Origin of the sequence: Shewanella chilikensis (assembly GCF_037953065.1) — a bacterium.
Taxonomy (GTDB): Bacteria; Pseudomonadota; Gammaproteobacteria; order Enterobacterales; family Shewanellaceae; genus Shewanella; species Shewanella chilikensis.
Genome location: NZ_CP149966.1, coordinates 226,544 through 284,214 on the forward strand (window position 1 = coordinate 226,544; position 57,671 = coordinate 284,214).

The window sequence follows — 57,671 nt, forward strand, 5'->3', positions numbered from 1 at the left end:
AGGCCGCAACCCAGATAATCCCGGGAGCAATCCGGGTCAACACCTGTGGCTCAGGACCTATACCCAGCGGAAACAGGGTAACCACTATGATAAAAAACAGCAGTGGGTTAAAAATATCACCACGATGACGCACGGCAATCTGTAGATCCCGTTTCAGCAGGGTGAAAAATGCCTTGGTAAAACTAATGCCTCTGTTCATCTCTGCTAAGCCTTATACGAAGCGATAATCCAAGCGGATTTTCCGTAACCTTTCATCTGTAATGATGCCCATATCCTGGTGGGTCGTCAGAATGACGCAGCCACCGGCTTCGGCATGGCGAATATAGAGTTGTTCCAATTCAGCGACCCCTTTCTTATCGATCGCGGTAAAGGGTTCATCCAGAATCCAGATTTTACAGGCGGTATGCCAGAGCCTGGCGAGTGCGGTTCGTCTGTGTTGGCCTGCAGACAGGTGACCTGCAAGCGCTTCTTCAAAACCGGTCAGGTTGACTTTGGCAAGGATTTCCCGAGCATCAAAGTCATCATACCCACTGATTCTTAAATTGAAGTTAAGGTTTTCCTCGGCGGTTAATTCGCTTTTCACGCCCGCGAGATGGCCCAGATAAAGCAGGTTTTCATTGAACTCATCGCGGCAACGAGTAATAGCTTCTCCCTGGAACAGGACTTCCCCCCCGTATGGACGTGACAGGCCGGCGAGGATCCTTAGCAGGCTGGTTTTACCGGCACCGTTAGGACCTTCAATCTGGACTATATCGCCAGGATGGATATCGAAGCTGAGTTCATCGAATAGTATTCGCTCTTCTCGAATACAAGTGAGGCTGCTTGCCGACAGCAGTGATGTAGGTTTTGGTTCTGCCACTGAGCCCTCTATAACAAGCGATAAGGAAACACAAGAGATACTAACACATGCTCTAGCTGGGGTTTACCACTGGTTTGCACTAAGTTTCAGCAATTTGATGTGCTTCCAATAAAAGTGAATTTTTTGGAACTTTTTTATCTGTTACTAATATATTAATGAATTCGCGACCTTTGTCCTTTTTTACGGAACAAGCTGCGATTTTAATCACAAAAAGGTGAGATTTATTGAAGTTTGTTGTACTCTTAGCGAGCTAAAATGAGTCTGCCTGCTTAACCAAGGGCAGCGTTGAGCTTTGTAAGTATTTGCATTAGGAACATTGAACATGAAAAAACTGTTAGCAATGACCGCAGTAGCTGCATTGACTATGTCTGCGAACGTGTCAGCCCAAGAAGGTGAGGCCGTTTACAATAAAGCCTGCCAAGTCTGCCATAGCATGGGTGTTGCCGGTGCACCTAAAGCACACGATGCTGCTGCTTGGGAGCCTCGCCTGGCCAAAGGTATCGACACCCTGCTTAACAGCGTTAAGTCTGGTTTGAACGCTATGCCTCCTGGTGGCATGTGTACAGATTGTACTGATGAAGATTACAAGAACGCTATTGGATTCATGTCCAAGTAATCAGGTATCATCATAAAAAAACCGGCATCAGCCTAATGCCGATCAGTTAAGACAGATCGCTTGACGATCTCACTGAAAGGATCAAAATCCGATGACCCCATGTCATCGGATTTTTTTATGCAACTTTCAGAAGCTTTGGCGCGTACTCATATCAATCGTCTTACCGAATTCACCTGTCTGGCCGATGTGCTTGAGCCTGAGTTAATTCAATCGTGCCTTGATTCACATGGTGTTGCCAGTTTAAGGCGACGTAAGTTACCTATGGATGCCATGATTTGGGCGGTGATTGGTATGGCTCTGTTCAGAGGCGAGTCCGTCCGTTCACTCATCAATAAGCTTGATATCGTCTTACCTCAAGAGGTGGATTACGTTGCTCGCAGTGCTGTCACGCAAGCGCGCAAACGGCTGGGCTCTGATGTTGTTCGGGATGTGTTTAAGCGAAGTGCCAAGACCTGGCATGAAAGAGCAGAGCATCCTCATTGGTGTGGGCTTAACCTCTATGGGGTCGATGGTGTCGTGTGGCGAACACCTGATAGCGAGCAAAACAATCAGGCCTTTGCCAAAACTGCCAACGCTTCTGGTGATGCAGCCTATCCGCAAATTCGCATGGTTTGCATGATGGAGCTAAGCAGCCACTTGGTATTGAACAGTGCCTTTGATTCTGTTGCTGTCAGTGAAATGAATTTAGCCGCCGAATTGATATCAAGCATCCCCAATAACAGCCTGACGCTGTTTGACAGAGGCTTTTATTCGTTGGGACTTTTGCACGCCTGGCAACAGGCTCAACCTAACAGTCACTGGCTGCTGCCGTTGAAGAAAGGGACACAATATGAAGTGGTACGCTCTTTAGGAAAACACGACCAACTGGTGCGGTTAACCACCACGCCTCAAGCCAGAAAGAAGTGGCCTATGCTGCCTGACAATATTGAAGCTCGCTTACTGACGAAGACGATAAAAGGTAAGTCGGTTTCCATTTTGACGTCATTAACGGACCCATTGCGTTATCCGGGGGCAGAGATAGCGGATTTATATGCCCATCGATGGGAGATAGAAGTGGGCTATCGGGAGATGAAGCAGCATCTTCTGGAGAGTCGCTTTACGTTACGCAGTCAATTGCCAGAGCTGGTTATCCAAGAATTGTGGGGAGTACTGTTGGCCTATAACCTCATCAGATACAAGATGGTGTTGATGGCTAAAAGCTTACCGTCGTTACATCCGAACCAATTAAGCTTTAGAGATGCATCGAGTTATATCATTTTTAAACTGACTCAGCTGTCATCTCAAACGCCTGGGAATGTCCCGAGAGATGTCTTGGACATAGTGCGTAATGCGAGGCAGTTCAAGCTTGATGGGAAACGGGATAGAGCCTATCCACGTGCGTTAAAAATGAGTAAAAACAAGTATCCCATTAAGCCTAAGAAAAATGCCGTTCACACTAAGTGAACGGCATTAGGCATCAGCCGGTTTTTTTATGTCTATTTGTCAAGGATAGGATTACTGAACTTCAGTATCCAGCACCAGTTCACCGCTGGCACCGACCTTGATGCTGGCCACTTTGCCTTGTAGATCGCCAGGCTGAGGCTTAACGCTGCCGTGCTTGGACAATACTGCAATCACTTCAACATCGGTAGCATCGCTGAGTTTAACGTTACCACCCATATTGGTGGAATCATCCAGAGTCACAGTCACAGGTAATGACTTTGCACTTACCTTGGTCGCCGCCAGTGGGACTTTGGGGCCTTCGGTTGCTCTGGCAAAGATGAACAGCATGTCTGTATTGCTGACTTTGGCTGCCAGTTCAGGGGCTATAGAGACATTCAGCGTCACTGTCTTTGCTGTTGCTGCCTTTAGACCTTTGTGAGCCTCATCATTCGGCATGGTGGCACCACCTTCTGCCTGCAGGCGCATCTTGGCACTGTCGATAGCATTGATCAGTGCGGCGCGATCCACGTCGGCTCTGTCACTGTCAAGAATGGTTTGCCAAGCGCCGATTGCCTTGTTGTAATCTGCAGTAAAGAAAGCATCCATACCAACCAGCAGTAGAGTAGAAGGGTCTTGAGGATCCAGTTTCAGTGCCTGATCAATCAGCGACTGAACCACAGGGATCATCTGTTGACCCGCCTTATAATAAAGGGCGGTGGCTTTGGGGCCAAGCAACTCGGCGTGAACCCCCACCAGTTCGATCACTTTATCGAAGGCTGCTACTGCCTGATCATATTGTCCGGCAGAGATGTAGGCGTGACCCAAACTGAACCAAGCTTGGCTGTTTTCCGGCTCCTGCTGCACAGCAGATTCCATCATTTGTACCCGTTGCATCATGATCTGTTCAGTGCTCATACCTGCATGGGGATTCTCAGGTTGAGGAGAATCGATATTCTGATAGGCGCCTAACTGTTGATAGGAGTAACCGGCCACGACCAGTAATACGGCAGACATCAGACTTGGCCACAGTAGTCCTTTAGGCTTGGCTTGTGCATCGAGCGAATCATCCGCTCCTTGCTTGATGTCCTGTAATAAGCTGACTTCCAGCTCTTTTTTCAGGGATTCAAATTCGTCTTGGTCCAGCAGTTCTTCCTGGCGTTCTTTTTCCAGAATAGCTAGACGCTCGTTAAACAGTTCCAGGTTGGTCTGTTTACGGACACCGGACTCTTCAGCCTTGAGTAGCTTCTGTTGCCGGAAATGAGGAAGCCAGATCAGCCCCAGGCTGACTAACACAACAATCGCAATAAAAATCCAAAAAGTGGTCATTATGTTTATTTCACGTTGGTTTGTGACAAAGCGGGGTTACCGCACGGCCTGATTGCAAGATTATACGGAAAGATGATTCATTGAACAGTAATATAAGTCCACCACCAAAGTTAATGGTCATAGTTGGGCACTGGTTCACAGTTCCAAATTTCAGCAAAAAATTCAATGAAACTTCTCTATTTAACGCCTGTCACAGCTTGGAGTCTTGCCGTCTTTCCATGGTCAATATTGCCCTCTCGGAGAATGAGAGCCGCGACCCATAATTGGTGGAAAGTGGCAGACAGGAACAAAAGCAAATACTAAAATGAACAAAAATTCGTAATATATACCTGTTAACCCTTGCGGCTTTTAAGCCGCAATTAAGTTAATAAAGTAATGGTGTGTGCCCGTAGTTGTGCGTCTGCCCAGAATAGAAGCTTGGCAGACATTGACCTGGAAACTGAGGAAAACCCATGATCCCAGAACTTGGACATTTCTCATTGATCATAGGGATGGCGTTCGCAGTACTGCTGATGACAGTCCCCCTGATTGGTGTTGCCCGCAAAGACCAATACCTAGTGCGCTATGCCTGGCCACTAAGTTACGGTATGTTTTTTTTCATCTTTTTATCGGTAATTGCGTTGGGTTACAGCTTCGCAACCGATGACTTCTCAGTCGCCTATGTAGCTCATCACTCCAACTCTCAATTGCCTATCTTCTTTAAGATTGCAGCAGTCTGGGGCGGGCATGAAGGCTCATTGTTGTTCTGGGTCTTCTCACTTTCGGTGTGGGCCGCAGCTGTAGCTTTCTTCAGCAAGGGGTTGGAAGAGGTGTTTACCGCTCGGGTATTGGCCGTGTTGGCGATGATCACCATAGGCTTTACCCTGTTTATGCTGCTCACTTCCAGCCCATTCGAACGTTTGTTCCCGATCCCGGCAGAAGGGCGTGACCTTAACCCGATGTTGCAGGATGTGGGTCTGATCTTCCACCCTCCCATGCTTTATCTGGGGTATGTGGGCTTCTCGGTCAGCTTCGCCTTCGCCATCGCCGCATTGATGAGCGGTCGACTCGATTCTGCTTGGGCTCGTTGGAGTCGTCCTTGGACTCTGGCTGCCTGGATCTTCCTCACTGGTGGTATTGCATTGGGCTCCTGGTGGGCATATTACGAGCTCGGTTGGGGCGGTTGGTGGTTCTGGGACCCGGTTGAAAACGCGTCCTTTATGCCATGGCTTGTTGGTACTGCTCTGGTTCACTCCTTGATAGTGACAGAGAAGCGCGGTGCCTTCCGTAACTGGACAGTGCTTCTGTCTATCTTTGCTTTCTCTTTGAGCTTGCTGGGTACATTTATTGTTCGTTCTGGTGTGCTGACCTCAGTGCACTCCTTTGCGGCAGATCCAAGCCGGGGTATGTTCATTCTGTTGCTACTCGGTTTGGCTATCGGTGGTTCGCTGACTCTGTTTGCTTTCCGTGCCAGTGAAATGAGCAGCCCTGCTCGCTTCGATTTGAAATCCAAAGAAACCATGCTGCTGGTTTGTAACGTATTGCTGACTGTGGCTGCCGGTACTGTATTGCTCGGTACTCTTTATCCACTGCTGATCGATGCCTTGGGTATGGGTAAGATTTCTGTTGGCCCACCATACTTTAATGCGGTGTTTGTTCCTATCGTGCTGGTACTGTTCGGCTTTATGGGGATAGGTCCTATCATTCGCTGGAAGAAATCCAAACAAGGTGAGCTCAAGCGTCAACTGCTATTGCCAGCGATCATTTCAGCTGTTCTGGGTGTGATAGCACCATTTATCGCCGGTGGTGAGTTCAACATCTGGGTGGCACTGGGTATAGGTGCGGCTGTCTGGATTGTGCTGGCGACTCTGCGTGCCGCTTACAACGTGATTAAAGCGAAAGATGGTAGTGTCAGCCTGGCGCGTATGGGCCGCAGTGAACTGGGGATGATCATTGCTCACCTGGGGATTGCAGTCTCAGTAGTTGGTGCCACCATGGTGTCCAACTACTCTATTGAGAAGAGCGTGCGCATGGGGCCTGGCACTAGTCATGAGCTGGCCGGTTACACCTTCAAGTATCTGGAAACCCGTAACGTTGTAGGCCCTAATTACACGGCACAGCAAGGACAGGTTGAAGTACTTAAAGATGGTGAAAAGATTGCGTTGTTGCAGCCGGATCGTCGTCAATACAATGTTCGCACTATGGATATGACTGAAGCCGGTATCGACTGGGGTCTGTTCCGGGATCTCTATGTCACTATGGGCGACCCTATTAGCCGTACTGAATTTGCAGTGCGACTGAACTACAAACCTTTTGTTCGTTGGTTGTGGTTTGGCAGCATCTTTATGATGGTTGGTGGTTTCTTTGCGGCTTCCGACAAGCGTTACCGTGCCAAGGCCCGCGCTGAAGAAGCGGCCGCAGCCAAGAAAGCCAAACTGGCAACAGCCTGAAACAGGTAAGAAGAAGATGAAGAAGCTAATACTTTTTATTCCACTGATATTGTTTCTTTTGATGGGGATCTTCCTTTACAAGGGACTGTTCTTGAATCCGCAGCAGTTGGATTCTGCGTTGGAAGGTAAGCCTGTGCCTGCCTTCCAGCTGGAGAAACTGGAAACGCCGGGAGAGATGATCACCAACGAAGATCTCAAAGGTAAGGTATCTATGCTGAACGTATGGGCGACTTGGTGCCCATCCTGTAAGTATGAACATCCCTACCTAATGCAGTTGGCTCGACAAAACTTGGTGCCCATCTATGGCATCAACTACCGTGACGAGCGGGCGCTGGCGGTAAGAGAACTCTCTCGCCAAGGCGACCCCTACACGTTGAATATCTATGACAAGGACGGTCGTCTTGGTCTGGATCTCGGGGTATATGGTGCGCCGGAGAGTTTCATCGTGGATCATAACGGCATCATTCGTTATCGCTATGCCGGGCCGGTAGATATGCGGGTTTGGAAAGAAACCTTGTATCCCATGATCCAACAGTTGCAGGCCGAGGCCGCTAAGGATAAAGCGTCATGAGAAAGTTGCTGCTGAAAACCTTTGCTGTTGTGGGACTCCTGATCGGCTATGCTGCTCAGGTGGCGGCAACGCCGGTGGACACCTTTGAGTTCAGCTCTCCTGATAAGCAGAAGCGAGCGTTGTCGCTGGCTCATGAGCTGCGTTGTCCTCAGTGTCAGAACCAAAACCTGATCGATTCCAACTCACCGGTTGCCCGCGATCTACGTCTTGAAGTGTACAAAATGGTGGAAGAGGGCAAGGCTGATGATGAAATCGTCCAGTTCATGACCAGTCGCTATGGCGAGTTTGTCCTCTATAAGCCGAGACTTGAAACCAAGACCTACGTCCTGTGGCTTGGTCCTGTGGCGCTGCTGTTGTTTGGTGGTTTGATTGGCTTTATTTTCATCCGTAAACAGCGTACTTCCGGTAGTAAAGCACTCGAACTGTCTGCCGAAGAACAACGCCAGTTGGATGAGCTATTGAAGCGAGACAAGTAATGAGCAAGCTCAGATATTCATTACTTTTGCTGGCGTCCCTGTCTCTGGGGGCGCAGGCTTATCCCGGTATGCAGCCAAAGGATCACAATCAGATCCAATCCAGTGTCGACAAGATCAATGTGCTCCCCCACAGCTTCCCCTTGGAAGTTGTTCCCTTCCAGGATAAGGCCGGTAGCCAATTGGATTTCAGTCAACACAGGGGAAAAGTGGTGTTGGTCAACATTTGGGCTACTTGGTGTCCTCCCTGTGTCAGGGAGTTGCCTGCTCTGGAACGGCTTGAAGGGCAGTTCAGTGATAAAGAGTTTGCCCTGCTACCGATTTCCATAGATCAGGGTGGCCAAGAGCAAGTTGACAGTTTTCTGCAATCCCTGGGGATGGCAAACTTCCGCAGTTATTACGATCCGCAGATGCAGTTGGGGCAGATATTCCCACTTGATACTATCCCGGCGACCTTTATTCTTAATGGTAAAGGGGAGCTGATTGCCTTTGTCCGTAGTTTCGTCGACTGGGAAGACCCAAAGGCGATAGCCTTACTCAAAGGCTTTATTGAACAGGAAAATGCACCCAAGTCGGCCGCAAACTGAGTAAATTAGGGCGTAAAATCGCCATAATTGCAGAAAAAGATCGTTTTTGCCTAAAAGTTCGGCAAGCGATCTTTTTTCTTTTAAAAAGCCCTTGCACAAAAGTTCAGGCTCCCTATAATGCGCTCCCACTGACACGGCACAGCGGCAACGCGAAAGACGTGACAGGGTCGAAGAAAAGAGGCTTTGAGTCCTTTCAACGGCAGGCGAAAAAAGATGGTAAATACCTCTTGACGCCGCAGCAGGAAAGCGTAGAATACGCAGCCCTGACCCAATGGCCACAGCGCCTAAGGGATTGCTCTTTAACAAGATAAACAAGCAAATCTGTGTGGACACTCACAGGCATTGAGAAATCGACAAAACGATTTAACTCGATGAAGAGTGTTCATACGAACAGAATTCATTGAGTCGAACCTTCGGGTTCAACCAAAACTTTAATTGAAGAGTTTGATCATGGCTCAGATTGAACGCTGGCGGCAGGCCTAACACATGCAAGTCGAGCGGTAACATTTCAAAAGCTTGCTTTTGAAGATGACGAGCGGCGGACGGGTGAGTAATGCCTGGGAATTTGCCCATTTGTGGGGGATAACAGTTGGAAACGACTGCTAATACCGCATACGCCCTACGGGGGAAAGCAGGGGAACTTAGGTCCTTGCGCTGATGGATAAGCCCAGGTGGGATTAGCTAGTAGGTGAGGTAATGGCTCACCTAGGCGACGATCCCTAGCTGGTCTGAGAGGATGATCAGCCACACTGGGACTGAGACACGGCCCAGACTCCTACGGGAGGCAGCAGTGGGGAATATTGCACAATGGGGGAAACCCTGATGCAGCCATGCCGCGTGTGTGAAGAAGGCCTTCGGGTTGTAAAGCACTTTCAGCGAGGAGGAAAGGTTAGTAGTTAATACCTGCTAGCTGTGACGTTACTCGCAGAAGAAGCACCGGCTAACTCCGTGCCAGCAGCCGCGGTAATACGGAGGGTGCGAGCGTTAATCGGAATTACTGGGCGTAAAGCGTGCGCAGGCGGTTTGTTAAGCGAGATGTGAAAGCCCCGGGCTCAACCTGGGAACCGCATTTCGAACTGGCAAACTAGAGTCTTGTAGAGGGGGGTAGAATTCCAGGTGTAGCGGTGAAATGCGTAGAGATCTGGAGGAATACCGGTGGCGAAGGCGGCCCCCTGGACAAAGACTGACGCTCAGGCACGAAAGCGTGGGGAGCAAACAGGATTAGATACCCTGGTAGTCCACGCCGTAAACGATGTCTACTCGGAGTTTGGTGTCTTGAACACTGGGCTCTCAAGCTAACGCATTAAGTAGACCGCCTGGGGAGTACGGCCGCAAGGTTAAAACTCAAATGAATTGACGGGGGCCCGCACAAGCGGTGGAGCATGTGGTTTAATTCGATGCAACGCGAAGAACCTTACCTACTCTTGACATCCTCAGAAGCCAGCGGAGACGCAGGTGTGCCTTCGGGAACTGAGAGACAGGTGCTGCATGGCTGTCGTCAGCTCGTGTTGTGAAATGTTGGGTTAAGTCCCGCAACGAGCGCAACCCCTATCCTTACTTGCCAGCGGGTAATGCCGGGAACTTTAGGGAGACTGCCGGTGATAAACCGGAGGAAGGTGGGGACGACGTCAAGTCATCATGGCCCTTACGAGTAGGGCTACACACGTGCTACAATGGTCGGTACAGAGGGTTGCGAAGCCGCGAGGTGGAGCTAATCTCATAAAGCCGGTCGTAGTCCGGATTGGAGTCTGCAACTCGACTCCATGAAGTCGGAATCGCTAGTAATCGTGGATCAGAATGCCACGGTGAATACGTTCCCGGGCCTTGTACACACCGCCCGTCACACCATGGGAGTGGGCTGCACCAGAAGTAGATAGCTTAACCTTCGGGAGGGCGTTTACCACGGTGTGGTTCATGACTGGGGTGAAGTCGTAACAAGGTAGCCCTAGGGGAACCTGGGGCTGGATCACCTCCTTACCTAAGCGATAATTGGTGCTTTTGAGTGTTCACACAGATTGCTTGTTCATAGAGCAGGCCGTTGACCCTGGTAGGTCAATGAGTTCTTTAACAATTTGGAAAGCTGATAGTAGACATCAAGACGACTCTTAGGAGTTGGAATTGATGAATACAAAATTGAGTTCTCAAACACTTCAATCAAGTGTTTTGGAAATTCTTCAAGGCGAGTCCACTTCCTTAACCCGGAGGTGAGACAAGTAAACCTAAGCTGGTTGCAATACAATCCGATGAAAACTCATCCGGGTTGTATGGTTAAGCGACCAAGCGTATACGGTGGATGCCTTGGCAGTCAGAGGCGATGAAGGACGTAGTAACTTGCGAAAAGCGTTGGTGAGCTAGTAACAAGCATTTGAGCCAGCGATGTCCGAATGGGGAAACCCGGCAGCATAAGCTGTCATCAATACGTGAATACATAGCGTATTGAGGCGAACGAGGGGAACTGAAACATCTAAGTACCCTCAGGAAAAGAAATCAACCGAGATTCCCCAAGTAGCGGCGAGCGAACGGGGATTAGCCCTTAAGTCTTTGGGGTGTTAGTGGAATGTGTTGGAAAGCACAGCGGCACAGGGTGATAGCCCCGTACACGTAAACTAACCAGAGATGAAATCGAGTAAGGCGGCACACGTGACATGTTGTCTGAATATGGGGGGACCATCCTCCAAGGCTAAATACTCCTGACTGACCGATAGTGAACCAGTACCGTGAGGGAAAGGCGAAAAGAACCCCTGTGAGGGGAGTGAAATAGAACCTGAAACCGTATACGTACAAGCAGTGGAAGCGGTCCTTGAGACCGTGACTGCGTACCTTTTGTATAATGGGTCAGCGACTTACATTTAGTAGCGAGGTTAAGCGAATAGCGGAGCCGTAGGGAAACCGAGTGTTAACTGCGCGTTTAGTTGCTAGGTGTAGACCCGAAACCCGGTGATCTAGCCATGGGCAGGTTGAAGGTTGAGTAACATCAACTGGAGGACCGAACCGACTAATGTTGAAAAATTAGCGGATGACTTGTGGCTGGGGGTGAAAGGCCAATCAAACCGGGAGATATCTGGTTCTCCTCGAAAGCTATTTAGGTAGCGCCTCGGACGAACACCTTTGGGGGTAGAGCACTGTTAAGGCTAGGGGGTCATCCCGACTTACCAACCCTTTGCAAACTCCGAATACCAAAGAGTGCTATCCGGGAGACAGACGGCGGGTGCTAACGTCCGTCGTCAAAAGGGAAACAACCCAGACCGTCAGCTAAGGTCCCAAAGTAATTGCTAAGTGGGAAACGATGTGGGAAGGCTTAGACAGCTAGGATGTTGGCTTAGAAGCAGCCATCATTTAAAGAAAGCGTAATAGCTCACTAGTCGAGTCGGCCTGCGCGGAAGATGTAACGGGGCTAAGCAATTCACCGAAGCTACGGGTACTGATGCTTGCATCGGTGCGGTAGAGGAGCGTTCTGTAAGCCGTTGAAGGCGAAGGGGTAACCCACGCTGGAGGTATCAGAAGTGCGAATGCTGACATGAGTAACGATAAAGGGGGTGAAAAACCCCCTCGCCGAAAGACCAAGGGTTCCTGTCCAACGTTAATCGGGGCAGGGTGAGTCGACCCCTAAGGCGAGGCTGAAAGGCGTAGTCGATGGGAAACGGGTTAATATTCCCGTACTTCTGCTAACTGCGATGGAGAGACGGAGAAGGCTAGGCCAGCGCGGCGTTGGTTGTCCGCGTTTAAGGTAGTAGGTGGTGTGCTTAGGCAAATCCGGGCACACATACACTGAGAGCTGACGACGAGTCCCCAAGGGGATGAAGTGGTTGATGCCATGCTTCCAGGAAAATCTTCTAAGCTTCAGGTTAGTAGAAATCGTACCCCAAACCGACACAGGTGGTCGGGTAGAGAATACCAAGGCGCTTGAGAGAACTCGGCTGAAGGAACTAGGCAAAATGGTACCGTAACTTCGGGAGAAGGTACGCTGCCGGCGGTGAAGACCTCGCGTCGTAAGCTGCTGGCAGTCGCAGATACCAGGTGGCTGCAACTGTTTATCAAAAACACAGCACTGTGCAAAATCGCAAGATGACGTATACGGTGTGACGCCTGCCCGGTGCCGGAAGGTTAATTGATTGGGTTATCTTCGGAGAAGCTCATGATCGAAGCCCCGGTAAACGGCGGCCGTAACTATAACGGTCCTAAGGTAGCGAAATTCCTTGTCGGGTAAGTTCCGACCTGCACGAATGGCGTAATGATGGCCACGCTGTCTCCAGCCGAGACTCAGTGAAGTTGAAATTGCGGTGAAGATGCCGTATACCCGCGGCTAGACGGAAAGACCCCGTGAACCTTTACTATAGCTTGGCACTGAACATTGACCCTACATGTGTAGGATAGGTGGGAGACTATGAAGATGAGACGCCAGTCTTGTTGGAGTCAACCTTGAAATACCACCCTTGTAGTGTTGATGTTCTAACCTTGGTCCCTTATCGGGATTAGGGACAGTGCCTGGTGGGTAGTTTGACTGGGGCGGTCTCCTCCCAAAGAGTAACGGAGGAGCACGAAGGTTGGCTAAGTACGGTCGGACATCGTACGGTTAGTGCAATGGCATAAGCCAGCTTAACTGCGAGACAGACACGTCGAGCAGATGCGAAAGCAGGTCATAGTGATCCGGTGGTTCTGAATGGAAGGGCCATCGCTCAACGGATAAAAGGTACTCCGGGGATAACAGGCTGATACCGCCCAAGAGTTCATATCGACGGCGGTGTTTGGCACCTCGATGTCGGCTCATCACATCCTGGGGCTGAAGTCGGTCCCAAGGGTATGGCTGTTCGCCATTTAAAGTGGTACGCGAGCTGGGTTCAGAACGTCGTGAGACAGTTCGGTCCCTATCTGCCGTGGGCGTTGGATGATTGAGGGGAGCTGCTCCTAGTACGAGAGGACCGGAGTGGACGAACCGCTGGTGTTCGGGTTGTCATGCCAATGGCATTGCCCGGTAGCTACGTTCGGAATCGATAACCGCTGAAAGCATCTAAGCGGGAAGCGAGCCCCAAGATGAGTCATCCCTAGGTCCTAGAGACCTCTGAAGAGCCGTTCGAGACCAGGACGTTGATAGGCAGGGTGTGTAAGCGTTGCGAGGCGTTGAGCTAACCTGTACTAATGACTCGAGAGGCTTAACCATACAACCCAGATGGGTTTTACGGACTTGAAGAAGTTAGATACTTGATTGAAGTTTGAACTCAAGCTCTGAAAAGAGCACAGCTTTCTGAATTGAAGAACAAAGGTTAATGACGCAGGTAATAGTTTGGCTGACAAAGCTGGAAACAATACCGTCAGACGGACAATTAACCAGTAAGAATATGTCTGGTGACAATAGCATTGTGGTCCCACCTGATCCCATCCCGAACTCAGAAGTGAAACGCAATCGCGCCGATGGTAGTGTGGGGTCTCCCCATGTGAGAGTAGGTCATCGCCAGACGCCCAATTTTAGTAATGCGCCAAGGCGTGATACTAAAGGAGCGGTAGTTCAGTTGGTTAGAATACCGGCCTGTCACGCCGGGGGTCGCGGGTTCGAGTCCCGTCCGCTCCGCCAACTTAAAGAAAAAGCCTCATCGAAAGATGAGGCTTTTTTCGTTTTCTGCCCTAGACTATCTATTTATATCAATCCGCATTGAAGTCTGATCTAATGGTAGGCAACTCAACATTTATGGTTGGCCCATGAAATCTGAAACTGCCGAAAGCTTGCTTTGCCTCTCTAAAAAAGAAAAAATCCCCAAAAGCGTATGCGGTTACTCGCCGTGTCCATATTTTTGCAATCCCGTAATCGTACTCAAATAGCGAACCAGTTAAAGGTGGCAAGATCCAGCGTCAACTCATGGGTCTCAAACTATCTTGAACAAGGGCTCGTAGGGCTTGAAGATAAGCAGCGACCCGGCAAAAGACCATCATTGTCCAATGACTAAAAGCGGAGGCTCGCCAGATATATTGAGTTCAAAGCACAATCGAATGAGGGAGGCAGGCTAACCGGGGCAGATATCCAGCAATACATATCGAGTGAGTTTGGTGTCGAGTACCACCTCAATCATATCTATAAGCTACTCAAGGGCATGGGGTTCAGCTGGATAACCAGCCGCTCCAGGCATCCCAAACAGACCCAAGGCGTGCAGAACGCTTTTAAAAAAGTTTACTCTGGAAACGCTCCTTCACACACCTATCCATATACGACCACACCAGATTGATATTTGGTTTCAGGACGAAGCCAGATTTGGTCAGCAAAATACAACAACACGACTCTGGGCACCGAAAGGCAGTAGACCCAGAGCGCTAAAACAGCAGCAGTTTGAATACGCGCACCTCTTCGGCGCAGTCAGTCCCGCAACAGGAGAAACTGAAGCCATCATCACGCCGTTTGTTAATAAGGACATCATGCGCCAGCACCTGGAACTGAGCGCCAACCGAACTAAACCAGGACGACATGCTGTGGTGGTAATGGATGGTGCAGGGTGGCATACCAATGACATTGCAGTTGATATCCCCAACTTGTCGATACTCAAATTGCCGCCCTATTCCCCGGAGCTAAACCCCATCGAACAGGTGTGGAGTTGGCTACGCCAACGTCATCTCGCTAATCGCTGTTTCAAAGGATATGAGGAAATTGTGGATGCTTGCAGTCAGGCTTGGAACGACTTCGTCAGCAGTACAAAGCGAGTGATAAAGATGTGCACCAGAGACTGGGCGAAAGTGACTGAACTTTAATGCGGATTGGTATGAGTCGCACTAGTGTTAATGCTTGGGTCACAAATTACAGTGAGGCTGTTTGCTTGTCACTTGGATCAAGGTCCAATGTATCGGACAGCCAACGTATTGGTCGGCTGCATGGTAATCCTGGATAAAAGAGGGATATCAGTCGGAAAGTTGTGCGAAGTATTTAGAATGTCGCGTTCTTCAGTCGCCGGGTTCAACTCCTTGTCGGCTTTATCTCTGCCTGCGCCTTCGTCAAATCATGCTGTTTCTTCTTATCAAAACCATACTTCTTTACCCTAGGCATGCAGGCTATGGTTGGTGATATCTAAGCAATGTGCAACATCTGCGATGGAATGGCTACGATCAACAAACTTTTGACCGTTCCAACTTTGCACTCTTCAGGTAACGTTTACCACTCAATGACCACCTATCTTTTCAGTTATTTTATCTAAGGAAGGTGCGAATAAGCCTTCATAACGTTCTCTAGTGTAGTAAAGCCGATTACTGTGTAAGCTCCGAAAATCGTGGCTTACAGACCAGTCTGCTGTGTTGTGTTTCTAGCAAAGGACTAAGGCTATTTGCTACGAACCACGCCTTGCATTTAGTCATGTAAGCCAACGCAGTGCATACATGGGACTTATTCGCAGTTTCCCTAACTGAGAGGTGTCTAGGAAATCAGTGGCTATTCACTCCATATTTCACGCCGTACCTTGAGTTATTCTCGTTATAGTATGGCAAACTCTGAAACCCTTATTTAATGCGCTCTAGCAGTACGCCTGCCTCCATGTGGTCGGTATAAGGGAATTGATCAAACAAGGCAAAGCGTTTGATTTCGTGAGTTTGACTCAACTGTTCGAGATTATCGGCCAGGGTTTGCGGGTTGCAGGAAATATAGAGGATGGAGTCATAACCCTGTACCAAGTTGACGGTCTCGGGATCCAGGCCGGCTCGCGGTGGGTCGACAAAGATGGTATTGCAGTCGTAACTTTTGAGATCAATTCCCTCTAGGCGTTTGAAGCTACGCTCTCCCGTCATGGCCTGAGTAAACTCTTCGGCTGACATACGGATGATTTGCAGGTTCTCAGTGCCGTTTTGTTTAATATTGTATTGAGCGGAATCGACCGAGGGTTTAGCTAACTCGGTGGCCAGTACCTTGGTGAAATTCTGCGCCAGCGCAATGGAAAAGTTGCCATTGCCACAATAGAGTTCAAGTAAATCGCCGCTACTGTCACGGGTACAGTCTATAGCCCATTCAAGCATTTTGGTCGCTACTTGGGCATTAGGCTGGGTGAAACTGTTTTCCACTTGTTTATAGATGTATTCCTGCTGGTTGACTTGCAGACGTTCGATTACGAAGTCTCTGTCCAAGACAAACTTCTGTTTGCGGGCTCGGCCGATAATATCGACCTTGAACTCTTTCTCGAGTCTTTGTTTCAACGCCTTGGTTTCATTGAGCCAGTTATCATCCAACTGTTTGTGATACAGCAGTGACACTAAAATCTCGCCGGACAGAGTAGAAAGGAAGTCTACTTGAAACAGCTTGTGTCTCAGTATGCTGTTAGGGCGTAATTCGTTCATCAGTACCGGCATCAGCTGATTGATAAGGGCACTGGCTGGCAGGAATTGATCACAACGAACCTTGGCTTGTTGTTGTTGGTCAAACATGTAGTAGTAGAGGTCATCTCCGTCATGCCAAACTCGGAATTCTGCTCTCATACGGTAGTGTTTCTGTACCGAGGGAAACACCTCTAATACCGGCGGAGTGAAGCGGGCAAAGGCCTGTTCCAGCTTGAGACGCTTTTGTTCCAACTGCGTATCATATTGATTGGGGTCCATTGCTTCTAAATTCATAATATTCACTCTTGGCTTAAAACCGGGGCGCAAATATTATACTACGTGGCGCTTATGTCCAGTTTCATTCCTTTGTGCTTTTATTCAAGCTGTGAAAAAATAAGATCTCATCTGCTGTCGTGGTTTCAAACCATGACTCGTCTTAATATCGTTTAGAGGCTCAATTTGTCACGTCCCATACTGGTTTTTGACTCAGGCATAGGTGGCCTATCGGTGCTTAAAGAGATCCGTAAGCTATTGCCGCTGAGACAGTATTGCTATCTGTTTGATAATGCGCGCTTGCCTTATGGTGAGCTCGCGGAAGCCGAGTTGGTAAACGGATGTGTGGATTTGGTTACTACTATGGCCAAACAGATAGATGCCGCGATAGTGGTCATCGCCTGTAATACAGCCAGTACTTTGGTTCTTCCCGAGTTGAGGGCTCAACTGACGATTCCTGTTGTTGGGGTTGTACCGGCTATCAAACCTGCTGCGACTATCTCCAAGCGAAAGCATATAGGGTTATTGGCCACACCGGGAACTGTGAAAAGGGCTTATACCAAGGAACTGATCAATCATTTTGCCAGCGACTGTCAAGTGGAACTCTTTGGTTGTTCAGAGCTGGTATTGCTAGCAGAGGCCAAGGCGGCTGGTCAGGCCATAGATATCGCAGCAATAAAGAAGTTACTGCAACCGGTCATCTACAGTGAACTGGATGTGCTTGTGCTTGGTTGCACTCACTTTCCTATGCTAAAGCCTGAGCTACAACAAATACTGGGTGATTATGTTGAACTACTGGATTCCGGCGAGGCGATTGCGAAGCGAGTGAAGAGTCTGCTGCAATATCAGCAGGAAACCGCTGACTTAGATCAACCAAATAATGAATGGGCTTTTTATACCAGCGAGATGATTACTGAAGGATTGAAATCAACGCTGGCCGAGTATGGTTTTGCTCAAACGGCCAAGACCTCAACCAGCGTGATGACGTAGGACTTCTATTCCTGCTTATCTGAATCTTGCGATTTGGCTTCACGTACTTTCAGAGTACGCTCCTGAAAGATGAAGTCATTCAGTTTGGTCATTGCTTTTTGAGCGCCGGACTCTGACATTTCCACAAAACCAAATCCTTTACGTCTGCCGGTTTTGCGATCTCTCACTAAACGAACAGAATTCACTGGGCCGTACTCCTCAAACAATAACTTTACTTCAGTGTCGTGTGCTCTGTAAGGGAGGTTACCTACGTAGAGAGTCATGGTTGGGCCATTGTAAGTTTCTTGTCCTTTAGCTTGAGCCTGACTTGGACTGGATGTGAATGCATAAACTGCAGCAGCAAGGAGTGCACCAACAGGGAAGGCCAAAAATGCAGGCAGTTGAGGCATGAGCTGGTATATCGCAAGCGCGCCCAGAATGGCGATGCCCAACACAATCAAAAATGACTTTTGCATAAGAAATGTTCTCTGTGAAGAATAATTGATAAATTACTGTTAAAAGCGATGACTATGGTAATGAATTATTTACCTTTAAACCAGACTGACGCCCAAAAAATGACCTTTGCTCTCATTTTTAAACATAAGCAGGACCTTCAAGCTAAGTTTTTTATTCAAAAAGGCTATTAAATGGCCTTCGAGGTTAAAAGGTAGGCGCTTAGTGTAAGGAGGAGTAAAAAGCTCTTGCGCTATTGGCTGGCCTCCCTATAATGCGCTCCCACTGACACGGCGCAGCGGCAACGCGAAAGACGTGGCAGGGTCGAAGAAAAGAGGCTTTTGAGTCCTTTCAGCGACAGGCGAAAAAAGATGGTAAATACCTCTTGACGCCGCAGCAGGAAAGCGTAGAATACGCATCCCTGACCCGATGGGAAGCATCGCGGTACTGCTCTTTAACAATATATCAAGCAATCTGTGTGGACACTCACAGGCATTGAGAAATCGACAAAACGATTTAACTCGATGAAGAGTGTTCATACGAACAGAATTCATTGAGTCGAACCTTCGGGTTCAACCAAAACTTTAATTGAAGAGTTTGATCATGGCTCAGATTGAACGCTGGCGGCAGGCCTAACACATGCAAGTCGAGCGGTAACATTTCAAAAGCTTGCTTTTGAAGATGACGAGCGGCGGACGGGTGAGTAATGCCTGGGAATTTGCCCATTTGTGGGGGATAACAGTTGGAAACGACTGCTAATACCGCATACGCCCTACGGGGGAAAGCAGGGGAACTTAGGTCCTTGCGCTGATGGATAAGCCCAGGTGGGATTAGCTAGTAGGTGAGGTAATGGCTCACCTAGGCGACGATCCCTAGCTGGTCTGAGAGGATGATCAGCCACACTGGGACTGAGACACGGCCCAGACTCCTACGGGAGGCAGCAGTGGGGAATATTGCACAATGGGGGAAACCCTGATGCAGCCATGCCGCGTGTGTGAAGAAGGCCTTCGGGTTGTAAAGCACTTTCAGCGAGGAGGAAAGGTTAGTAGTTAATACCTGCTAGCTGTGACGTTACTCGCAGAAGAAGCACCGGCTAACTCCGTGCCAGCAGCCGCGGTAATACGGAGGGTGCGAGCGTTAATCGGAATTACTGGGCGTAAAGCGTGCGCAGGCGGTTTGTTAAGCGAGATGTGAAAGCCCCGGGCTCAACCTGGGAACCGCATTTCGAACTGGCAAACTAGAGTCTTGTAGAGGGGGGTAGAATTCCAGGTGTAGCGGTGAAATGCGTAGAGATCTGGAGGAATACCGGTGGCGAAGGCGGCCCCCTGGACAAAGACTGACGCTCAGGCACGAAAGCGTGGGGAGCAAACAGGATTAGATACCCTGGTAGTCCACGCCGTAAACGATGTCTACTCGGAGTTTGGTGTCTTGAACACTGGGCTCTCAAGCTAACGCATTAAGTAGACCGCCTGGGGAGTACGGCCGCAAGGTTAAAACTCAAATGAATTGACGGGGGCCCGCACAAGCGGTGGAGCATGTGGTTTAATTCGATGCAACGCGAAGAACCTTACCTACTCTTGACATCCTCAGAAGCCAGCGGAGACGCAGGTGTGCCTTCGGGAACTGAGAGACAGGTGCTGCATGGCTGTCGTCAGCTCGTGTTGTGAAATGTTGGGTTAAGTCCCGCAACGAGCGCAACCCCTATCCTTACTTGCCAGCGGGTAATGCCGGGAACTTTAGGGAGACTGCCGGTGATAAACCGGAGGAAGGTGGGGACGACGTCAAGTCATCATGGCCCTTACGAGTAGGGCTACACACGTGCTACAATGGTCGGTACAGAGGGTTGCGAAGCCGCGAGGTGGAGCTAATCTCATAAAGCCGGTCGTAGTCCGGATTGGAGTCTGCAACTCGACTCCATGAAGTCGGAATCGCTAGTAATCGTGGATCAGAATGCCACGGTGAATACGTTCCCGGGCCTTGTACACACCGCCCGTCACACCATGGGAGTGGGCTGCACCAGAAGTAGATAGCTTAACCTTCGGGAGGGCGTTTACCACGGTGTGGTTCATGACTGGGGTGAAGTCGTAACAAGGTAGCCCTAGGGGAACCTGGGGCTGGATCACCTCCTTACCTAAGCGATAATTGGTGCTTTTGAGTGTTCACACAGATTGCTTGATAAAAGAAGTAGAGCATGGGGGTCTGTAGCTCAGGTGGTTAGAGCGTTCGCCTGATAAGCGAGAGGTCGGTAGTTCGAGTCTACTCAGACCCACCAATTCTTCCGCTATTATGCGTTAAACAGGTCGTTGTTTACTCCAGTAAACTTCCTCCCAGTTTACCTTGACTAGCGTTGAAGGAATGAACAGGACGGTGTTCAAGACTGTTTGCGAGAGATTTTTATTGAGTTCGAGGCAGCCGAGCGATGAGTGAAGGAGTTTAGTTAACTAAATGACTGAGCGAAGAGGCGAAGGCTAACAAGGAAATCGGTAAAAAAGAACCGCAAAGAAACGGGGCTATAGCTCAGCTGGGAGAGCGCCTGCCTTGCACGCAGGAGGTCTGCGGTTCGATCCCGCATAGCTCCACCACTTCCCTTGGAAGTGCTGGAACCGTCACTCTACAAAGGACGAGAGACGCCAAAGATAAGTCAGTATTTATCTTTGGCTTTTTTAAGCCCGGTCGAAATTGTTCCATACAATTTTCGACACTCCCTCCTTCCATGGAGGTTGCTCTTTAACAATTTGGAAAGCTGATAGTAGACATCAAGACGACTCTTAGGAGTTGGAATTGATGGATACAAAATTGAGTTCTCAAACACTTCAATCAAGTGTTTTGGAAATTCTTCAAGGCGAGTCCACTTCCTTAACCCGGAGGTGAGACAAGTAAACCTAAGCTGGTTGCAATACAATCCGTGTTTTTAGCTATGTTACCAATAAGGTAGCGCGGTCAGGCGACATGGTGTCTAAGCGGTGATTTGAGTGAGGAAGGAGTGTAGCAGCGCTACATGACTGACGAATGAAAAGCACAATAACGACAACATGAGTACTGACAAGCGAAATGAAAACTCATCCGGGTTGTATGGTTAAGCGACCAAGCGTATACGGTGGATGCCTTGGCAGTCAGAGGCGATGAAGGACGTAGTAACTTGCGAAAAGCGTTGGTGAGCTAGTAACAAGCATTTGAGCCAGCGATGTCCGAATGGGGAAACCCGGCAGCATAAGCTGTCATCAATACGTGAATACATAGCGTATTGAGGCGAACGAGGGGAACTGAAACATCTAAGTACCCTCAGGAAAAGAAATCAACCGAGATTCCCCAAGTAGCGGCGAGCGAACGGGGATTAGCCCTTAAGTCTTTGGGGTGTTAGTGGAATGTGTTGGAAAGCACAGCGGCACAGGGTGATAGCCCCGTACACGTAAACTAACCAGAGATGAAATCGAGTAAGGCGGCACACGTGACATGTTGTCTGAATATGGGGGGACCATCCTCCAAGGCTAAATACTCCTGACTGACCGATAGTGAACCAGTACCGTGAGGGAAAGGCGAAAAGAACCCCTGTGAGGGGAGTGAAATAGAACCTGAAACCGTATACGTACAAGCAGTGGAAGCGGTCCTTGAGACCGTGACTGCGTACCTTTTGTATAATGGGTCAGCGACTTACATTTAGTAGCGAGGTTAAGCGAATAGCGGAGCCGTAGGGAAACCGAGTGTTAACTGCGCGTTTAGTTGCTAGGTGTAGACCCGAAACCCGGTGATCTAGCCATGGGCAGGTTGAAGGTTGAGTAACATCAACTGGAGGACCGAACCGACTAATGTTGAAAAATTAGCGGATGACTTGTGGCTGGGGGTGAAAGGCCAATCAAACCGGGAGATATCTGGTTCTCCTCGAAAGCTATTTAGGTAGCGCCTCGGACGAACACCTTTGGGGGTAGAGCACTGTTAAGGCTAGGGGGTCATCCCGACTTACCAACCCTTTGCAAACTCCGAATACCAAAGAGTGCTATCCGGGAGACAGACGGCGGGTGCTAACGTCCGTCGTCAAAAGGGAAACAACCCAGACCGTCAGCTAAGGTCCCAAAGTAATTGCTAAGTGGGAAACGATGTGGGAAGGCTTAGACAGCTAGGATGTTGGCTTAGAAGCAGCCATCATTTAAAGAAAGCGTAATAGCTCACTAGTCGAGTCGGCCTGCGCGGAAGATGTAACGGGGCTAAGCAATTCACCGAAGCTACGGGTATCAGCGCATCACCTGATGCGATTTGCTGGCGTGATTCACTTTGTGAATGACGCCCAAGCACCCAACACGTTGAGTCGAAAGATGCAACGGGGTGTTTAAGTCGTATGAGGGATGCGCTGATGCGGTAGAGGAGCGTTCTGTAAGCCGTTGAAGGCGAAGGGGTAACCCCCGCTGGAGGTATCAGAAGTGCGAATGCTGACATGAGTAACGATAAAGGGGGTGAAAAACCCCCTCGCCGAAAGACCAAGGGTTCCTGTCCAACGTTAATCGGGGCAGGGTGAGTCGACCCCTAAGGCGAGGCTGAAAGGCGTAGTCGATGGGAAACGGGTTAATATTCCCGTACTTCTGCTAACTGCGATGGAGAGACGGAGAAGGCTAGGCCAGCGCGGCGTTGGTTGTCCGCGTTTAAGGTAGTAGGTGGTGTGCTTAGGCAAATCCGGGCACACATACACTGAGAGCTGATGACGAGTCCCCAAGGGGATGAAGTGGTTGATGCCATGCTTCCAGGAAAATCTTCTAAGCTTCAGGTTAGTAGAAATCGTACCCCAAACCGACACAGGTGGTCGGGTAGAGAATACCAAGGCGCTTGAGAGAACTCGGCTGAAGGAACTAGGCAAAATGGTACCGTAACTTCGGGAGAAGGTACGCTGCCGGCGGTGAAGACCTCGCGTCGTAAGCTGCTGGCAGTCGCAGATACCAGGTGGCTGCAACTGTTTATCAAAAACACAGCACTGTGCAAAATCGCAAGATGACGTATACGGTGTGACGCCTGCCCGGTGCCGGAAGGTTAATTGATTGGGTTATCTTCGGAGAAGCTCATGATCGAAGCCCCGGTAAACGGCGGCCGTAACTATAACGGTCCTAAGGTAGCGAAATTCCTTGTCGGGTAAGTTCCGACCTGCACGAATGGCGTAATGATGGCCACGCTGTCTCCAGCCGAGACTCAGTGAAGTTGAAATTGCGGTGAAGATGCCGTATACCCGCGGCTAGACGGAAAGACCCCGTGAACCTTTACTATAGCTTGGCACTGAACATTGACCCTACATGTGTAGGATAGGTGGGAGACTATGAAGATGAGACGCCAGTCTTGTTGGAGTCAACCTTGAAATACCACCCTTGTAGTGTTGATGTTCTAACCTTGGTCCCTTATCGGGATTAGGGACAGTGCCTGGTGGGTAGTTTGACTGGGGCGGTCTCCTCCCAAAGAGTAACGGAGGAGCACGAAGGTTGGCTAAGTACGGTCGGACATCGTACGGTTAGTGCAATGGCATAAGCCAGCTTAACTGCGAGACAGACACGTCGAGCAGATGCGAAAGCAGGTCATAGTGATCCGGTGGTTCTGAATGGAAGGGCCATCGCTCAACGGATAAAAGGTACTCCGGGGATAACAGGCTGATACCGCCCAAGAGTTCATATCGACGGCGGTGTTTGGCACCTCGATGTCGGCTCATCACATCCTGGGGCTGAAGTCGGTCCCAAGGGTATGGCTGTTCGCCATTTAAAGTGGTACGCGAGCTGGGTTCAGAACGTCGTGAGACAGTTCGGTCCCTATCTGCCGTGGGCGTTGGATGATTGAGGGGAGCTGCTCCTAGTACGAGAGGACCGGAGTGGACGAACCGCTGGTGTTCGGGTTGTCATGCCAATGGCATTGCCCGGTAGCTACGTTCGGAATCGATAACCGCTGAAAGCATCTAAGCGGGAAGCGAGCCCCAAGATGAGTCATCCCTAGGTCCTAGAGACCTCTGAAGAGCCGTTCGAGACCAGGACGTTGATAGGCAGGGTGTGTAAGCGTTGCGAGGCGTTGAGCTAACCTGTACTAATGACTCGAGAGGCTTAACCATACAACCCAGATGGGTTTTACGGACTTGAAGAAGTTAGATACTTGATTGAAGTTTGAACTCAGGCTCTGAAAAGAGCACAGCTTTCTGAATTGAAGAACAAAGGTTAATGACGCAGGTAATTGTTTGGCTGACAAAGCCATGACGAGCGAGCCGCGCAGTGTACTGAAGTACATGAGCAGCGTAGCGAGGAAACAATACCGTCAGACGGACAATTAACCAGTAAGAATATGTCTGGTGACAATAGCATTGTGGTCCCACCTGATCCCATCCCGAACTCAGAAGTGAAACGCAATCGCGCCGATGGTAGTGTGGGGTCTCCCCATGTGAGAGTAGGTCATCGCCAGACGCCACTTTGGTTTTCACTTTTTACTCTTTATTAAAGAAATGAGTGAAGACAAAATAGTAACGATGGATCCCCAGCACTTTGTGTTGGGGATTTTTCGTTTTAATAGTATTTTGATATGTCCACTCTCACATGGGGAAGATACAGAGTCCGAACGCAGTGAGGCACAATCCCATGTGGAGTAGGGTGAGGTTGTCGTGTTTATCAAACTCAGTTTGATGCGACAGACGAATGCGTAGAGCTTGCTCGACGCTGGCCATCGCCAGACGCCACTTTGGTTTTCACTTTTTACTCTTTATCAAAGAAATGAGTGAAGACAAAGCAGTAACAAAAAAGCCCTAGCTAAATGCTAGGGCTTTTTTGTTTATCTCGTTTCCAGCGAGATGCAGCCCAAAGCGGCTGGCGCAGTGTGTGCCCCTCAGCTCGCAGCCAAGCTGCTTCGCGCTCCAGCCATCCATCAAGCTGTGCTTGCTATTCATCCTGCTGTTACTTAACTTATATGCAGTTTTTGCCAAAGGGATCTTTGAATGAAGTTAGAGATGATTTGTACCGGAGAGGAGGTGTTGTCCGGTCAGATAGTAGATACCAATGCCGCCTGGTTTGCCAATGTGATGATGGAGCATGGGATTGAGGTGCAGCGCAGGGTTACAGTTGGGGATAGGCTCGAAGATCTGATAGCTGTGTTTCAGGAGCGTAGCCTCCATGCCGATGTCATTCTGGTTAATGGTGGTTTGGGGCCAACCAGCGACGATCTCTCGGCCGAAGCCATGGCTAAAGCCAAGGGTGAGTCTCTGGTTGAGAACGCCGAATGGTGTGCCAAGATGGAGGCCTGGTTCAGCCGTAACAACAGAGAGATGCCAGCCAGTAATCTGAAACAGGCTTTGCTGCCTGAGTCTGCCGTCATGGTGGATAATCCGGTTGGCACGGCCTGCGGCTTTAGAGTCAAACTCAATCGTGCCTGGCTCTACTTCACTCCCGGGGTACCATTTGAGCTGAAACATATGGTTAAGGAGCAGTTTCTGCCCTTTATCAAACAGGAGTTCGGCCTGGATGCAAAAGTCGCATTGAATAAGCTGTTGACCCTGGGCCATGGCGAATCGACGCTGGCCGATAAGCTGGAAGCATTGGAGTTGCCAGCAGGGATCACCATAGGTTATCGCTCCTCTATGCCACATATAGAGATCAAGTTGTTTGCCCGCGGTGATAAGGCCATTGCTCTGTTGCCCCGAGTTACCAATCATGTACGACAGGTTCTGGGTACTGCGGTCGTTGCCGAAAATCGCGCGACGCTGGCGGAAGAGATCCATCACAGGTTGTTGAACTCAGGCCTTAGTCTTAGCCTGGCCGAGTCCTGTACCGGAGGTATGTTGACCAGTCAATTGGTGGCTTTCCCTGGCAGTTCTTCCTATTTGCATCAGGGGTTGGTGACCTACAGCAATGAGAGCAAGGTGCGTATTCTTGGGGTTCAACCTTCAACACTGGATGACCATGGCGCTGTGTCGATTGCCACCGTTGAGGAGATGGCGATGGGGGCCAGGGCGATACTGGATAGCGACTATGCTCTGGCCACCAGTGGCATTGCCGGTCCTGACGGCGGTACAGAGGAGAAGCCTGTCGGTACTGTCGCCATAGCCTTGGCGACCAAGGGAGGTTGTTACAGCCAGATGATTCAGCTGCCAAGGCGCTCTAGAGAGCTGGTTCGCAGCCTCAGCAGCGCCGTAGCTTATGACATGTTGCGCCGCGAGTTGCTGGGCGAGGCGGTTATTGTTGACTACTCCTCCATTGGTCGATTTGCCAAATAGTCAAAGGCAGTAATAGGTTAAACCAGTAATAGGTTAAATAAAAATACGCAGCCAAGGCTGCGTATTTTTGTGCTGTGAATATCGATTTATTTAAACTCCAGCACCAGCTTGCCTGGTTTAACCTGAAGGCTCTTGGTCATATCGGCCAGTCTCGCTTGGTTGCTGTCCTGAGTGTCCAGAACATAAACCGGCTGACTTTCGAGGAAGTTGCGGATAAAGCCCATCAACTGTGGGGCAATACCTTGTAAAGCCCGCTGAATATCCTTGGGATTGGACTCGACAGAGGTCAACTCCAGACCACGGAGATAGACGCCATGGGTTTGGTTGTCATACCAAGGCTTGGCCTCAAACTCTGTCGTCAGGCTGGCACGCAGGGGAAACAGCGGTGTTCTGAGTATCAGCTCAGAGGTGGCTTTCACCGCCATGGTATCCGGCTTGTGTCCCAATTTGACTGTTACCCGATTCAACTGGATCTCTGTTGCCAGTGGCCCCTGGGTGTCTTGCATATCCAGTTGCAGCTCTTTATTCAGATAAGATTCCAGCTGCCCTTCGCTGATGCTGTATTGGCTGACACAGCCGCCCAACATCAGCATCAACCACAGAGACAGCAGTAGGGGCAGCCTCATCCTGTATTCCTCATGCCCGCCGCGACACCGGCTATGGTCAGCATCAGCGCCAGTTGCAATTGTTCCGAGGTTTCCTGTTCCTTGCGACTTCGGGCCAACAGCTCGGCCTGCAGGAAGTTGAGCGGGTCGATATAGGGGTTGCGAAGCCGCACCGATTCCCTGTTCCAGGGAGTATGCGACATCAGGCTGTCAGAGCGGGTCAGTTCGAGTACCGCCTGGATCCCCTGTTGCAGCCTCTCCCTGAGAGCTTCACCCAAATGACGCAGGTCTTCAGGCACCAGGCAGGTGTCGTAATAGCGGGCGAGGTTGGGTTCTGCCTTGGCATACACCATTTCCAGCATGGAGATACGGGTGTTGAAGAAGGGCCATTGACGCTCCATCTCCTGTAGCAGAGAAAGCTCTCCTCGCTTGGCCGCGGCTTCGAGCGCCTCACCGGCACCGAGCCAGGCCGGCAGCATCAAACGGTTCTGTGACCAGGCGAATATCCAGGGAATGGCGCGCAGGCTTTCGATACCACCATCCACCCGGCGTTTGGCCGGTCGACTGCCGAGTGGCAGCTTACCCAGCTCCACTTCAGGCGTTGCGGCTCTGAAATAGGCAACAAAGTCAGCTTCTTCCCTGACTATGCTGCGGTAGGCCAGTACAGACTCATCGGCCAGTCGCTGCATGCATTGCCGCCACTCCTGTTTGGGCTCAGGAGGTGGAAGTAAAGTGGCTTCCATCACCGCCGAGGTGTAAAGCGCCAGTGACTGCACCGCCAACTTAGGGAGACCGAACTTGAAGCGGATCATCTCTCCCTGCTCTGTCACCCGGATCCGTCCGTCAACTGAGCCCGGAGGCTGTGACAGAATCGCCTGGTGAGCAGGGCCGCCGCCACGACCGATAGTACCGCCACGGCCGTGGAATAGGGTCAGTTTGACGCCAGCCTTCTTGCATACCGCAACCAGTTGTTCTTGCGCCCGGTATTGTGCCCAGGCCGCGGCCATGACTCCGGCATCCTTGGCCGAATCCGAATAGCCAATCATCACTTCCTGCATGCCTTTGGTGTAACCCAGATACCAATCGATATCGAGCAGGGCAGAGATGCAATCGGCGGCATTGTTGAGGTCATCCAGGGTCTCAAACAGCGGCACTACCCGCATGGGATAGTGACAGCCGGTTTCTTTGAGCAGCAAGAGTACCGCCAGCACGTCGGATGGTTGGCTGGCCATGGATATCACATAGGAGCCCAGCGCTTGTTGAGGCTGAGTGGCTATCAAGCGGCAGGTTGCCAGTACCTCGGCCACCTCGTCTGATGGCTGCCAGTTTACCGGGATCAAGGGTCTGCGATTGGCCAGTTCCCTGAGCAGGAAGGCCTGCTTTTCTGTCTCATCCCAATGGTTGAAGTCACCCATGCCCAGATAGCGGGTAAGCTCGGCAATGGCATTGGCGTGGCGCTCTGCATCCTGGCGGATATCCAACCTCAGCATATGAATGCCGAAGCAGGCCAAGCGGCGCAACATATCCAGCAGCAAGCCATTGGCTATCAGACTCATGCCGCAATCGCACAGGCTTTGATACAGCATCAGCAGCGGCTTTTTCAGGTCGTCCTGGTGCCAGATGATGCTATGGCTGTCGATTTCGGGCTGATGACCTTCGAGGCGGGCATTGAGATAGTCTATGGTGTTGCGCAGCTTTTGGCGCAGATCTCTGAGCACGTCACGATAAGGTTCACAGCTGCCGTTGGTATACTGGCTCAGCTCCTCGTTGGCTTCTTCCATGGACAATTCGCCAACCAGAGAGACGATATCTTTGAGATAGAGTCTGGCGGCGGCATGGCGATTACGATCCAATACTTCCTGAGTGACCTTGGCGGTAACAAAGGGGTTGCCATCACGGTCGCCACCCATCCAGCTGGAGAATCGCACCGGCGCGATATCAATCGGTAGTTGGCTGCCGGTGCGCTCTTCTACCTGGTCGTTGAGCTGGCGTAAAAAGTCGGGAATCGCCTGCCACAGTGAGGTTTCGATAGTCGCCAAACCCCAGCGGGCTTCATCTACCGGTGTTGGGCGTTCGCGGCGGATCTCATTGGTATGCCAAATCTGGGCGATCAGCTGCCGCAGTCGCAGATTGATCTGTTTAAACTCGCGCTCGCTGAGCTGATCGTTTTCCAGAGCCGTCAGACAATCGACCACAGATGAGTACTTCTGGATCAGGGTGCGGCGGGATATCTCGGTCGGGTGTGCCGTCAGTACCAGATCTATGTTCATCTCTCTGAGACAGGACAGCATCTGCTTCTGATCTATCGGGCCGTTCAGCATGCGTCCGAGCAGTTGCTCCACGGGATCCGGTACACACACCAGTTCATCACAGTTGCGGCTGATGGTATGAAATTGCTCGGCGATATTCGCCAGGTTGAGAAATTGGTTAAAGGCTTTGGTGACCGGCACCAGTTCGTCATCGGGCAAGGCCGTCAGCAGTTCCAGCATCTGCTGGCGGGCGCTTTCGTCACCCTGACGGGAACTCTTGGCCAGTTGGCGGATCTGCTCCACCTTATCGAGAAATGGCTCCCCCAGATCGGATCGCATGGTGTCGCCGAGGATCTGCCCAAGCATACTGACGTTGGATCTTAAGGATGCATACATATCTGCCATCGTGTTGATTGCTCCAAAGAATAGTGAGAAAGAGTCGTCGTTTCGGGCGGACTTGAGTAGAGCACAATAACCAGCACTGTGCCCTGTGGTCAATACGCTGAGGTATTTGCTTCACGTTGTTTCCAGCGGCTGTGGGCTGGATCATTATTTTATACAGGCATGATAAATAAGCTGTTTCAGCAAATTTATCGTGGGTTTGATCTGCGCCGTATCCAAATATTCATCGGGCTGATGAGCCTGCTCTATGCTGCCGGGTCCCAATACCAGAGTGTGGCATCCCAGTTGCCGAATATAAGGCGCCTCGGTGGCATAGTTCACCACTTGCGGTGCCTGCCCCGCCAGGCTGGCGACCAGTTGGCTCCAGGGAGAGTCTCTATCATCGGCAAAGGGCTCTGAGCCGGGATAGAGTTCGCTGATGGAAACCGCCCCCGGGAATTGCTCGCAGACCGGCTGTAAATACTGCTGCAGCATGAGTTGCAGATCGGTCAAAGCCAACCCGGGAAGCGGGCGAATATCCAGATGCAGATCACAGCAGCCACAGATACGGTTGGCGGCATCGCCGCCGTGGACATGGCCAAAGTTCATGGTTGGGTAAGGCACACTGAAGGCGTTTTCGCGATAGTGTTCACTCAAATGCTGCTTGAGTTTAAGTAGTCGGCCTATGATCAGATGCATCACTTCTATGGCATTGAGTCCCTTGGCCGGATCCGACGAGTGGCCGCTGCGGCCTGTTACCCGAATGCCTTGAGCCATGTGCCCCTTATGCATATAAACCGGCCGCAGGCTGGTGGGTTCGCCTATGATGGCAAATTCAGGCTTGATTGCAGCGTTGGCGGCAAAGGCCTTGGCCCCATTCATTGTGGTTTCTTCATCGGCACTGGCGAGAATATAAAGAGGCCGCTTCATTTGTGTCAGCGGCAGTTGTTTCAAGGCCTCCAATATCAAGGCAAAGAAACCTTTCATGTCACAAGTTCCCAAGCCATACCAAAGATTATCTTTTTCGGTTAGCCGAAAGGGATCATGCTGCCAACGGCCTTCATCGAACGGTACTGTGTCTGTGTGCCCGGCCAGCAGTAGGCCACCTTGGCCAGTGCCCAGGCTGGCCAGCAGGTTATGTTTGTTGCGACTGCCGGGCACCGGCTGGCGGCGGCACTCCAACCCCAAATCGGCAAACCAGTTGGCCAGCAAGTCGATAACGGCAGCATTGGATTGATCTTGCTCGGGCTCCAAGGCACTGATGGAGGGCGAGGCGATAAGCGCACTGAAGCTTTCTGTGAGTTCCGGCAGTTTTTTCATGACTATTCCGTAAAACATTAAAAATAACTATTCATATATATTGCATAAATAAATTGCTGTGTTAGTCTAGCAAACAGCTAAAGCCAGTGTCATCTTTCATGGTGACTAAATTCAGTGAGACTAAGTATGTTGAGTTCGACCTTGAGCTTGATTCAGACCAAAAACTGCAATAACTCCCTGCGACGATAAACTTGTCATTAGGCGCTGAGCCACGGGCTTTCGTTGTGCCCTTCCTTTTTTGATTAGCTTGAAGAATTAGAAACCATGAAAAATATCGCCATCATAGGGGCCAGTGGATATACAGGTGCCCAGTTAACCGCCCTGATCCAAGCTGAACCAGAGTTAAGCATTCAAGGGTTGTATGTCTCTGAAAATAGTCTGGATAAGGGCAAAAGCCTGGCCGAGCTTTATCCTGTATATCAACATATCTCTGCAGTGTTGCAGCCGTTAACGCCAGAGGCCAAACAGCAGATAGTGGCACAGGCCGACGCCGTGGCGCTGGCGACCGAACATTCGGTAAGCCTGGAATTGGCAGCCTGGTTTTATGCCCAGGGTCTGGCGGTATTTGATTTGAGCGGTGCCTATCGTTTCAGCGATGCTGCAAACTACCCCAAGTGGTATGGCTTTGAGCATAACCAAGCCGAAGTATTGGCACAGGCAGTTTATGGCCTGGCCGAGTGGAATGCCGAGGCCATTGCCAACAGCAAGATGATTGCGGTTCCCGGTTGTTATCCCACGGCATCTCTGTTGGCACTTAAGCCGCTCAAGTCACTGATGACTGATGCCTTCCCCGTTATCAATGCCGTTAGCGGTGTGACCGGAGCCGGGCGCAAGGCGCAGCTGCACACCAGTTTCTGTGAAGTGAGTTTAACGCCCTACGGTGTGCTTGGTCACAGGCATCAGCCCGAAATCGCCAGCCAACTGGGGCAGGAAGTGATTTTTACTCCGCACCTTGGCAACTTCAAACGCGGCATTCTCGCCACCATTACGCTGCAGCTCAAGCCGGGTACCAAGGCAGAGGACGTTGCCGAGGCTTACAGCATCTACCATGGCTCGAGCATAGTCAGCGTAAAGCAGAACCAATTTCCCAAGGTGGATGACGTGGTACACACGGGCAATTGTCATCTGGGGTGGAAGTTTGATGAACAGAACCATTATCTGGTGGTGGCCAGTGCCATAGACAACCTGATGAAGGGCGCTGCCAGTCAGGCGCTGCAATGCATAAAGATTCACTTTAAATACTAATTATTCCCGGAACGGTTAGAGAGAGTTGTCACTATGAGCACGAAAGACAAGGTGTTGGTTCTGAAAGTTGGCGGCGCACTGATGCAGTGTGAGATGGGAATGGCCAGGCTGATGGATACGGCGGCGAAAATGCTGGCCCAGGGACAGAAAGTGGTTCTGGTTCATGGTGGCGGTTATCTGGTGGATGAACAGCTCAAGGCCAATGGCATGGATACGGTGAAGCTCGATGGCTTGCGGGTCACGCCGCCGGAGCAGATGCCGATCATTGCCGGAGCCCTGGCCGGTATGTCCAACAAGATACTGCAGGCGGCGGCCATCAAGGCTGGTGTCGCCAGCGTTGGCATGAGCCTGGCGGATGCCAACTTGGTCGATGCGGTAATTAAAGATGAACGTTTGGGGCTGGTGGGTGAAGTTTCCCCCAAAGACGGCAGCTATATCAATTTCGTCTTGTCTCAAGGGTGGATGCCTATTGTCAGCTCCATTGCGGTATCCAGCGAAGGGCAACTGCTTAACGTCAATGCCGATCAGGCTGCCACAGTGCTGGCCAAGCTGGTGCAGGGCAAGCTGGTACTGCTCTCCGATGTTTCCGGAGTATTGGACGGTAAGGGGCAGTTGATCGCCAGCCTTAATCGCAGCGAAATCGACGACCTGGTGAAACTGGGCGTGATAGAGAAAGGCATGAAAGTCAAAGTAGAGGCGGCGTTGGAAGTCGCAGAACTCATGGGGCAGCCGGTACAGGTTGCTTCCTGGAGAGATGCGGCGCAACTGGCTGCATTGGCTCAGGGCGAAGCCGTGGGTACGCAAATAAAACCATAGGAGAAGGCAGTATGAAGCACCTGTTGACCATTAAAGAACTCACCCAATCCCAGTTGCTGGCGTTGTTGGACTTGGCCAAAAAGATCAAGGCCAATCCGGCAGACTACCGACACGCGCTTGCGGGCAAGAGCGTAGTGATGCTGTTTGAAAAACCTTCCCTGCGTACCAGGGTCAGTTTCGATATCGGTATCCACAAGCTGGGTGGCCACTGTCTTTATCTGGATCAACAAAATGGTGCTTTGGGCAAGCGTGAATCTGTTGCCGATTTCGCCGGTAACCTTTCCTGCTGGGCCGACGCCATAGTGGCACGGACTTTCAGCCACAAGACCATAGAAGGCCTGGCCGAGTTTGGCACAGTGCCTGTGATCAATGCGCTGTCGGACTTATACCACCCTTGTCAGGCACTGGCGGATTTTCTGACCCTGTCAGAACAGCTCGGTGACTTGAGCAAGGTGAAATTGGCCTATGTGGGCGATGGCAACAACGTGACCCATTCACTGATGATAGGCGCTGCCATTCTGGGTGCCAGCATGACGGTTATCTGCCCCGAAGGGCATTTCCCCGATGGTCTGATTGTCAATGAAGTACAGCAACTGGCGGCGGAGAATGGTGGCAGCCTGGTACTGACTTCAGACATCGCCGCCCTGGAAGGTCAGGATGCCGTCTACACTGATACTTGGATTTCCATGGGCGACCAAACAGAACTTTCTGATATTGAAGCAAAATTTAATCCTTATCAGATCAATCAGCCGCTGATGGATCAGTATAAGGTGAAGTATTTTATGCATTGTTTACCCGCTCACAGAGGGGTAGAAGTGACAGATGAGGTGATGGATGGCAAAGGTTCTCTGATCCTGCAACAGGCAGAAAACCGCATGCACGCGCAGAATGCCGTTCTGGTAACACTTTTGAGTTGATGGCCAAGGGCCAGTTGAATCTAGGAAAATTAAGATGTCTATTGCACAGAAAAACACAGATGTAAAAAAAGTTGTCCTGGCCTACTCCGGCGGCCTGGATACCTCGGCCATTATTCCCTGGCTGAAAGAGAACTATAACAACTGTGAGATCGTCGCCTTTTGTGCCGATGTTGGACAAGGGGAAGCCGAACTCGAAGGTTTGACAGAAAAGGCGTTGGCCTCCGGCGCCAGTGAGTGTCATATTGTTGATTTGAAAGAAGAGTTTGTTAAAGACTACATCTATCCTACCATAGCGACCGGTGCCATCTACGAGGGAACCTATCTGCTGGGAACCTCCATGGCCAGACCCATCATCGCCAAGGCTCAGGTGGAAGTGGCCCGTAAGGTCGGCGCTGACGCCCTGTGTCACGGATGTACCGGTAAGGGTAACGATCAGGTGCGTTTCGAAGGCTGTTTCGCTGCACTGGCGCCGGATCTGAAAGTGATTGCCCCTTGGCGTGAGTGGACCATGGAGAGCCGTGAAGATCTGCTGGCTTACCTGGCCGAGCGCAACATCAAGACCTCGGCTTCGGCCACCAAGATCTATAGCCGCGACGCCAACGCCTGGCATATCTCCCACGAAGGTGGGGAACTGGAAGATCCCTGGAATGAGCCCAGTAAAGAGGTCTGGACCATGACAGTCGATCCGCTGGATGCGCCAGATGAGCCTGAGTATGTCAGCCTGAAAGTGGAAAACTGCCGGGTGACTGAAGTCAACGGTGAAGCCCTGAGCCCCTATGCGGCGCTGATGAAGCTGAACCAGATTGCTGCCGCTCACGGTGTTGGCCGTATCGATATCACTGAAAACCGGCTGGTGGGGATGAAGTCCCGTGGCTGTTATGAAACACCGGGCGGCACTGTCATGTTTGCTGCTCTGAGAGCGGTAGAGGAGTTGGTGCTCGACAAGACCAGCCGTAACTGGCGTGAACAGGTGGCCGCTCAGATGGCACATCTGGTCTATGATGGCCGTTGGTTTACGCCTCTGTGCAACTCGCTGTTAGCGGCATCCGAGGCACTGGCCCAGGACATCAACGGCGAAGTGGTGATCAAGCTCTTCAAGGGCCAGGCGGTTGCCGTGAAGAAACGTTCTCCCAATAGCCTGTATTCCGAGGCGTTTGCCACCTTCGGTGAAGACACGGTTTACGATCAGAAACACGCCGAAGGCTTTATCCGCCTCTACTCATTGGCGAGCCGTATTCGCGCGCTCAACAGCAAGTAAGCGTCAATATATCAGGGGCGCATCGGCGCCCCTTAGTTTTTATGCCCGAGAAAGAGGACCTTATCATGGCTTTATGGGGTGGCAGATTCAGCGGTCAAAGCAGCGAACTTTTCAAACTCTTCAACGATTCCCTGCCGGTGGATTTCCGTTTACTGGAGCAGGATATCCAGGGCTCAGTCGCCTGGGCCGAGGCGATAACCCAGGCCGGCGTGTTAACCCAGGAGGAATGCCAGGCCCTGACTCAGGCGCTGGCTGAGTTGCTCGCAGAAGTTAAAGATACGCCGGAGCAGATCATCGCTTCCGGCGCCGAAGATATTCACAGTTTTGTGGAATCACAGCTGATCGCCAAGGTGGGTGACTTGGGTAAGAAGCTGCACACCGGCCGTTCGCGCAATGATCAGGTGGCGACCGATCTCAAGCTGTGGTGCAAACAGGAAGGCGCACACCTGCTGAGTCTGTTGATCGAAGTCAAACAGGGGCTGCTGGCTTTGGCCGAGCGTGAGTTGGATGCCGTGATGCCGGGATATACCCATCTGCAGCGGGCACAACCCGTGACCTTTGGCCACTGGGCTTTGGCTTATGTGGAAATGTTTGAGCGGGATATCAGCCGCTTGGAGGATGCACTGAATCGCCTCAACACCTGCCCTCTGGGTTGTGGCGCCTTGGCGGGTACAGCTTATGCCATCGACCGTCAGGCGCTGGCGGCCAGCCTGGGCTTTGCCTCTGCTACCCTCAACAGCCTGGACAGCGTGTCTGATCGTGACCATGTGATCGAGCTCTGCAGCGATGCCTCTATCAGCATGATGCACTTAAGTCGTATGGCCGAAGATATGATCTTCTTCAATTCCGGCGAAGCCAATTTTATCGAGCTGGCCGACAATGTCACCTCAGGTTCTTCCTTGATGCCGCAGAAAAAGAACCCCGATGCGCTTGAGCTTATCCGCGGTAAAGCGGGCAGGGTATACGGCAGCTTGATGGGGATCCTCACCACCATGAAGGCGCTGCCACTCGCCTACAACAAGGATATGCAGGAAGACAAGGAAGGCTTGTTCGATGTGATGGATAGCTGGAGCCTGTGTTTGAAAATGGCGGCTCTGGTGCTCGAAGGTGTCAAGGTTAACCGTGACAATGCGCTGGCCGCAGCTCAACAGGGATACGCCAATGCCACTGAGCTGGCGGACTATCTGGTGGGTAAAGGCATGCCATTCAGACAGGCACACCACGTTGTAGGTGAAGTGGTGTTGCATGCCATTGCCGAGGGTAAGCCGCTGGAAGCCTTGCCACTAGAAGTCTTGCAAGGCTATGCCGACATCATAGCGGAGGATGTTTATCCGCATCTGAGTATCGATTCTTGCCTGGCGAAGCGCAATATTCTCGGCGGTACCGCGGTAGAGCAGGTCAAGGCCGCACTGACAGCCAAGCAGGCCAAATAGAAGCTATCCCTCGGATTCGAGCCAAACAAAAACGCGCCAATCGGCGCGTTTTTAATGTTTAGCAGACGGTGTTAAACAGACTGTTACTGGAACAGCTCTTCTGGCGGTGTTTCGATAAAGATGTCGCTGTCATCTTCGGCGCCAGTGGCGTATTCCTTGGGTTCGGTACCCTGAATAAAGTACTCGAAGTCGCTGGTGTAGTCTGTCTTACGTGACAGCTTGCCGCTATCCAAATCAATACGCACCGAAACGATTCCAGCCGGAGGAATGCTGGGTTCTTCCGGCGTTCCTTCCAGGGCATCGCGCATAAACTCGTTCCAGCCTGGGCCCGCGGTCTTGGCACCGGATTCGGCCCCAGAAATCTGATCTTTGGCGCCGCTGGCATTCCAGGCGGTACGTCCCAGCTCACGGCCATGGTCATCGAAGCCGACCCAGACAGTGGTGGCAAGCTTAGGATTGTAGCCACTGAACCAGGTGTCCCGCGATTCGTTGGTTGTTCCCGTTTTACCGGCTATGTCATGGCGTTTGACCACTCTGGCGGCGCGCCAGGCGGTACCGTTCCAGCCAGTGCCCTTGCTCCAGTTACCGCCACCCCAGATAACACTCTTGAGGGCATCGGTGATCAGGAATGCGGTCTGCTCGCTGATCACTTGCTTGGCGTGACGTGCACTTGGGCTGTCACAGCTGAAAGGATCTTCCTGAACCAGGGGCTGCTGCGGCTCTTGCATAGTCAAATTGGTTATCGCGTTATCCGCCATATCTTCTTCAGGCTTAAGTGGCGCGTCGCAGGCCAGGGCAGGATGAGCCAGCTCAAGGATTTCGCCCTGAGCATTCTGGATCCGTTTGATGAAGTAAGGCTCAACCAGATAACCCCCGTTGGCGAAGGTCGAGAAGGCTGTGACCACCTGCAAAGGTGTTGCCGATGGCGAACCCAGCGCCAGAGACTCGTTGCGGTTGAGCTCTTTGGCATCGAAACCAAATTGCACCAGTTTGTCGATGGCGGCATCCAGTCCAACATAGCGTAGGGTTCTCACCGACATCACGTTGATAGACTGGGCCAGCCCCAGACGCAGCCTGGTGGGGCCGCCGTATACGTCGGGTGAGTTCTTGGGACGCCAAGCCGTACCTTGGCTGAGATCCGGTTTGTTGATAGGCGCGTTGTTGATCAGTGTCGCCAGGGTATAGCCTTTCTCCAGCGCCGTAGCATATAGGAAAGGTTTTATGTTGGAGCCCAACTGACGCTTGGCCTGAGTTACCCGGTTGTACTGGCTCTGACTGAAGCTATAACCACCGACCAGTGCCTGAATTGCACCATCTTTAGGATCTATCGAGACTATGGCGCTGGCAACCTGAGGCACCTGAGCCAATTGCCAGATATCGCCGTTATGACGTACCCAAATCTGCTCGCCTACTTTCAGGAACTGTTCGGCTTTCTTCGGTGGTGCGCTCTGGCGTTTGTCACTGATAAATTTGCGGGCCCATTTGAGGCCATCCCAAGGCAGAGTGAGCTTTTCTCCCGAGGCGAGCAGGACCTGTGCCTGCTGTTCCTCTACTTGCAATACGGCGGCAGGCCTGAGCTCTTGAATGGGCATGGTTTTCTTCAGAGTAGCAATCAACTCGCTCTCATCAGGTTGTTTGTCTGTCCATAGAACCGCTTCAGGACCTCGATAGCCATGGCGTTCATCATAGGCGTAGACATTGTTGCGCAGTGCCTTCTGGGCTTTTAACTGCAGTGATGAGTCTATGCTGGTGTAAACATCGTACCCACCGGTATAGGCTTCCTCTTCACCGTATTTTTGCACCATATAATCTCTGGCCATCTCTGAAATATAGGGGGCGTAGAGATCGATTTCGGCGCCATGGTATTTGGCGGTAATAGGTTGAGCACTGGCTTCGTTATATTCACTCTGGGTGATATAGCCGACCTCCAGCATACGGTTGAGCACCAGGTTACGACGGGTCAAAGCTCGGCTGGGGGAGGTGATAGGGTTGAGTGTTGAAGGGGCTTTTGGCAAGCCGGCGATAACTGCCATTTCAGCAAGCGTCAAGTCTTTGACTTCCTTGCCATAATAAACTTGAGCCGCGGCGCCAACCCCGTAGGCCCGCTGTCCAAGATAGATACGGTTGACATAGAGCTCCAGAATCTCATCTTTAGTCAGCAGCTGCTCTATGTGGATAGAGATAAATATCTCTTTGACTTTACGAATAATTGTCTTGTCTCGGGTCAGGAAGAAGTTCCTGGCCACCTGCATGGTAATGGTACTGGCGCCCTGCTTTTTTTCGCCGGTGGCCAGCATAACCAGTGCGGCCCGCGCTACCCCTATGGGATCGACGCCTTTGTGTTCATAAAAACGTGAATCTTCGGTTGCCAGGAAGGCCTGCAATAACGGTTTTGGCACATCGGCCAATTCCAACGGGATCCTGCGCTTTTCACCGAATTGTGAGATCAGCTTGCCGTCACTGGAATAAACCCTTAGTGGCGTTTGCAGTTGCACTGTCTTGAGTGTGGCGACATCCGGGAGTTCGGGGAGGACGTAGAAGTAGGCTCCAACGATAGCTGCAACCCCCAAAAGGGCCAGACTAAATAGAGCTATGAGTATACGTTTTAACCACTTCACGAGATTATTCCAAAACTTGCTGCGGGCACAATAGTATATAAGGCGTTTTGTGCAGGGTGAAGCAAAAAGGCAGCGTCAAAAAATTAGCCGTTGTAATGTGCTCAAACATTTTATACAAAGAGGCGTAACAATTTGAAAATGTGCTACTCTAAAACCTAACAATAACAAAGTGACAAAGGACTATGCTTTCGAATCTATGGAAGCGTCAGGCTCCGCAAATGGTGGGTATTGACATCGGTTCTCACGAGGTCAAGGCAATCCTGCTGGGCAAGACAGGCGATGGTTATAAAATCCAGGCTTATGCCGTAGCTCCTGTTAAAAAAGGGGCCATCAATGATCATGATATTCGCGATCCTGAAGCTGTCATTGAAGCAATGAAACAGCTCAAGAAGCAATTGCCCAAAGCAACTAAATTTGCTTCCGTAGCTGTATCCGGATCAGCCGTAATGACTAAAGTCATCTACATGGATGCCTCTCTGAGTGAGGTGGAAATGGAGGCACAGATTGAGATTGAAGCGGATAACCTTATTCCCTATTCACTTGATGAAGTCAGTATTGATTTTGAGACGCTGAGCGTTAACAAGACAGATCCCAGTAAGGTTGATGTTTTGCTCAGTGCTTGCCGAACCGAAAATATCGATGCCAGAATCGATGCGCTGGACAGTGTTGACCTTGAGCCCAAAGTCGTTGATGTAGAAGGTTATGCTTTAGGCCGTTCCCTTGAATTGGTCTTGGGACAGCTGCCGGACGGCGCGGCAGATCAGGTGGTCGCTTTAGTTGATATTGGTGCCAATATGACTACCTTCGCGGTAGTGGAAAAAGGGGAAACGGCCTTTATCCGCGAACAGGCGTTTGGTGGTGAACTCTTCACTCAATCTATATTGTCTTTTTACGGCATGTCCTATGAACAGGCGGAAAAGGCCAAGATAGAAGGTGATCTACCTCGCAATTATATGTTTGAGGTGTTATCGCCATTCCAAACGCAATTATTGCAACAAATAAAACGCACGCTGCAAATATATTGCACTTCCAGTGGTAAAGATAAAGTCGATCATTTGGTGCTTTGTGGCGGCACTTCCAAATTAGAAGGTATGGCTAATCTTCTGACCAATGAATTAGGTGTTCATACTATAATTGCCGACCCCTTTCAGGGAAGTTTGCATGCAGACGATTCAGTAAAAAATGCCCTGCAACCCCATATCAGTAAATACATGGTGGCCTGCGGCCTGGCGCTGAGGAGTTATGGTCAATGGCGAACATAAATTTATTACCATGGCGCGAAGAAGCCAGGGAAAAACAGAAACGTGACTATATAGGGATTTTGGCTGCTGTTTTTATTGGCGCCGCGTTGTTGGTTTACATGGCACTGAACTTTATCGGTTTGATGACAGAGGACCAACGTCAGCGAAATGCTTATCTTCAATCAGAAATTAGTTTGCTAGACAAGCAGATAGCTGAGATTACCAAGATCAAACAGCGCAAAAAGGATATTGAACGTCGCACCGAGATTATTCTTAACCTGCAACAGGCGCGTAATTTGCCAACCCACGTATTGGATGAGCTGGTACGGGTTATTCCGCCAGGCATCTATCTTTCCAGCATAGAAAAGAAAGGCAGCCTGATCTGGATCGAAGGCCGCAGTGAGTCCAATAACAATGTCGCCAACATGATGCGAAAAATTAAAGCATCAGAGTGGCTTCAGGACCCGAGTATGCAGTCGATAGTTTCTCAGCAGGAAGAACTCAGAGAGCTGCAACGCTTCAGTCTCAAGGTCAGTATTAAGGGAGCAAACCGGCTTGAGGGGACGGCACAGATGGCGAAAGGAGCGGGCAAATGAGTTTCGATTTGAGCCAGTTCAATGACCTGGACATGGAGAATATCGGCGCTTGGCCGACTCAGGTCAAGGCTGTGTTTGCCGGCTTGCTGGCAATTCTGGTGTTCGTTGGTGGCTATTATCTGTTTGTTTCAGATGCCATAGATATCTATCAGTCTGAACAAGTTAAAGAGCAACAACTGCGTGATGATTTCAAGCAAAAGTATCTTTTGGCCGCTAACCTGAAATTATATCGGGAGCAGTTGGTGCAGATGGAAGCGCAATTTGCCGAATTGCTGAAGATGCTGCCATCTGAAAACGAAATGCCGGGTTTACTCGATGACTTGACCTATGTGGCTACAGATGCCGGGTTGAAGATCCAAAGTCTGGATTGGGACGCTGAGATCCAGCGGGACTTCTACATTGAATTCCCGATACGTATGGCCGTGACCGGCGATTATCACCAACTGGGCCACATGGTCGGCGGAGTTGCCAAGCTGCCGCGGATTGTCAGTCTGCATGATTTTGTTATTAAGCGTGACCCATCGGGCATCTTGGCGATGGAGATCCTTGCCAAGACCTACAGATTTAAAGAAGGAACGGAATTACCGCCGGAGAAGGCTAAGGGGAAAGGTAAATGAAACGACTCATTACCCTGACCGCTGCGGTGCTATTGCTGAGTGGCTGTATCGGTGACAGAGCGGATCTTGAGGACTTTGTTACCAGCACCAAGGCCCAGCCGGTTGCTCCAATCCCGCCGCTGAAAGAGCCGCCTCAGTTTGAGCACTTTGATTATCAGGCCGATATGATGCGTAGCCCCTTTGTACCGCCTTCCCGAGAGCTGACGGAAGAGGTGATAGACACCACCAAGGACTGCCTGCAACCGGATCTCAAGCGTCGCAAGGGCCGTCTCGAAACCTATGCTCTGGATAATCTCAAGATGCGAGGCACCTTGAGTGAAGACAAGGTGGTTTGGGCCTTGGTGGAAACGACCGATGGCAATGTCTATCGCATGGGAGTCGGTGAGTATTTGGGACTCTATCATGGCCGGATAGCTAAAGTGTCAGCACAGTATATCGATATCATTGAATTAGTACCGGACGGTTCCGGCTGCTGGACAGAGCGCAACAGCAGCCTGGAATTGACCGGAGAATAACAAGCGAAGGATGAGGGAATAATGGAATCTTCTGCCGCGAATATCACCCTAAAAAATGCAGCCAAATGGATGCAGTATGTCCTGGGCAGCTTACTCATCCTGGGGCTCAGTCCCTATGCTGATGCTTCCAACAAGCTGGTGGATGTTAAGTACCATGCCATTGTGGATCATCAACTGGAATTGGAGTTGGTGTTTGACAAGCCGATATCTGAGCCGGAAATCAATTTGAATGCTGATCCTGCCAGTATCCAGTTGGACTTCAGCGACAGTATTTCTGCGCTGGAAAAAGCACAGATCCCTATTAACACTGCCGGGGTTGAGCAGCTGTCCAGCATGCAGGACGGCGACAAGTTGCAACTGGTTTTGGCACTGAAAAAAGTGAAACCTTATCAGGGTAAGGCCGTGGGTAACGTCTATCGTTTGACTGTCAATGATGAAGTCATGGAGCCCCAGAGCAAGGCCAGTAGTCCGTTTGTTAATAGCATAAAAAATATCGATTTCCGTCGCTTGGGGGATAAGGGTGGCGAACTGCTGGTTGAGCTGCGTAACTCATCGGTTGCCGCCAATGTGGAGCAGGTCGGTTCCAGGCTGGAACTGAAGCTGTACAACACAGATATTCCATCTGACATGCTTTATGTTATGGATGTACAAGACTTTGCCACCCCGGTGAAGAGTTTTGAGACCTTCAAAGAGGATCTGACCAGTCGAATCCTGATCGATATCAAGGGCGACTACGAATACAACTACAAACAAGACGGTAATATGTTCACCTTGGCGATGACCGAGGTCGAGCGTGCAGTTCAGTTGGAAGAAGAGAAGAAATACTCGGGCAAGACTCTGTCGCTCAATTTCCAGAATATTTCTGTCAGAACCGTGCTACAGATTATTGCCGATTACAACGACTTCAACCTGGTGACCAGTGATACAGTCGAAGGTAGTATCACCCTGAGACTGGATGACGTACCTTGGGATCAGGCGCTGGATCTTATCCTGCAGACCAAGGGGTTGGATAAGCGAATCGAAGGTAACATTCTTATGGTAGCGCCGGCTGAGGAGCTTGCCATACGTGAAGAAAACCAGCTCAAGAACAAGAAAAAAGTCTCTGAAGAGTTGGCGCCACTTTACTCGGAATATTTGCAGGTGAACTATGCCAAGGCCACCGAGATTGCCAGCTTGTTGAGGGGAGAAGGCTCAAGCCTATTGTCCAAACGTGGCACAGTTGCCGTGGACGAAAGAACCAACACTCTGCTGGTTAAAGACACAGCCGATATTCTGGAAAATGTGCACAAATTGATTGAAGTGCTGGACGTGCCTATTCGTCAGGTGTTGATTGAAAGTCGTATGGTCACGGTTAAGGATGATGTTGCTGAGGATTTGGGTATCCGGTGGGGGATTACAGATCAGCAAGGCAATAAAGGTACCTCGGGTAGTTTGGAAGGCGCTCAGGACATTACCAACGGCACCATTCCATCCATAGGCGATCGTCTCAATGTGAACCTGCCGGCGGCTCCTAGCAATGCTGCCAGCATAGCTTTCCATGTTGCCAAACTGGCCGACGGTACTGTTTTGGATTTGGAATTGAGTGCGCTGGAGCAGGAAAATAAGGGTGAAATTATCGCCAGCCCCAGAATTACCACCTCAAATCAGAAAGCCGCTTATATTGAGCAGGGTGTCGAGATCCCTTATGTGGAATCGGCTTCCAGTGGCGCGGCTACAGTACAGTTCAAGAAAGCGGTATTGTCGCTACGGGTAACACCACAAATTACCCCGGATAATCGTGTGATACTGGATCTGGAAATCACTCAGGATTCCCAAGGTAAGATAGTACAGACTCCGCTGGGAGAAGCTGTTTCCATCGATACCCAGCGCATTGGTACCCAAGTGTTGGTGGACAATGGTGAAACCATAGTGCTGGGGGGGATTTATCAACAGAACTTGATCAGCCGGGTCAGCAAGGTGCCTGTATTGGGGGATATTCCCCTGGTCGGTTTCCTGTTCCGTAATACTTCGGACAAGAATGAGCGCCAGGAGCTGTTGATCTTCGTAACGCCCAAGATAGTAACTGAAGAAATTTAGGGAAGGTGCGATAAGTCCTCGTGACGTTCTCTTTTGTAGAGCGTGGTTTGGACTGCAATTGGCGTTCAAGGCATCTGATTGAGGCCATGCCAGGGTCTGCCTAAGTTTTTTCCAAACCTGTAAAACCTCAACCAAAGCCAGTGCCAGTCGCTGGCTTTGATGTTTGGGCGCGGGGAAATTTGGCTTTAATAGTCGGCATTACTTGCCTTGAATGTCCTTAAGCTGAGATAATCCCCGGTCAAGTCTCATAAGAGCAAGGTAACAAATCCCGTCGATTTGATAGTAAGTCGACATTCGGCAAACTTTTCATAAGATTCAGACGTACAAGAAATGGCTGAAAAACGTAATATTTTTCTGGTAGGCCCTATGGGCGCAGGCAAGAGCACCATAGGTCGTCATCTGGCACAAATGCTGCACTTGGAATTCCACGATTCAGATCAAGAGATTGAAAATCGCACCGGCGCTGACATTGCCTGGGTATTTGACGTTGAAGGCGAAGAAGGTTTCCGTCGCCGCGAGGCTCAGGTGATTTCCGATCTGACCGAGAAACAAGGCATAGTTCTGGCAACCGGTGGTGGCTCAGTTCAAAGCAAAGATATCCGCAACTTCCTCTCTGCCCGCGGTATTGTGGTGTATTTGGAAACCACTATCGATAAACAAGTGGCCCGCACTCAGCGCGACAAGCGTCGCCCCTTGCTGCAGGTCGATAACCCTCGTGAAGTGTTGGAAGCACTGGCAGACGTGCGTAATCCTCTCTATGAGGAAATCGCCGATGTTATCGTCAAGACAGACGAACAAAGCGCCAAAGTGGTGGCCAATCAAATCATTGAACAATTAGGTTTCTAGGACGCAAGATGCAACAGATCCGGGTTGATTTAGGTGAACGTAGTTATCCTATCTTCATTGGCCAGGGTCTGTTGGCCCAGAGCGATTGTCTTACGGCGAGCATCTCGGGGAAAAAGGTCCTCATTGTCTCCAATGACACAGTAGCTCCTCTGTATCTGCAACCCTTGCAGCGTCTTCTGCTGCCCGCGGCTCAGGTTTTTGCTCATATTTTGCCCGATGGTGAGCAGTTCAAGACATTGGCACAGCTCGAAAGCGTATTTACGGCTTTGCTTGAGCACAACTGCGGTCGTGATGTGGTGCTGGTGGCACTCGGTGGTGGAGTTATTGGTGATATGGTCGGCTTCGCTGCCGCCTGTTATCAGCGGGGCGTGGACTTTATCCAGATCCCCACTACGCTTCTGTCTCAGGTCGATTCCTCTGTGGGCGGCAAAACAGCGGTCAATCATCCGCTGGGCAAGAATATGATAGGCGCTTTTTATCAGCCACAACTTGTGCTGATAGATACCCTGTGCCTGAAGACTCTGCCGGCACGTGAATTTTCCGCCGGTATGGCCGAAGTGATCAAATACGGCATCATTTGGGATGCTGATTTTTTCCTGTGGCTCGAAAACAATGTCGAGTCACTCAAGTCGCAGCAGCCAGAGGCGCTGGCTTATGCTATCCGTCGCTGCTGTGAGATAAAAGCCGAAGTGGTTGCCGAAGATGAGACAGAGCAAGGGGTTCGTGCCCTGTTGAATCTGGGGCATACCTTTGGTCATGCCATTGAGGCCGAAATGGGCTATGGTAATTGGCTTCATGGTGAAGCGGTTGCCGCTGGCACAGTCCTTGCTGCACAAACGGCAAAAGCCATGGAACTGATTGACGAGTCAATTCTCTGTCGCATCAGGGCGCTGCTACAGGCGTTCGACTTACCGATAACTGCACCAGAGTCCATGGATTTTGAAAGCTTTATCAAACATATGCGGCGTGACAAAAAAGTTTTGGCTGGGCAAATTCGCTTGGTTTTGCCCACTGATATGGGGCAGGCCGGTATTTTTGCTCAAGTGCCGGAATCCCTACTTGAACAGGTGATCTGCCGCGCTTGAACCTTGATGGGTGACAATGGTGGCAACCGAAGAACTTCTCCTGCCCTCGCAAGAGGCACTGTTACAAAGATTACAGCATCTGGCCTGTTACGGTCAGCAGCTGGTTTTGTTGCAGGGGCAGGTTGGAGCCGGTAAGACACGGCTGTTGACCGCCTTGGCCAATGTGCTCGATGAGCATAATCTGGCGTTGGTCACTTGTCCTCAACATGCGGATGCCGCCGAAATAAGGCGCAAGTTGCTGATCCAACTACTGCCCGATCCTCTGTTTGACGACGAACAACCCCTGGCCGATACCCTGCTGCGTTATCTGGGTGAGATGCGCAAGCCTATCCACATTTTGATCGACGATGCCGACAACATGCCGCTGGTGCTCTGGGCCGAGTGTTTGTTGTTGACTCAGCTACAGGCCAGAGGTGAAGCTATCACGCTGACCTGTTCTGTCTCTCCGGAATTTGCCGAGCAGTTACAGCTGCAACTGCCTAAAGCACAGAAACCGCAGGTATTGCCGGTTAAGCTTGAGCCGCTTTCTCTGGCCGAGCGTGAAGGGCTGTATCAAACTTTGTTGACCCGCAGTGCGGTGCATACTTTTACGCCTCGGGCCATAGTGGTCAAGCAATTGGAGCGGCAACAAGGGACACCGGCCGAGGTTTTGGCATTGCTGGAGTTGGCCTTGAACGGTGAGCCGCCGAGACCAAGGGTATTCCCGTGGAAGACCTTACTGATATCGAGCCTTGCTGTGCTGAGTTGTTTGGCACTGCTCTGCTGGTATCTGTTGCGTTCGACCGAGCCTCTGCCCGAACTGACCAAGTCTGCCTTGGTACTGGAACATAGGACAACTCCCTTAAGCCAATTTGCCGAGCGCTGGCTCGATAATGAATCGGAATCGGCCTCGAAAGTTCTCAGCTCGGCTCCTGTATATATTCGTCTTGAACAACCGCGAAGCCAGAGCCTTGTTTCACCAGCGATTGACTCGCAGCAAGACCCGAAACCAGCTCAGAAAACAGAGTCCCAAGCGGATAGTCAGTCGACCCCAGAGCCGGAAACTGGTTCTGAACTGCTCAGCGATGCCAAAGCGGCGCTGGATGTAAAAACCGCTCCTGTTACCCAAAAGCCGCAGGTCAAAGAGGCTGCCTCTGCCTCTATGAATAATGAAGCGCAGGAAACTCAAGCTCAATCTGAGCTTGAACAAGAGCCCAGTGCCGGCGTGCTACCGACACAAGGTTACACCTTGCAATTGGTAAGTCTGAAACGCGAGTCTTCACTGACGACATTTATGATTAAGCTGAAAAAAGTGAAAAATGTCAGAGTGGCCAAACATAAGGATTGGTGGGTGGTATTGGTAGGAGAATATGCCAGCAAGCAAGAGGCCATCGAAGCCGGGAAGGTATTGCAGCTGTCTTTGGACCTGCCTCAACCTTTGATTAAGTCCTGGCAATCACTGCAACACTATCGCTTACAAGCTGGCCTAAGTAACAGTGAAATTTCATCTTAAACCGAGTACAATCCTCACTTTCGTTTTTCCGGGCACCGATCAATTTTAATGAAGAAAAAACAAAGAGCCTTTCTCAAGTGGGCCGGTGGTAAATTTAAACTGGTTGATGCCCTGACTCAGCACTTGCCCAAGGGCGAGCGCCTGGTCGAGCCCTTTGTCGGTGCCGGTTCTGTGTTCCTCAACACAGATTACCCCAGTTACCTGCTGTGCGATATCAATCGTGATCTGATCGATCTCTACTCCATCATTCAGACTCGTCCGGAAGCATACATAGGGGCGGCGGCCGAGTTGTTTGTACCGCAGATGAACGACAAAGAGCAATACTATCTGATCCGAGATAAATTCAACCGTAGTCGCGATCCCTTCGATAGAGCTATCTATTTTCTCTATCTCAATCGTTTTGGTTTTAATGGCTTATGTCGTTACAACCGTAAAGGCTCATTCAATGTGCCCTTCGGTTCCTACAAGAAACCGTATTTCCCCGAGAAGGAAATACGTGGCTTTGCCGTCAAGGCACAAAATGCCGAATTTCGCTGTATTGGCTACGAGCAGGCGTTTGCCCTGGCCCAAAGCGGTGATGTAATTTATTGCGATCCGCCATACGCCCCCCTATCAACCACCGCCAGCTTTACTACTTATGTTGGGGCTGGCTTCTCTTTGGATGATCAGGCGCTGCTGGCCAGGCACTCTCGTCATACCGCCATTGAGCGTGGCATTCCAGTGCTTATCAGCAACCATGATATTCCGCTGACCCGTGAGCTTTATCATGGCTCGAGAATGGAAACGATTCAGGTGCAGCGTAACATCAGCCAGAAGGGCAGCACCAGAACCAAGGTGAATGAACTGATGGCTTTGTACGACGAAACCTATCACAACGAAAACGACTGACGCTTGCTGCCCACGGCAATCAGGCGAGTACTCGATTTACCAGCAGCAATAGTCCAACCACCAAGAATGCTGCCAGCAACACGCCTGTGATTATGTAGGGAAGCGGAGAGGAATTGGCGCTGAAGTCCCTGGCACGATTGGACTCACTCTGCACCCCGAAGAAGGCTGCCAGCGTACTGTAAAGGTAACGCCAGTAGCGGCCAAGCATCTAAAAACCGTTGTTGGAATTTGCCGGGGCGATATCGTCAACCGGTTTGCGTTGATGGCCGTGCAGCAACTCCATCAAGTCGACAAAATGGAACTGACCCGAACGACTCTTGCCGCTGAACCATCCCCTCCAACTCAAGTCATCTTCCTGAGTCGCACAGCGATTATTGGGATGGCTGGAAGGCAGACTGGGATTGTAGTCATTTTCCTGGCTGTAGCTACAGGCCAGATTGTTCGTGGAAGAACCCAGGCTTTGGAAGCCAACGGCAGTCGCTCCCACCACGCCAGCGGCGGCAGCGAGTATGACTGCTGACTTAATGCTGTGTGTGAAAACCTGCGGTTTCTGGTTCATCCTGTTCCATCCCCAAATGTGACATCGGTCGATTATAACAAAGCCGTTGATAAATTGAACAGCTTTTTACCAAGTAACAACCTTATTCCAACTTATGATGCTTTTCAACGGTAGAAATGGGCGCCAGGCTATAGAGCCCGAGCGCCTTGGCGGGTAAAATAGGCGACTTCTTAAACATCCTGTGAGATTGCTATGCGCCCATATCTTATTGCTCCTTCCATTCTGTCTGCCGATTTCGCCCGTCTGGGTGATGATGTTAAAGCCGTATTGGATGCGGGGGCCGACGTGGTTCACTTCGATGTGATGGACAACCATTATGTACCTAACCTGACCATAGGCCCCATGGTCTGTAAGGCGTTACGTGACTATGGCATTACCGCCGAAATCGATGTGCACCTGATGGTGAAGCCGGTTGACCGCATAGTGCCTGATTTTGCCAAGGCGGGGGCTTCTATTATCACTTTCCATCCTGAAGCCAGCGAGCATGTGGACCGCACAGTGCAACTCATCCGTGACCACGGCTGCAAGGCCGGCTTGGTATTCAACCCTGCCACGCCGCTGCACTACCTGGACTATGTGATGGATAAGCTGGATGTGATTTTGCTGATGTCGGTTAACCCTGGGTTTGGTGGTCAGTCATTTATTCCATCGACACTGGACAAACTGGCCGAAGTACGTCGCCGTATTGATGAGAGTGGCCGCGATATCCGTCTGGAGGTCGACGGTGGTGTTAAGGTGGACAATATAGCCGAAATTGCTGCTGCTGGCGCCGACATGTTTGTTGCCGGTTCAGCCATCTTTAGCCAGCCTGACTATAAGGCGGTTATCGACCAAATGCGCAGCGAACTGGCGGGAGTGTAAGTTATGATCGCAAGCAGTATCAGCGCGATCGCCTTTGATTTGGATGGCACTCTGGTTGACAGTGTGCCGGACTTGGCCGCCGCGACCCAAGCGACACTTGCCGATATGGGACTGCGTGGTTGCACTGAAGATCAGGTACGCAGCTGGGTTGGCAATGGCACAGAGATGTTGATGCGCCGCGCGCTGACCTCGAGCCTGGGAGCTGAACCGGATGCCTCTGTCATGGCCGATGCCATGCCGGTATTTATGAAGCATTATGAAGCCTGCCTTGAGCGTTACAGCAAGCTGTATCCCGGGGTTGAGTCTGTGCTCAGAACTCTGCAGCAAAGAGGTTTCAGGCTGGCTGTGGTCACCAACAAGCCTTATCGCTTTACCATCCCCTTATTGCAGGCTTTTGGTATTGAGTCGTTCTTCAGTGAAATTCTCGGCGGAGATTCTCTCACCAAGATGAAGCCGGATCCCTTGCCATTGACTCATCTGCTGGAGAAATGGCAGTTGCAGCCTCAGCAGATGTTGATGGTGGGTGATTCCCGTAACGACGTTCTGGCGGCGAAAGCTGCAGGTATTGCCTCAATCGGCTTGACCTATGGCTACAACTACGGTGAAGATATTGGGCTTTGCGGCCCAGATGCCGTATGCGATCATTTTGAGCAAATTTTGGCGCATTTGCCGCCACAGCAATCGGAGTAATGAAATTCATGAGCAGTCCCAAACCCATAGTATTGAGCGGTGCCCAGCCCTCAGGCGAGTTGACCATAGGTAACTACATGGGTGCCCTGCGTCAGTGGGTAGCCATGCAGGACAGCCATGATTGCCTCTATTGTGTGGTGGATCTGCACGCCATCACTGTGCGCCAGGACCCCAATGCCTTGCGTGAAGCTTGCCTGGACACATTGGCGCTGTACCTTGCCTGTGGTGTCGATCCCAAGAAGAGCACAGTATTCATTCAGTCACAGGTGCCGCAGCACACTCAACTGGGCTGGGTACTGAACTGTTACACCCAGATGGGGGAACTGAGCCGCATGACTCAGTTCAAGGACAAGTCGCAAAAGCACGCCAACAATATCAACGTCGGGTTGTTCGGTTATCCTGTGCTGATGGCGGCCGATATCCTGCTGTACCAGGCCAATGAGATCCCTGTCGGTCAGGATCAGAAACAGCATCTGGAATTGACCCGGGATATCGCCACCCGCTTCAATAACGCTTATGGTGACACCTTCACTGTGCCTGAGCCTTTTATCCCTGAGCTGGGTGCCAAGGTGATGTCGCTGCAGGATCCCACCAAGAAGATGTCCAAGTCAGATGACAACCGCAACAATGTCATCGGCCTGCTGGAAGATCCCAAGGCGGTGATGAAGAAGTTGAAAAAGGCGATGACCGACAGTGACGAGCCACCTGTGGTGCGTTTCGATATAGACAACAAGCCTGGGGTGTCCAACCTGCTGAGCCTGATGTCCGGGGTGACAGGCCAGAGCATAGCCGAACTGGAAGCCGAGTTTGAAGGCAAGATGTACGGCCATTTGAAAGTGGCTGCCGGTGAAGCCGTGGTTGGTATGTTGGAGCCACTGCAACAACGCTTCCGTGAGTTCCGCGAAGACAGAGCCTTCCTGGAGTCTGTGATGAAGCAGGGCGCCGAAAAGGCCCAGGCCCGCGCCGAAGTCACAGTGAAGAAAGTCTATGAGAAGATAGGTTTGCTGGTGTAATTCCGCCAATCTTGAGAGCCGACCTACAAGGTCGGCTTTTTTGTGGCTGCGTTCGAGTTACTGCGGTTGCGGCTGGCTTGCCATCAACATCAGCCAATCGGCAAAGGCCGCAATGGCCGGCTCTTTGAGGCGCCGCTCTTTACAGCAAAAAGTGAATTCAAACCCTGTGTGCACGTCCGGCAGTTCAGCTTCTATCAAACGGCCGCTGGCAATATCATCCTCCACCATAAAGTCTGACGCCAGTGCTATGCCTTGACCGGCAATAGCCGCTTCTATGGCCATCAACACATGGCTGAAAATATGCTGCCTGTGATTGGGGGTCAGAGTTACGGCGTTGGCCTCGGCCCAGCGGTTCCAGTCCAGTCCCAGTGGGCCTTCATCCACGGTCAACAGTGGATACTGCTGCAGACTCTGAATCGTTATTTGTCCGGCTCTGGGCGGTAACTGTGGGCTACAAACCGGAATAAGCCGTTCCTTGTGCAGCACAGTCTGCCAGTATCCCCGTCGTTTGAGACCTCCGCTGATAAAGAGATCGGCTACACTGTCGCTGAGCTCGGGATCTTGGGCCACCATCTCCAGCCTTATCTGTACCTCGGGGTGACGGCGGCGAAAGTCGCTGAGTCTGGGGATCAACCATTTAACCGCAAAAGAGCTGTAAACCGCCAGTTTCAGCTCACGATTGGGCTCGCCGAACAAACGGCCAAGGTCAGCCAGTTCGTTGAATATTCGCTCCAGTTCTTCGTAGAGGATCTCCCCCTTGGGTGACAGTTTAAGGCTGCGCCCCTGACGCAGAAACAGAGGCTCGTCAAAGTGTTCCTCTAACAACCTGACCTGGTGGGATACGGCGCTCTGGGTGATACAAAGCTCTTCGGCAGCGCGGGAAAAATGGCTCTGGCGTGCTGCCGCTTCGAACACCTGCAGCGCTCTCAAAGGGGGAAGTTTTCGCATTGGCGACTCTGTTTTGATATTTAGTATGAATTTAATTCATTTATAGGTAAAAAACATCATTTCAATTTGGTTTTTAACCCGGATATGATGCCGCCGATTGAGAGTCGTTCAGGGTAACCAAGATGCAGAGAACCGTAGCTATCGGTTTGATTTTATTGACCGTAGGAAATCTCTTCAGTGCATTTTATGATGTGTCGGTCAAATGGTTGCCGGATGATGCCAATGCGGCGACCTTTCTGCTGGTGCGCCAGGTAACGGCGGTACTTATGTTGCTGCCTTTATGGATCAAGGCCGGTCGCCCGGGCACCTCTCATTTTAAGCTCCACCTTTGGCGTGCCAACACAGGAGCTGTTGGCGCGCTCTTTTTGATTATTGGCCTGATGGCGCTGCCCTTGGCGACTGTCAGCTCGCTATTCTATTCGGCGCCATTGATGATAATGGTGCTCGGCGCCGTATTTTTGAAGGAAAAGATCACGCCGTTGCAGTGGGGTATTGCCGCGCTGGGATTTGTCGGTATCTTGTTGATCCTAAAACCCAGTGAGCTGGAACTTGCCGGTATCGCTGTGTTGGTTTCGGCCTTTACCTTCTCCTTGAACCAGATGAGTCTGCGAAAGCTGCCCAGTACTGAGGCCGCCAGCCTGACTTTGCTCTGTTACAACCTGCTGAGTCTACCGCTGACTCTGTTGGTGGCACTGTCGCAGCAATTGGCCGGGCTCAGTTGGCAACTACTTGGGGTGGCGCTGTTATCCAATGCTTTCCTGCTGGCGTATCACTGGTTCTGTGTTCTGGCTTATCGCAGGGCCAAGGCCAGTGAAATTGCCGTGGCTGAATATAGTGGACTGATCTTTATCGTCTTCCTGGGTTGGCTGCTGTTCGATGAGTGGCTGGATACCCTGAGTTGGGTTGGGGCCGCATTGGTGGTGCTGCCAACCTTGTGCCTGCCTGCCATTGCCAAGCTGATGAAAACCCGTGAACTGAAAGCACAAGAGCCGGTATAACCGGCTCTTGTTTGCATAGACGAGGGATTTGGCTGTTAAGGGGTGACGTAGTCGAACACCTTGATCACCTTACGTACCCCCGCGGTATTGCGGGCAATTTCCACTGCCAGATCGGCTTGCTCGCGCTCGACCAAACCCAGCAGAAAGACTTCACCGTTCTCAGTGATCACCTTGATCTTGGTGACATCCAGATTCTTGTCGTTGAGCATCCGTCCCTTGACCTTGGTGGTGATCCAGGTGTCGTTGCTGCGGGTGGTAAAGGATGTCGGGTTACCAATACGGATCTGGTTGTGGATCTTGCCACCCAGTTGCAGCTCTTTGACCAGCCGAATCGCCTTGTCTCTAAGCATGGAGTTGGGCGCCTGACCTATCATCAGTACATTGCCGTTCATACTGACGCCGGTGATATTGGTCTGATTCTTCAGATCCTCCTCCGCGCCCAGTACGCTGGAGATACTAAAATCGGCATTGGTATCATCCAACTGGGTTTTGAGCGAGCGCTCATCGTTGACCACCATGGCGCCGCCGACTGCACCCACCATTACGGCTCCGGCACAGCCGGTCAAACTGGTAAGCAGTAGACACAGGGGCAGCAGACGTCTCATTGATGCTCGTCCTGCGGGAACAGGGTACGGTCAATGTTGTCACACAGGCAGTGGATAACCAGCAGGTGCACTTCCTGAATACGCGCAGTGACATTGGAAGGAACGCGGATCTCCACATCATTGGTGCTCAGCAATCCGGCCATGGCTCCGCCATCTTTACCCGTGAGCGCCACTATGGTCATATCCCGGCTCAGTGCAGCTTCCATCGCCTTGATAACGTTGCCTGAATTGCCGCTGGTGGAAATGGCCAGCAGTATGTCACCGGGTTGGCCCAGTGCCAGGATCTGCTTGGAAAACACTTCGTCATAGCTGTAATCGTTGGCGATGGCCGTCAGAGTTGAGGTGTCTGTTGTCAGAGCTATGGCCGGCAGCGGTGGACGCTCCACTTCGTAGCGGTTCAGCAGCTCGGCGGAAAAGTGTTGGGCATCACCGGCACTGCCGCCATTACCGCAGGCAAGGATCTTATTGCCACCCAACAGACATTGCACCATCATTTCTGCGGCCTTGGAGATGGACTCAGGCAGCGCCTCTGCGGCGTCAATCTTGGTCTGAATCGACTCGGTGAAGCTGTCTTTGATACGTTCTAACATGGATAAGTCCTTCACTATCAAGTGTTGCTATCATGCCATAGGCCGGTGGCTTTTTTCAGGCATAAAAGTGTAAATTTGTTTCGGGTTAAGCGTTTACTAAAAAGCGTCTTGCAGCCATTTCACCTTGCCGCCATCAATGGCCAGTAGATCGAAGCGACAGGGAGCATTGATCCTGTGTTGCTGCAGATACTGACTGGCGGCCTTGCGAAGCCTGGCTATCTGAGCCTGGCTCAATGACTGCAAAGCGCCACCGAATCGGCTGGGTGAGCGGTATTTTACCTCAACAAACACCCATTGGCTGCCCTGTTTCATCACCAAGTCCAGTTCGCCGAAACTGTAGCGCACATTCTGTTCGACAAAGGTCAGGCCCTGTTGTTCCAGATAACGGCGGGCCAGACGCTCGCCTTCCTGTCCCAGATCCATATGCCGGCTTACAGTGGCCGTAAAACGCCACGTTGGTATTTGGCCCAACTGAGTTGACGATCAATCACCCCATCCGGGCTCACCGTCAACTGGCCGCTGCGGCCATTGTACTGATATCCGGGGAAGGCATGCATCTGAGCCAGACGATTGACCAGCTGCAGGGCATCATAGCCCATCACATACAGGCGTTTTTGGGCGTTGCCCCAGGTGGGCCACAACTTATTGACCACCTCGGTTTCTTCACTGGGCTGCAGTAACCAGGGGATATCACTGATGGTGATATTGTTCAGTTCAATCGCGGTTTGCTTGGCATTGTCTTCCTGACGGGCGCGGCTGCTGGTATACAGTGGCACCTGCTCGGCAAAGACACTGAAATTGACATCGATAAAGGGTTTAAGCAGCGGCAAGTCCTGAATGCCGGAGATCATATAGATGGCATCGATATCGGTACGGGAGCGGAAGTCGGCCTTAACCTTGCTGCCGAGCAGTGCCTTGATGGCCTGGATCCGCGCCTTGCTGTCCGTTACGCCGAGGGCGCTTTCCACGGTTTCGCGCATCTTGTCGCCGTTGTCATAGAAGTGGACTTCGGCATCACTGTCGGTCAGTTCCATCCAGGTTTGTTTAAAGCTCTGGGCCATACGTTGCCCCACTGCATCATTGCTGGCAAGCAGCAGTGGCACTTGTATGCCATCCTGATACATGCGTCTGGCAGCATCGCTCGCTTCCTGAGTGGGAGACAGGGCAAAGTAGTACTTATTCTGTTGCGGCGCCAGCTTATCTATTTGGTTGAGAAACAGTTGTGGCGGCGTGTTTGCCCCGGCAGCTTGCTGGGCCGCCATCACCTGTTCCACTTCGTTTTGCAGCAGTGGGCCAATCACAAATTCGGCGCCGCTCTGCAGCGCTTGCTGATAGGCCTTATCGGCACCTTGGGCCGTGTCGAAGAAGTTAAGGCTGACATTGCTGTCCGGTTCACTCAGATAACTGGCCAGTATGCCCTGACGCACTGTATTGGCGACCCCGGCTCTTGGGCCCGAAAGTGGCAGCAGCACGGCGATATTGCTCGGTCTGTAAGGCTTGGCGCTGAGCGCCAGTTGCAGATCCGAAGGCAACTGCACCGCGGCGGGATGATAAGGATTACGTTTCTGCCAATCACTCAACTGGCGGATCAGGCTTGAGGGATCCACCGCGTAGTGCTTGGCCAGATAAGCCAGCTGTAGCCAACCAGTAAATACGGCATCGCTCTCTTGAGCGGCAAAGCTCTGCAGGGTTTCTTCCTGCAGTGGCTTGAGCAATTGCCAGATCTGGTCGTTAACCTCGCCGGTTGCCTTTACCGGCAGATACTGACTGAGCTGACTCAGCTCACGCACTTGCTCCACGGGTTGCTGGTTGGCAGCAAACAGCCGGGCACGGGCCTGGTGATAACTGGCCCATTGCCAATCGGGTAGTTGCCAATTACCGGGATAATTCAAGGTGTTCAGCGCTTCGGCACTCTTGCCGGTCAGCTCTTGCAGGCGGGCGCTGAGAAAGCGGTGCTCGGCCTGGATTTCATCCACCGGGCTCAGCCCGGCCTGCATTGAACGCAGAATATCTGCAGCGGCATCTGTATCCCCTTGCTTGAGGTAAGCATTGGCGGCCAACAGCAGATAACGCTCGCGGTTTTCCTTGTTGGGCGCCTTGGCGGCAAATGCCAAATACTCGGCCGGGGCTTGCGGGGCGCTGACCAGAGAAACGACGGCCAGCTGTTCTTTGTCTGCCGATGGTGTGCTGCCACAGCCCCACAGGCTGGCAAGCAGAATCGCAGCAGAAATGTATTTAACTCTATTCAGGCTTTTTAACACAGGGCTTCACTCTGGTAAGATGCTGGCTCTAGTTTAACCTTCTATTGTGCCTGACGAAAGTCTCGGCACTTTCATCTCCGAGGTAGTTATGGACCTGTCGGTCGCGCTGTATATAGTTCCCACTCCCATAGGCAACCTGGGGGACTTGAGCCCCAGGGCTCTGGAAGTACTGAATCGGGTGGCTTTGATCGCCTGTGAAGACACACGCCACAGCGGTAAATTGCTGAGTCACTTCGGCATAGACACCCGCACGACAGCGCTGCATGACCACAATGAACGTGCCCGGGCGCAGTGGATTGTCGAACGCCTCGGCGAAGGTGAAGCCATTGCGCTGATCAGCGATGCCGGTACGCCGCTGATTTCCGATCCCGGCTATCACCTGGTATCCCATGTGCGCGCCGCCGGTTATCCGGTGATCCCGCTGCCCGGCCCCTGCGCTGCCATTGCCGCGTTGTCGGCATCTGGCTTGCCCTCGGAT

General features: G+C 51.3%; 43 protein-coding genes, 3 tRNA genes, 6 rRNA genes and 1 pseudogene (2 of these 53 running past the window's edge). 37 read left to right on the plus strand and 16 right to left on the minus strand.

All coding sequences use genetic code 11. The features are described from left to right. Positions 1 to 199, minus strand: the 5' end (the start) of a protein-coding gene (gene ccmB, locus WKR14_RS01140) for a heme exporter protein CcmB (protein WP_025011984.1). The gene continues 488 nt to the left of window position 1, outside the view; the window shows 199 of its 687 coding nt (coding positions 1–199); its start codon is at positions 197 to 199; its stop codon lies off the left edge, out of view. 12 nt (positions 200 to 211) lie between these two features. Then, positions 212 to 859 carry a cytochrome c biogenesis heme-transporting ATPase CcmA gene (gene ccmA, locus WKR14_RS01145; protein ID WP_101057438.1) on the minus strand — a complete coding sequence of 216 codons (648 nt, stop codon included), beginning with the start codon at positions 857 to 859 and terminating at the stop codon, positions 212 to 214. Between the two features lie 322 nt (positions 860 to 1,181). On the opposite strand from ccmA, the gene WKR14_RS01150 reads away from it, so the two are divergent. Next, a complete protein-coding gene (locus tag WKR14_RS01150) occupies positions 1,182 to 1,475 on the plus strand; it encodes a c-type cytochrome (protein WP_039036052.1) in 294 nt (97 codons plus the stop codon). A gap of 117 nt (positions 1,476 to 1,592) precedes the next feature. Next, on the plus strand, positions 1,593 to 2,918 hold the full coding sequence (locus WKR14_RS01155) for an IS4 family transposase (RefSeq protein ID WP_117200635.1): 1,326 nt from the start codon (positions 1,593 to 1,595) through the stop codon (positions 2,916 to 2,918). 51 nt (positions 2,919 to 2,969) lie between these two features. Here WKR14_RS01155 and ccmI read toward each other — a convergent pair whose 3' ends face one another. Then, positions 2,970 to 4,223 (minus strand): c-type cytochrome biogenesis protein CcmI, encoded by a 1,254-nt coding sequence (gene ccmI, locus WKR14_RS01160; RefSeq protein ID WP_101057769.1) that lies wholly within the window; start codon positions 4,221 to 4,223, stop codon positions 2,970 to 2,972. A gap of 452 nt (positions 4,224 to 4,675) precedes the next feature. Between ccmI and WKR14_RS01165 the strand changes: the two genes are divergently transcribed. From WKR14_RS01165 to WKR14_RS01205, 9 genes and pseudogenes are all read left to right on the plus strand, one after another. Then, positions 4,676 to 6,652 carry a heme lyase CcmF/NrfE family subunit gene (locus tag WKR14_RS01165; RefSeq protein ID WP_226565758.1) on the plus strand — a complete coding sequence of 659 codons (1,977 nt, stop codon included), beginning with the start codon at positions 4,676 to 4,678 and terminating at the stop codon, positions 6,650 to 6,652. A gap of 16 nt (positions 6,653 to 6,668) precedes the next feature. After that, complete coding sequence (locus WKR14_RS01170; RefSeq protein WP_101057767.1) at positions 6,669 to 7,223, plus strand: DsbE family thiol:disulfide interchange protein; 555 nt, start codon at positions 6,669 to 6,671, stop codon at positions 7,221 to 7,223. Next, a complete protein-coding gene (gene nrfF / locus WKR14_RS01175) occupies positions 7,220 to 7,699 on the plus strand; it encodes a heme lyase NrfEFG subunit NrfF (RefSeq protein ID WP_335923702.1) in 480 nt (159 codons plus the stop codon). The genes WKR14_RS01170 and nrfF overlap by 4 nt, the downstream gene beginning before the upstream one ends. Then, on the plus strand, positions 7,699 to 8,283 hold the full coding sequence (locus WKR14_RS01180) for a TlpA disulfide reductase family protein (RefSeq protein WP_287591665.1): 585 nt from the start codon (positions 7,699 to 7,701) through the stop codon (positions 8,281 to 8,283). The genes nrfF and WKR14_RS01180 overlap by 1 nt, the downstream gene beginning before the upstream one ends. 432 nt (positions 8,284 to 8,715) lie before the next feature. Then, positions 8,716 to 10,260 (plus strand): 16S ribosomal RNA (locus WKR14_RS01185). Positions 10,261 to 10,549: 289 nt separating this feature from the next. Then, positions 10,550 to 13,441: ribosomal RNA gene (locus WKR14_RS01190) — 23S ribosomal RNA — on the plus strand. A gap of 181 nt (positions 13,442 to 13,622) precedes the next feature. After that, a 5S ribosomal RNA gene (gene rrf, locus WKR14_RS01195) occupies positions 13,623 to 13,738 on the plus strand. The 16S, 23S and 5S rRNA genes sit together here with 1 tRNA gene alongside, the layout of an rRNA operon. 37 nt (positions 13,739 to 13,775) lie before the next feature. After that, positions 13,776 to 13,852: transfer RNA gene (locus WKR14_RS01200), tRNA-Asp, on the plus strand. Between the two features lie 190 nt (positions 13,853 to 14,042). Further along, positions 14,043 to 15,015, plus strand: a pseudogene (locus WKR14_RS01205) (IS630 family transposase). A 738-nt stretch (positions 15,016 to 15,753) separates the two neighbouring features. On the opposite strand, the gene trmA reads toward WKR14_RS01205, so the two are convergent. Continuing rightward, the gene (gene trmA, locus WKR14_RS01210) at positions 15,754 to 16,854 is read right to left on the minus strand and encodes a tRNA (uridine(54)-C5)-methyltransferase TrmA (protein WP_101057776.1); all 1,101 of its coding nucleotides are present in this window, start codon (positions 16,852 to 16,854) and stop codon (positions 15,754 to 15,756) included. Positions 16,855 to 17,019: 165 nt separating this feature from the next. Between trmA and murI the strand changes: the two genes are divergently transcribed. Beyond that, on the plus strand, positions 17,020 to 17,823 hold the full coding sequence (gene murI, locus WKR14_RS01215) for a glutamate racemase (protein WP_101057775.1): 804 nt from the start codon (positions 17,020 to 17,022) through the stop codon (positions 17,821 to 17,823). 5 nt (positions 17,824 to 17,828) lie between these two features. Here the strand turns inward: murI and WKR14_RS01220 are convergent, their stop codons facing one another. After that, entirely contained in the window at positions 17,829 to 18,278 is a 450-nt protein-coding gene (locus WKR14_RS01220; RefSeq protein WP_039036161.1) for an RNA recognition motif domain-containing protein, read from the minus strand. Between the two features lie 562 nt (positions 18,279 to 18,840). On the opposite strand from WKR14_RS01220, the gene WKR14_RS01225 reads away from it, so the two are divergent. From WKR14_RS01225 to WKR14_RS01250, 6 genes are all read left to right on the plus strand, one after another. Next, a 16S ribosomal RNA gene (locus tag WKR14_RS01225) occupies positions 18,841 to 20,385 on the plus strand. A 65-nt stretch (positions 20,386 to 20,450) separates the two neighbouring features. Next, a tRNA-Ile gene (locus tag WKR14_RS01230) sits at positions 20,451 to 20,527 on the plus strand. A 234-nt stretch (positions 20,528 to 20,761) separates the two neighbouring features. Beyond that, positions 20,762 to 20,837: transfer RNA gene (locus tag WKR14_RS01235), tRNA-Ala, on the plus strand. Between the two features lie 492 nt (positions 20,838 to 21,329). Further along, positions 21,330 to 24,325, plus strand: a 23S ribosomal RNA gene (locus WKR14_RS01240). A gap of 230 nt (positions 24,326 to 24,555) precedes the next feature. After that, a 5S ribosomal RNA gene (gene rrf, locus WKR14_RS01245) occupies positions 24,556 to 24,671 on the plus strand. A gap of 524 nt (positions 24,672 to 25,195) precedes the next feature. Further along, on the plus strand, positions 25,196 to 26,470 hold the full coding sequence (locus tag WKR14_RS01250; RefSeq protein ID WP_165564296.1) for a CinA family nicotinamide mononucleotide deamidase-related protein: 1,275 nt from the start codon (positions 25,196 to 25,198) through the stop codon (positions 26,468 to 26,470). Positions 26,471 to 26,556: 86 nt separating this feature from the next. Here WKR14_RS01250 and WKR14_RS01255 read toward each other — a convergent pair whose 3' ends face one another. The 3 genes from WKR14_RS01255 to argE form a co-directional block, all read right to left on the minus strand. Further along, complete coding sequence (locus tag WKR14_RS01255; protein WP_101057634.1) at positions 26,557 to 27,096, minus strand: DUF1439 domain-containing protein; 540 nt, start codon at positions 27,094 to 27,096, stop codon at positions 26,557 to 26,559. Continuing rightward, positions 27,093 to 29,729, minus strand: a complete 2,637-nt coding sequence (ppc, locus tag WKR14_RS01260; protein ID WP_071237672.1) for a phosphoenolpyruvate carboxylase — start codon at positions 29,727 to 29,729, stop codon at positions 27,093 to 27,095. The genes WKR14_RS01255 and ppc overlap by 4 nt, the downstream gene beginning before the upstream one ends. A gap of 144 nt (positions 29,730 to 29,873) precedes the next feature. Beyond that, positions 29,874 to 31,025 carry an acetylornithine deacetylase gene (gene argE / locus WKR14_RS01265; RefSeq protein WP_339087233.1) on the minus strand — a complete coding sequence of 384 codons (1,152 nt, stop codon included), beginning with the start codon at positions 31,023 to 31,025 and terminating at the stop codon, positions 29,874 to 29,876. Positions 31,026 to 31,289: 264 nt separating this feature from the next. Between argE and argC the strand changes: the two genes are divergently transcribed. The 5 genes from argC to argH all read left to right on the plus strand — a co-directional run bounded on the left by argC (position 31,290) and on the right by argH (position 36,694). After that, positions 31,290 to 32,270 (plus strand): N-acetyl-gamma-glutamyl-phosphate reductase, encoded by a 981-nt coding sequence (gene argC, locus WKR14_RS01270; RefSeq protein ID WP_071237674.1) that lies wholly within the window; start codon positions 31,290 to 31,292, stop codon positions 32,268 to 32,270. Positions 32,271 to 32,303: 33 nt separating this feature from the next. Next, on the plus strand, positions 32,304 to 33,086 hold the full coding sequence (argB, locus tag WKR14_RS01275) for an acetylglutamate kinase (RefSeq protein WP_025011587.1): 783 nt from the start codon (positions 32,304 to 32,306) through the stop codon (positions 33,084 to 33,086). A gap of 11 nt (positions 33,087 to 33,097) precedes the next feature. After that, positions 33,098 to 34,003, plus strand: coding sequence for an ornithine carbamoyltransferase (locus tag WKR14_RS01280; RefSeq protein ID WP_039036118.1), 906 nt, complete (start codon positions 33,098 to 33,100; stop codon positions 34,001 to 34,003). A 34-nt stretch (positions 34,004 to 34,037) separates the two neighbouring features. Continuing rightward, positions 34,038 to 35,261 carry an argininosuccinate synthase gene (locus WKR14_RS01285; protein ID WP_025889296.1) on the plus strand — a complete coding sequence of 408 codons (1,224 nt, stop codon included), beginning with the start codon at positions 34,038 to 34,040 and terminating at the stop codon, positions 35,259 to 35,261. 65 nt (positions 35,262 to 35,326) lie between these two features. Next, positions 35,327 to 36,694, plus strand: a complete 1,368-nt coding sequence (gene argH / locus WKR14_RS01290) for an argininosuccinate lyase (protein ID WP_101057629.1) — start codon at positions 35,327 to 35,329, stop codon at positions 36,692 to 36,694. 83 nt (positions 36,695 to 36,777) lie between these two features. Here argH and WKR14_RS01295 read toward each other — a convergent pair whose 3' ends face one another. Next, on the minus strand, positions 36,778 to 39,312 hold the full coding sequence (locus tag WKR14_RS01295) for a PBP1A family penicillin-binding protein (RefSeq protein WP_339087236.1): 2,535 nt from the start codon (positions 39,310 to 39,312) through the stop codon (positions 36,778 to 36,780). Positions 39,313 to 39,494: 182 nt separating this feature from the next. Between WKR14_RS01295 and WKR14_RS01300 the strand changes: the two genes are divergently transcribed. From WKR14_RS01300 to WKR14_RS01340, 9 genes are all read left to right on the plus strand, one after another. Then, positions 39,495 to 40,574 carry a pilus assembly protein PilM gene (locus WKR14_RS01300; protein WP_101057337.1) on the plus strand — a complete coding sequence of 360 codons (1,080 nt, stop codon included), beginning with the start codon at positions 39,495 to 39,497 and terminating at the stop codon, positions 40,572 to 40,574. Beyond that, the gene (locus WKR14_RS01305; RefSeq protein WP_039035982.1) at positions 40,562 to 41,149 is read left to right on the plus strand and encodes a PilN domain-containing protein; all 588 of its coding nucleotides are present in this window, start codon (positions 40,562 to 40,564) and stop codon (positions 41,147 to 41,149) included. Before WKR14_RS01300 ends, WKR14_RS01305 begins: the two co-directional genes overlap by 13 nt. Next, positions 41,146 to 41,766 carry a type 4a pilus biogenesis protein PilO gene (locus tag WKR14_RS01310; protein WP_039035983.1) on the plus strand — a complete coding sequence of 207 codons (621 nt, stop codon included), beginning with the start codon at positions 41,146 to 41,148 and terminating at the stop codon, positions 41,764 to 41,766. Before WKR14_RS01305 ends, WKR14_RS01310 begins: the two co-directional genes overlap by 4 nt. Continuing rightward, a complete protein-coding gene (locus tag WKR14_RS01315) occupies positions 41,763 to 42,281 on the plus strand; it encodes a pilus assembly protein PilP (RefSeq protein ID WP_039035984.1) in 519 nt (172 codons plus the stop codon). The genes WKR14_RS01310 and WKR14_RS01315 overlap by 4 nt, the downstream gene beginning before the upstream one ends. A 69-nt stretch (positions 42,282 to 42,350) precedes the next feature. Then, on the plus strand, positions 42,351 to 44,357 hold the full coding sequence (locus tag WKR14_RS01320; RefSeq protein ID WP_373296865.1) for a type IV pilus secretin PilQ: 2,007 nt from the start codon (positions 42,351 to 42,353) through the stop codon (positions 44,355 to 44,357). Positions 44,358 to 44,687: 330 nt separating this feature from the next. Continuing rightward, positions 44,688 to 45,203 carry a shikimate kinase AroK gene (gene aroK, locus WKR14_RS01325; protein WP_025011596.1) on the plus strand — a complete coding sequence of 172 codons (516 nt, stop codon included), beginning with the start codon at positions 44,688 to 44,690 and terminating at the stop codon, positions 45,201 to 45,203. Between the two features lie 8 nt (positions 45,204 to 45,211). Continuing rightward, positions 45,212 to 46,288 (plus strand): 3-dehydroquinate synthase, encoded by a 1,077-nt coding sequence (gene aroB, locus WKR14_RS01330; protein ID WP_226565724.1) that lies wholly within the window; start codon positions 45,212 to 45,214, stop codon positions 46,286 to 46,288. Positions 46,289 to 46,304: 16 nt separating this feature from the next. Further along, entirely contained in the window at positions 46,305 to 47,780 is a 1,476-nt protein-coding gene (locus WKR14_RS01335; protein WP_339087238.1) for an AAA family ATPase, read from the plus strand. A gap of 48 nt (positions 47,781 to 47,828) precedes the next feature. Further along, complete coding sequence (locus WKR14_RS01340) at positions 47,829 to 48,668, plus strand: Dam family site-specific DNA-(adenine-N6)-methyltransferase (protein WP_101057329.1); 840 nt, start codon at positions 47,829 to 47,831, stop codon at positions 48,666 to 48,668. Positions 48,669 to 48,687: 19 nt separating this feature from the next. On the opposite strand, the gene WKR14_RS01345 is transcribed toward WKR14_RS01340, so the two are convergent. Further along, positions 48,688 to 48,876, minus strand: coding sequence for a DUF2970 domain-containing protein (locus tag WKR14_RS01345; RefSeq protein WP_101057327.1), 189 nt, complete (start codon positions 48,874 to 48,876; stop codon positions 48,688 to 48,690). Then, positions 48,877 to 49,227, minus strand: a complete 351-nt coding sequence (locus tag WKR14_RS01350; protein WP_101057325.1) for a hypothetical protein — start codon at positions 49,225 to 49,227, stop codon at positions 48,877 to 48,879. It abuts the gene before it with no gap. Positions 49,228 to 49,419: 192 nt separating this feature from the next. Between WKR14_RS01350 and rpe the strand changes: the two genes are divergently transcribed. From rpe to trpS, 3 genes are read left to right on the plus strand one after another with little or no spacing between them, the layout of a single operon-like run. Beyond that, entirely contained in the window at positions 49,420 to 50,088 is a 669-nt protein-coding gene (rpe, locus tag WKR14_RS01355) for a ribulose-phosphate 3-epimerase (protein WP_039035991.1), read from the plus strand. A 3-nt stretch (positions 50,089 to 50,091) separates the two neighbouring features. Next, positions 50,092 to 50,778, plus strand: a complete 687-nt coding sequence (locus tag WKR14_RS01360; RefSeq protein ID WP_283103281.1) for a phosphoglycolate phosphatase — start codon at positions 50,092 to 50,094, stop codon at positions 50,776 to 50,778. 8 nt (positions 50,779 to 50,786) lie between these two features. Continuing rightward, on the plus strand, positions 50,787 to 51,791 hold the full coding sequence (gene trpS / locus WKR14_RS01365) for a tryptophan--tRNA ligase (protein ID WP_025011602.1): 1,005 nt from the start codon (positions 50,787 to 50,789) through the stop codon (positions 51,789 to 51,791). Positions 51,792 to 51,848: 57 nt separating this feature from the next. On the opposite strand, the gene WKR14_RS01370 is transcribed toward trpS, so the two are convergent. Further along, entirely contained in the window at positions 51,849 to 52,739 is an 891-nt protein-coding gene (locus WKR14_RS01370) for a LysR substrate-binding domain-containing protein (protein ID WP_101057323.1), read from the minus strand. 122 nt (positions 52,740 to 52,861) lie between these two features. On the opposite strand from WKR14_RS01370, the gene WKR14_RS01375 reads away from it, so the two are divergent. Then, the gene (locus WKR14_RS01375) at positions 52,862 to 53,737 is read left to right on the plus strand and encodes a DMT family transporter (RefSeq protein WP_101057321.1); all 876 of its coding nucleotides are present in this window, start codon (positions 52,862 to 52,864) and stop codon (positions 53,735 to 53,737) included. 35 nt (positions 53,738 to 53,772) lie between these two features. Here WKR14_RS01375 and WKR14_RS01380 read toward each other — a convergent pair whose 3' ends face one another. From WKR14_RS01380 to WKR14_RS01395, 4 genes are all read right to left on the minus strand, one after another. After that, positions 53,773 to 54,342 carry a BON domain-containing protein gene (locus tag WKR14_RS01380; protein WP_101057319.1) on the minus strand — a complete coding sequence of 190 codons (570 nt, stop codon included), beginning with the start codon at positions 54,340 to 54,342 and terminating at the stop codon, positions 53,773 to 53,775. Further along, the gene (locus WKR14_RS01385) at positions 54,339 to 54,932 is read right to left on the minus strand and encodes a phosphoheptose isomerase (RefSeq protein ID WP_039035996.1); all 594 of its coding nucleotides are present in this window, start codon (positions 54,930 to 54,932) and stop codon (positions 54,339 to 54,341) included. The genes WKR14_RS01380 and WKR14_RS01385 overlap by 4 nt, the downstream gene beginning before the upstream one ends. Positions 54,933 to 55,028: 96 nt before the next feature. Continuing rightward, a complete protein-coding gene (locus WKR14_RS01390; RefSeq protein WP_101057317.1) occupies positions 55,029 to 55,355 on the minus strand; it encodes a YraN family protein in 327 nt (108 codons plus the stop codon). An 8-nt stretch (positions 55,356 to 55,363) separates the two neighbouring features. Continuing rightward, positions 55,364 to 57,193, minus strand: coding sequence for a penicillin-binding protein activator (locus tag WKR14_RS01395; protein ID WP_101057315.1), 1,830 nt, complete (start codon positions 57,191 to 57,193; stop codon positions 55,364 to 55,366). An 88-nt stretch (positions 57,194 to 57,281) separates the two neighbouring features. Between WKR14_RS01395 and rsmI the strand changes: the two genes are divergently transcribed. After that, a protein-coding gene (rsmI, locus tag WKR14_RS01400) for a 16S rRNA (cytidine(1402)-2'-O)-methyltransferase (RefSeq protein ID WP_101095886.1) crosses the window boundary here: on the plus strand, positions 57,282 to 57,671 show its 5' portion. 453 nt of this gene lie beyond the right edge of the window; the window shows 390 of its 843 coding nt (coding positions 1–390); it begins with the start codon at positions 57,282 to 57,284; its stop codon lies off the right edge, out of view.

What these genes read in the sequence shown, in the direction of transcription:
- WKR14_RS01150 (WP_039036052.1), top strand. Translation starts at nt 1,182, where the DNA reads ATGAAAAAACTGTTAGCAATGACCGCAGTAGCTGCATTGACTATGTCT.
- WKR14_RS01155 (WP_117200635.1), top strand. Translation starts at nt 1,593, where the DNA reads ATGCAACTTTCAGAAGCTTTGGCGCGTACTCATATCAATCGTCTTACC.
- ccmI (WP_101057769.1), bottom strand. Translation starts at nt 4,223, where the DNA reads ATGACCACTTTTTGGATTTTTATTGCGATTGTTGTGTTAGTCAGCCTG.
- WKR14_RS01165 (WP_226565758.1), top strand. Translation starts at nt 4,676, where the DNA reads ATGATCCCAGAACTTGGACATTTCTCATTGATCATAGGGATGGCGTTC.
- WKR14_RS01170 (WP_101057767.1), top strand. Translation starts at nt 6,669, where the DNA reads ATGAAGAAGCTAATACTTTTTATTCCACTGATATTGTTTCTTTTGATG.
- nrfF (WP_335923702.1), top strand. Translation starts at nt 7,220, where the DNA reads ATGAGAAAGTTGCTGCTGAAAACCTTTGCTGTTGTGGGACTCCTGATC.
- WKR14_RS01180 (WP_287591665.1), top strand. Translation starts at nt 7,699, where the DNA reads ATGAGCAAGCTCAGATATTCATTACTTTTGCTGGCGTCCCTGTCTCTG.
- trmA (WP_101057776.1), bottom strand. Translation starts at nt 16,854, where the DNA reads ATGAATTTAGAAGCAATGGACCCCAATCAATATGATACGCAGTTGGAA.
- WKR14_RS01220 (WP_039036161.1), bottom strand. Translation starts at nt 18,278, where the DNA reads ATGCAAAAGTCATTTTTGATTGTGTTGGGCATCGCCATTCTGGGCGCG.
- WKR14_RS01250 (WP_165564296.1), top strand. Translation starts at nt 25,196, where the DNA reads ATGAAGTTAGAGATGATTTGTACCGGAGAGGAGGTGTTGTCCGGTCAG.
- WKR14_RS01255 (WP_101057634.1), bottom strand. Translation starts at nt 27,096, where the DNA reads ATGAGGCTGCCCCTACTGCTGTCTCTGTGGTTGATGCTGATGTTGGGC.
- ppc (WP_071237672.1), bottom strand. Translation starts at nt 29,729, where the DNA reads ATGGCAGATATGTATGCATCCTTAAGATCCAACGTCAGTATGCTTGGG.
- argE (WP_339087233.1), bottom strand. Translation starts at nt 31,025, where the DNA reads ATGAAAAAACTGCCGGAACTCACAGAAAGCTTCAGTGCGCTTATCGCC.
- argC (WP_071237674.1), top strand. Translation starts at nt 31,290, where the DNA reads ATGAAAAATATCGCCATCATAGGGGCCAGTGGATATACAGGTGCCCAG.
- argB (WP_025011587.1), top strand. Translation starts at nt 32,304, where the DNA reads ATGAGCACGAAAGACAAGGTGTTGGTTCTGAAAGTTGGCGGCGCACTG.
- WKR14_RS01280 (WP_039036118.1), top strand. Translation starts at nt 33,098, where the DNA reads ATGAAGCACCTGTTGACCATTAAAGAACTCACCCAATCCCAGTTGCTG.
- WKR14_RS01285 (WP_025889296.1), top strand. Translation starts at nt 34,038, where the DNA reads ATGTCTATTGCACAGAAAAACACAGATGTAAAAAAAGTTGTCCTGGCC.
- argH (WP_101057629.1), top strand. Translation starts at nt 35,327, where the DNA reads ATGGCTTTATGGGGTGGCAGATTCAGCGGTCAAAGCAGCGAACTTTTC.
- WKR14_RS01300 (WP_101057337.1), top strand. Translation starts at nt 39,495, where the DNA reads ATGCTTTCGAATCTATGGAAGCGTCAGGCTCCGCAAATGGTGGGTATT.
- WKR14_RS01305 (WP_039035982.1), top strand. Translation starts at nt 40,562, where the DNA reads ATGGCGAACATAAATTTATTACCATGGCGCGAAGAAGCCAGGGAAAAA.
- WKR14_RS01310 (WP_039035983.1), top strand. Translation starts at nt 41,146, where the DNA reads ATGAGTTTCGATTTGAGCCAGTTCAATGACCTGGACATGGAGAATATC.
- WKR14_RS01315 (WP_039035984.1), top strand. Translation starts at nt 41,763, where the DNA reads ATGAAACGACTCATTACCCTGACCGCTGCGGTGCTATTGCTGAGTGGC.
- WKR14_RS01320 (WP_373296865.1), top strand. Translation starts at nt 42,351, where the DNA reads ATGCAGTATGTCCTGGGCAGCTTACTCATCCTGGGGCTCAGTCCCTAT.
- aroK (WP_025011596.1), top strand. Translation starts at nt 44,688, where the DNA reads ATGGCTGAAAAACGTAATATTTTTCTGGTAGGCCCTATGGGCGCAGGC.
- aroB (WP_226565724.1), top strand. Translation starts at nt 45,212, where the DNA reads ATGCAACAGATCCGGGTTGATTTAGGTGAACGTAGTTATCCTATCTTC.
- WKR14_RS01335 (WP_339087238.1), top strand. Translation starts at nt 46,305, where the DNA reads ATGGTGGCAACCGAAGAACTTCTCCTGCCCTCGCAAGAGGCACTGTTA.
- WKR14_RS01340 (WP_101057329.1), top strand. Translation starts at nt 47,829, where the DNA reads ATGAAGAAAAAACAAAGAGCCTTTCTCAAGTGGGCCGGTGGTAAATTT.
- WKR14_RS01345 (WP_101057327.1), bottom strand. Translation starts at nt 48,876, where the DNA reads ATGCTTGGCCGCTACTGGCGTTACCTTTACAGTACGCTGGCAGCCTTC.
- WKR14_RS01350 (WP_101057325.1), bottom strand. Translation starts at nt 49,227, where the DNA reads ATGAACCAGAAACCGCAGGTTTTCACACACAGCATTAAGTCAGCAGTC.
- rpe (WP_039035991.1), top strand. Translation starts at nt 49,420, where the DNA reads ATGCGCCCATATCTTATTGCTCCTTCCATTCTGTCTGCCGATTTCGCC.
- WKR14_RS01360 (WP_283103281.1), top strand. Translation starts at nt 50,092, where the DNA reads ATGATCGCAAGCAGTATCAGCGCGATCGCCTTTGATTTGGATGGCACT.
- trpS (WP_025011602.1), top strand. Translation starts at nt 50,787, where the DNA reads ATGAGCAGTCCCAAACCCATAGTATTGAGCGGTGCCCAGCCCTCAGGC.
- WKR14_RS01370 (WP_101057323.1), bottom strand. Translation starts at nt 52,739, where the DNA reads ATGCGAAAACTTCCCCCTTTGAGAGCGCTGCAGGTGTTCGAAGCGGCA.
- WKR14_RS01375 (WP_101057321.1), top strand. Translation starts at nt 52,862, where the DNA reads ATGCAGAGAACCGTAGCTATCGGTTTGATTTTATTGACCGTAGGAAAT.
- WKR14_RS01380 (WP_101057319.1), bottom strand. Translation starts at nt 54,342, where the DNA reads ATGAGACGTCTGCTGCCCCTGTGTCTACTGCTTACCAGTTTGACCGGC.
- WKR14_RS01385 (WP_039035996.1), bottom strand. Translation starts at nt 54,932, where the DNA reads ATGTTAGAACGTATCAAAGACAGCTTCACCGAGTCGATTCAGACCAAG.
- WKR14_RS01390 (WP_101057317.1), bottom strand. Translation starts at nt 55,355, where the DNA reads ATGGATCTGGGACAGGAAGGCGAGCGTCTGGCCCGCCGTTATCTGGAA.